The following is a 57671-nucleotide window of genomic DNA, read 5'->3' on the forward strand; positions in this document are numbered from 1 at the left end:
GGTCTCCCTCACGCGGGTAGCCGTGGAGAGTGCCGCCGGACAACGTGCGGAATCAGCCGCAATCGAAGAGGAGGAGATCGTCATGGCTAAAGTAGATGCACTGGCAGCAATGCTGGGAATCGAAGCTTCACCTGATCTAACGCTGGATACTCATGAAAAATGGTATGTGGCCGGATTTATCAATAGCCTGAGAACCGATGAAGAACGCTCTGGGCCAGGCGTACCTGTGCTTCCGGAGAGCGCCCCTCTGGAGGCTGCCAAGCGATACTGGCTGGATGGCATGCTCGCAGGCATTTACTCACGCACCTATCCCCCCGCCCCGCCTACTGGACGATTGGCGCCAGTTATGCATCCTGCTTCTGAGCCCGGCAAGCCCCCCGTGACGATTCTGTGGGCTTCCCAGACAGGTAATGCTGAAGGCGTAGCTACGGCCTGTGCTGCACGACTTCAGCAGGCAGGGCATGAAGTTCGTCTCGTAGAGATGGATAGCTACGCGATGGGAGACCTTCCCAAAACGAGACTGCTGCTCGTCGTCGCCAGCACCTTTGGCTCAGGCGAACCGCCAGATAATGGGACAGCGTTCTGGCAGCTGCTGCAAGCCAGCAACGCTCCCAAGCTGACCGGCGTACGCTACGCTGTGCTAGGCATGGGAGATTCAAGCTATGAACAATTCTGCGGGTTCGGCCGCCTGCTGGATGCCAGGTTGACTCAACTGGGTGCTGAACGGCTGTGCGAACGGCTGGATGCCGACAGTGATTACGAGGATCAGGCCGAGAGCTGGATTTCTTCTCTTGAGCCGCTGCTGGTAGAACACATGAGCAAGGACTCGTCCTCCACTGTTGTGACCTATACACGGAAGAAGCCGCTACTGGCATCGCTTAAATCTTCACAATTGCTGCATACGGGTGTCTCCGACAAGGAAACACGGCAATATGTATTCCACCTTGAAGCTTCAGGCCTTTCTTATGAGCCCGGTGATGCACTCGGTATCTGGCCCACCAATTGCCCCGAGCTTGTAGAAGAGCTCCTAGCCGCAACAGGTCTTACGGGACGGGAGCTTGTCTCCGTCAAAGACCGGGGTGAGCTGCCTCTCGCTGAAGCGATGCTGAGACATGCCGAACTCACCCGCATCACGCCGGCCATCCTCCAGTATGTCACCGAGCAAAGTGATCATCCTGAGCTCTCCAGGCTGCTGGAGCCAGCTCACGCTCCCGAGTTGAAAGCCTGGCTCTACGGCAAGCAAACGGTGGACCTGCTGCTGCATTATCCGATTCGGCCGGACGCTGCCTCCTTCTTCGCGGTATTCAAGCCGTTGCAGCCGCGGTTGTATTCCATCTCTTCCAGCAGCAAGGCACATCCGGGTGAGGTACATGTCACAGTGTCGACCGTAAGGTACACCTGCGGTGACAAAACCCGCAAGGGCGTCTGTTCCACCTTTCTTGCCGACCGAGTGGATACGGGCGGCGAAGTGCCTATCTTCGTTCAGCCCAATCCTCATTTCCGTGTGCCTGCCGATCCCGAAGTCTCTGTCGTCATGATTGGACCAGGCACAGGTGTAGGCCCGTTTCGCGGCTTCCTGGAAGAACGCAAGGCGACTGGTGCTCAGGGCAAAAACTGGTTATTCTTCGGTGAACAGCATGAAGCCAGCGACTTCTACTACCGTCTAGAGCTGGAGCAGCTGCAGGCCGATGGTTGGCTAACCCGCCTGGACACGGCTTTCTCGAGGGATCAGGATGAGAAAATCTATGTACAGCATCGGATGCTGGAGCATGGTGCCGAGCTATGGTCCTGGCTCAAAGAAGGGGCACACGTGTATATTTGCGGCGATGCCTCCTCCATGGCCAAGGAAGTTGACGATGCCTTGCGTACGATCATCCGGGAGCACAGTGGCATGAGCGCCTCCGAATCCGATACGTATCTCAAAGTAATGGCTCAGTCCCGGCGCTATGCGAGGGATGTCTATTAAGCCAACGCTTTTTTTGACAGCACAGTGTTAGTGTTAGACGCTGACATCACAGCGTGTTCAGCCATGACAATCCCGCCTGCGCCCGCAACCGCCAGCTATTGCGAATCGCGTAGCTGCGTCTCGGCGCGGCTGAACCCGGCTGCTCCAGTCTACGCTTGATTAGACGAATGATCCCAAGGTGGTCGCTGGCCACATCCACGATGCCATTCATTAATCGGCACTCGGGCAAGTCTGTGGACACAACGGGCTTGCCCGCTGCCAGGTATTCGTATACCTTCACCGGATTGGCAGCCAGCGTGACGGGTTGAGGCAGAAACGGGACCAGACAAATATTCAGGTGTGCCAAATAATCCGGAAGTTGGTGATGCGGCTTGAAGCCTAGATAGCGAAGGTTCTGGACATGACCTAATTCATAGCGGCGGCCCATTGTATCTCCAATCACCACAACCTCCGCTCCCAAACCACGAGTACCAGCAATTCGTGCCAACAGACCTGCATCCACCCATGGCGCCCAAGCTCCGATAAACCCGATTACTGGCTTGTCTGCTGGCGGAAGATCAGCCGGTCTCTCCCCTCTGTATGGCGAATCGGAAGACAGATGTAGTCCCATATCCTCGTCATACCCGTTACGCAACAGCAGCCGCGGCTTCTCGGGATAGAGACGGGCTAGCCGTTGATCCAATCGCCCGGATGAACAGACGATGGCATCCGCTATCTTGACCATCTCTTCTTCCTGCGGATACCACTGTGCGAAGTCATCCACACAATCGTAGATAATCCTGTCCGCCTCATATCGCGTAAGATTGCTTGCCAAGGCAGGCCATGTGCACCAGACAATCAATTCCGAAGCGTCGCGTCGAACGCTGGCATAACTCTCCTGCATCCATTTGTCATGATCGTATACCAAGAATAAGCCAGGCTCCCCCACAAGCTCCCGGTCTGGTTCTCCCACTTTAGTTGTACGGTTGCAATAATAGACGGTGCAGCCTTGTCTGGCAAATTGCTTCATGAGCTGCTGAGGGCGCTGAGTCATCCATTCCCAGTCAATAATCGGTGGAAAAATAATGGTGCGCATACACGTATATCCCCCTTTCCGCATATACCTATATCAACAATGTGTCCGTGAAGGAGCAGATCATGCGGATATTTCTGTTGAATGCCCAGCAGGCCCACACCTCTCCCGCAGCAGCCGTCTGCAGATCCTCGACAGAACCGATAGATGTGGTTGCACTTGGCCCGAATCCTGCCCAGCGGCTGAACGCCGAGTTAGCTGGTCTGAAGGACCCATTTTTCATAATATTACGTGAAACTGATTGGTTCACCGAAGATTTGCTAATCTTCTTGTCAGGTTGGATTGCTGAAGCGAGTCCAGAAACACCGGGATTGGCCTTGATTCCTGTCAATGGCACAGGCGAACCGCTGCCTGTCGTATGGCGCACTTCATCTGCTAGGATAGCAGGCTTCACTCCCCCGCCTACCCTTCCATGGCCTGAATTGGTTTTGACTGATGCATACGAACGGATGGGCGGCGCGCATAGATGGACTACAATGCCGTTTCCCAAGCTGAAGCTTCGTCGATCCATGGTAGCAGGAGCCCACAATAAGAGAATTGACAGGCTACGACCGTTATTGCGGCAGACGCCCCCTTGGACCGGTGAGTTCATCACACCCCAGATTAGCATTGTGCTGTGTACCTATAATGACTGCGAGGTTCTACCACTGGCACTGCGCAGCGTAATGGCGCAAGAGTCAAATCAATGGGAGCTTATCATCGTGGACGATGGATCAGAGGATGCGACAGCAGCTGTCGTGGCGCCTTACCTGGAGGATAGGCGCATACAACTGATTCGTCATGAGGACAACAGTGGCAAGAGCCGTGCCCTCAACAGCGCACTGCGTTATGTCCGTGCTCCCTGGCTGCTAGAGCTTGATGCTGATGACTGGCTTGCATCTAACGCCGTGTCCGGCTTGCTGCACCATGCGGAAGCCGCCTCCGAAGAGACGGCCCTGATCTACGGCACATATGAAGAATGGCGTGAACAGCCAGACGGATTGCTGCGCTATGCAGGGAGCAGATCACCTGCGCCTTCCCAGGCACAACTGCTAGGGAGCGGTTATCCCGTGGCGCCACGTCTTTATTCGACACGGCTGCTCCGTCAATTGGGCGGATGGCCTGCAGACGATCCGGAACAAGGAAGGCTGTTCGAGGACTTCCGCATGCTCCTGCGTCTGAGCACCCATTACCGCTTCATTAACAGCCGATTGAACTGCTATCATCGCCGGGTCCGCCGATCCAGTATAACCGCCCGCCATACCAGCCGTTTTGCAGATTGGGCAGCGTGGATCACTTCCAACGATCTCTAAGCGGACAACAAACGGAAGTAAGTTACATTATCCAAGAGCAGAGTTAGCCGCTCCGTCGGTTCAATATAGGATGGATTCTCGGCATCGACCGTGCAATATCCCGACTCTGCTGCGACCAGTACCCCTTCCACGAATTGATTGGGCAGGAAGACTTCAATGCGGCTGCCGATGCGCGTCTCCAAAAATTCATATAAGTTCATCTTTTCTGAGCCTCCTATTGTACCACTGAGATTGTTAGAATCGAACGGATTGGAATGAGAACTTCATCGCCCGACGGTTCTACTACGAGAATGAAGTCGGTGCCGACAAGGCTTAGTACGCCAGTGATTACACCGGCTTCAACTGTGACATTGACCGTCTGGTCCAGCAGCGATTCGAGGAAGGCGATAACCTCCGGGTCGATAGCTCCTCCCGGGTCGCCCTGCGGACCTTGTGGACCTTGTGGACCTTCTGGACCACGATCACCCTCTCGACCGCGCGGCCCGCGACGGCCTTCCTCACCACGCACACCTTGAATGCCTTGCAGACCTTGAAGACCTTGGGGTCCGATAGGTCCCTGCTCTCCGGGATGGCCTTGCGGACCTGCTGGCCCGATCGCCCCTGCAGGCCCCTGAGGTCCAACTGGACCTTGTGGTCCTGTTGGGCCCTGCAGACCAGGCACGCCCTGGCTGCCTCTAACCCGTTTTACATGGATATGCCGTTTACCGTGGGTGCGGGATTTGCATTTTTTTCGTACACTGATTTTTCGTTTTAAGCCAGATGCTGTCCGGCAGCGTTTCACTTTTGTTTTGCGATGCGGGTGCTTCTCGCATCCTGGTTTGACGATCTTAACGATAATTTTCTTCTTGCTGCGGACTTTGCGCTTCTTCGTGGGCTTGCATAGCAGTGTTCGAGAACATGCCATAGGGTAATGCACCTCTTCTCTGAGTAATAGTCCCATTGTATGTCGGTGACCGCGTTACGCAACGGGACAAACGCTCAATTTGCCGCCTCCAGACGCTTGCCTACACCTTGACATGCAGGTGTTGGCGAACGGCTTCTACAATCGCATGATAGCGTGTTGTCCAGTTCTGTTCACGGAGCCATTCCTCATTTGCTAATGCATCAAATGGCGTATCTTCAGAGAGGACAAGCGGGAGCAGACGACGCCATTCATTCAGACCTTTGCCTATCCACACATGCGGGACTTTGCGCACTTCTGGCAGATCGGTGGCGATTACTTTTTTGCCGCTTGCCAAATACTCATACATTTTCACTGGATTTGCGGCTACGGTAATCTCGTTAATCTTGAACGGAATTAGGCAGACATCGAAGAAGTGCATCCAGCGAGGCAACTCCTGGTACGACTTATAGCCTACATAATGAAGATTGGGAATCGAACGGTCCACCTTGGCTGCATACTCGACCCCAACAATGACAAAATTGACGGAAGGAAAACTGCGCGCGAGCTGATGAACAAGCTGCTGGTCCACCCAATGCGCCCACGCCCCTACAAATCCAGCAATCGGTCCTTGCAGCTGCAGCAGCTCCGTCGGCTTATCAGGAGCTGTTGTACGGTATTGTCCAAAATGCTCCAGATTGCAGCCATTCGGCACCAGGCAAGAGGGTTTGGTCGGATATTCGCGTGTGATTTGGCGCTGCAGGGCCTTGGCGCTCGTAATTACCAGATCTGCACGCTGCACCATTGGCCCCAGGTAGGGCGCCCACTCCGGAATATCGTCCACGTAATCGTAAATCAGCAGATCGGGCTGATATTGCTCTACGAAGCCGTGCAGCTTGGACCAAGATGTCCACACGATGATGCGCCTGCCCTGACGCTTGAGCTCGGGGATACACTCACGAATAAAGCCAATGTTGTCGTGTACCAGATTCAATTTGGGCTGCAAGGTCTCTATTTCCATTCCCGTTTGTTGCGTTTTGTTGCAATAGTACACTTCATGTCCATGAATGGCGAATTGCTCCATCAACTGCTGCGGCCGTTGTTTCATCCAGTTCCAATCAATGGTGGGCGGGTAAATGATAACTGTAGGCCCCACTCCTGATGCAGTAAGGGGATAGGATTGCATCGGCAAAAACATAGGCTGGATATCGGCGAATTCCGTGCTGACAGAGCTGCTCATACGCTCCCTCCCTTGCCATATTGGGTATAGATGCGCTCCAGTTGATCCGTACAGGCGCGCAAATCGTACGATCTGGCGATAATTCGTCTGCCTGTTGATGCCAACTTAGCCCGGGAGTCATGATCTCGTGCGACTTTCTCCACTTCACGAATCAGCTCCTCATCGCTCATGGGTTGGAATCCGCTAACCGACCCAAGAATCATATCGTGGGATTCTTCATCAACCGGTCCGGCGAATCCATCCCGCATCCCGTACACAGCGGTTCCGCAGGCCATCGCCTCCATGGCCGCCCTCCCGCAGGCCATCACCAGATCCGCAGCTTGCATATACGGGGTCACATCCTGGCGATGACCCGCCATCTGGATTCTCAGGTTGCTCCCCCGCTGTTTTATGGCTTCATTGGCTTTTTCCTGCACCTTATCTCCATGGGCACCCGAGCCGACAATCAACAGATTGAGACCTCCGAGGCGGTCTGCGATCCGGCTGGCACAACGGATCAACTGCATCACCGCATGCTGCTTGCCATCTGCGAGTCTGCATACGGTCACGAGCGTGAAGGCGTCGGGCAGCAAGCCCCTTCGCTGGCGAAAGCTCCTGGTCACTTCAGCTGGCGCCGGGGCAAAGGCGGCGAGATCGATGCCATTGGGAATGACGGATACTTTTTCGGGATGAGCAGCGGAACGCAGTAGGAGCCGACTCACACGTTGGTCCACGGCAATGATTCGGCAAATCTGGCTGCTCGCCTGGTAGCCGGTAGGCGAGCGATCAATTCCAAAATCGTACCGGCCATGAATCGTCACAACAAAAGGTTTGGGATTGCGACTGACTAGCGCGGCCCCCTTAACGATCGCGGTAAACGGATGGGCATGCACAATGTCTGGATTGTAAGCTTGCATAACCGCATCCATATCGAGCTTGGCATCCCACCTCATGGGATGGAAACGCTCCTTCTTGTCTTCAATTGCCGCCAGCAGTTCGGGGGCGATATTGGCCGCTGCGAGCCGGATCTCGTAGTCACGCCTCAGCAGTTCATTGATTTGCGATACAATGTGTGTTTCCAATCCCCCCGCTATCAACTGATCGGCAAGCAGCAGAACCTTCATGTCCAGCCTCGACCTCCGATCAAGATAACGCTCCAATAATCTCTGCTGCGCGACGCTCATACGTATGATGGGTATGAACATGCTGCATGCCTTGGGCTGCAATGGTCGCCCGCGCTTCGTCTCGAGGCAGATAGTAGTTCATGAGCTCTACCGTCTCCTCGTAACTAGCGGACCACACGAGATGCTTGTGATTCTCGAACATCGCTTCAATGGCTTTCGTTTTCTGCGTAAGGAGGAAGCCCCCGCAGCCCAATACCTCAAAGGTACGCATGGATTGCATGGTGACAGAGTCGACTATTGAATGCAGACCAAGGACCATTTTGGCTGAGCTGTACATACTTCCCGTCCGTTCATGGGCCAGATAGCCCTTGTGTACTTCTGCCGGAATTGAATAGGCATGTGCGGGGTTGCACCAATCCATGCCGTAGACCGCAATATTGGCGCTGTGATCAATGAATGGCTGGATAATATAGCGATAAGCTGCAATGCGTGGCGCAAATACGTTGTAATTGTTGCCGATATGAACGGCATCGAGGCTGGCCAATTGAGAATCAACCGGCTGTCTGAAGTAATAATCCGGATCGATCGCAAACGGAATGCAAATCACGCGATATCCCTGCCGGCGGTAATTGGGCATCATCTCCTGGCAAGGGGTCAGACTGAGCACGGAACGAGCCGCCCATTCCATCGCCATGCCATCATTGGCTACGGGGTCCTCGATGGCCCAATAGATATGGGGAATCGACATCTGCTCCAGAACGGGGAATATCATCTCCCGATGCGTCACTCCGGATTCTGTGAATATATAATCCGGTTTGAAGGTATCGATTTTGCGACGCAGCCCTTGTTCTGTCTGTTCTGGCACTTCCAAGCGGTCGGTCGTCCACCCGTGTTTCTCAAAGCCGGGCTGCATGCCGTATTTAATAATCGGTGCCGGATTGGTGAACAGAATCTTCACACCGCAGCCTCCTTTTGCTTGCCGCAGACCTGATGGTCCGGGTTCTGTGTTATATCCTATTCTCCATGTTTGTCATGGCAACGGCGTGAGCCTGAGGTCTGTAAAAACACAAACAGGCGATGCCAACCCAGAGGTTGACATCGCCTGTATTGCGTGTGGACTTGAACTAAAAGCGTCCGGATCGGAAAATCGCAAAAATCAGCCAGATAAATAAAACGAGCGCGACCACAAACCCGATCTCGATGACCGGAATACGCCATAGCATCGTGTTCGAGTCGCTTAGGGCCGAGCCGATGATCAGACCGACCATCACAATACTAAGCGAGAGCAGCACGATACTGAAGGACAAGCGATTGCTGATCCGGTCCATTTTCTTCATTAGATCCTCGACCTGTGGCGAGGCTACTTCGATGCGCAGCTTACCTTGCCGCAGCAAGGAAGACATCTGTTTGAGACTAAGCGGTACATCGCTGATCAGGTCCAGATAATCAGGGAGGTCCTCCAGCCAATTCTTCACCATCTGACGCGGACTGAGGCGCTCCAGAAGCAGACGTTTGCCGAAGGGCTCAGCCACATCGAACACACTGAAGGCGGGATCCAGCGACGATACGACACCTTCCATTGTCAAAAGGCACTTGCCGAGCAGTGTCATCTCTGCAGGCATTCGGATCCGGTGCCGGAATGCGATAGCAAATAAATCATTGACGGATTCGCCGAGGCTGATCTGATTCAGCGGCACTTTGTAATATTTCTCCCGCAACAGGTCTACATCGCCGAACAACAGATCCTGATCGGCATCCTCCGGAATCACACCCATATGGGAGATGGCACGGATGACGCCCTTTGTACTTTGGTTGCGCAACGCAATGACCAACGAGGCAAAATGCTTCTTCATACTTGGCGACAGCCGGCCTACCATGCCGAAGTCCAGTAGGGCCAAATCGCCATTCTTCAATGCGAGCACATTCCCGGGATGCGGATCTCCGTGGAACAGCCCTTCTACCAACACCTGATGAAAGATTGTCGATGCGAAGCGCTCGGCCAGTTTCTTGCGGTCCAGACCAGCGGCATCCAACTGCGTATGCTGAGTCAGCTTGATTCCTTCGATGTAGGACATCGTCAGGACTCGCTTGGTGGAGTAGTCCCAATGAACATCAGGCACGTGGATGTGCTTCAGCTTCTTGGCCTGATCGGCAAACCGTTCCATGTTGCGTGCTTCCGCTGTATAATCCATTTCGCCGCGCAGTGCCTTACCCAGCTCCTCGATGATATCCCCCAGTCGGTAATTACGCGCCCAATCGAGCCGATGCTCTGCCATTCTGGCCAGATCGGCGAGAATCTCCAGGTCGGTCTCGACAGCGTTATGTATGTTCGGACGCTGTACCTTAACGGCTACCGGAGTCCCATCGAGAAGCTCAGCATGATAAACCTGACCAATCGAAGCAGAAGCTATAGGGAGCTCCGGGAAAGAGCGGAATAGTTGCTCTACCGGCGCTCCCAGCTCGTGATGAATGATCGCCGAAGCCTCCTGGTAGGAGAAGGGCGGCACGTGATCCTGAAGCTTCTCCAGCTCCTGCAGGATATCTGCGGGCAGCAAATCCGGTCTGGTGCTTGCAATCTGTCCCAGCTTGACAAAGGTGGTGCCTAGCTCCTCAAGCAGGAGCCGTAGACGCTCGCCTACGCTCTTATTGTGAAGCTCCTTGCGGTCCTCACGCCTCAAGAACAGCAACTTGTCGGTAATCCCCATCTCCTGAGAGACATAGCCAAGGCCGTTGCGCGCAAAAGCGGTCGCGATCGTCCGGTAACGCTGCAAATGTCGAATCCGCTTCCCTGCACTCATCGCCTAGCTCCTCCCATCAATGCTCTGTATTCAACTTCCTCTCCAGTTCTTCAATCCGCTGCTCGAGTCTGGCCACTTCCTCTCTTGTAGCCATCCCGCCTTCCTTCATGACTGCTTGCACCCGCTCCCGGGTAGCGCTCTCGATCTGATCCTTCAATTCATCTCCGCGCTTCACCAGGTCATCGACGAGATCCTTCGATTCCGCCCGGCTCACCTCGCCCTTGCGGACCAGTTCCTCAATGGTCTTCTCTACCTGCTCCTTGCCTGCCATAGCCAATCCAAGTCCAAGCGACAGCGCTCTGCCCAACGTATCTCTCATGTCACATCACAGCTCCTTCATATTCGGAATGGGTTCAGCCCTCTTCTCATCATGCAGCAACGGATGTCCTTTCATTCCTAAATCGTAGCACCCGCTATGAAGCCAGTCAAGTTTGATAAGCTACAGCAGGCGGCTGGCGGGAATACGAGCAAATAAGAGAACAAAGGTGCGTTACAGAGGCTGGCTGGCGGGGATACGAGCAAATAAGGGAACAAAGGTGTGTTACAGCAGGTGGCAGGCGGGGATACGAGCAAATAAGGGAACAAAAGTGTGTTACAGCAGATGGCTGGGGATACAAAATCATAAAGGAAAAACCTCCACGCCGATTCAGGCTCTGGAGGTCCGTTCCCATTAAGGATAATTTAAAAGCCATTCCACACAATCTTGTCCTCTACCGGCAGCCGGCTCGAAGGTCTGGCAGGGTTCAGTGCCTTACCTACCGTAATCAGCATAATCGGAATATAGCGGTCCGGCACTTGGAACGCCTCGACGAACTTGGCAGCGTCGTATCCGCCAATGGGACAGGAGTCCAAGCCACTTGCACGCGCTGCAAGCATGAGCTGCATCGCCGCCAGCGAAGCATTACGAATCGCTTCATCTCTGGCCAGCGTTGGCACATGAGCGTAGGCACTATTGATTTGGCCGACCAAGGTTTGCTTGATCTCTTCAGACATCGCACCGGCAGCTATAGCTCCTCCGTACACGGTCTCTGCATTACGATTGGCTTCCAGATCACCAAGAACTGCGAACACGACGGAAGACTCCACGATTTGCTTTTGTCCGTATGCGATTGGAAGCAGTTTTTCCTTGGCCGCTTGATCATGAATGGCTACGAACTGCCAATGCTGGAGATTCCATGCCGAGGGTGCGAGGTTCGCGACAGCCACAAGATCGCGGACCTCCTGTTCACTCAGCTTGTGGGTCGGGTCATAGGACTTGACGGAATGGCGCTCTCGGGCCACTGTAAAAAAATCAGTTTGTGTAGTTGTTGTCATGGGGGTCAACTCCTGTTGAAATAGTCACTGGCCGACAGCCGCGTTGCGGACTCTTCGACGTCTCTGGATGTGAGTATATAACATTTGTTAAGTAACTTCAACTGGAAGTTATCCCTCCCTATCCACTTATACAACAGACTTCTATTGTTCGAGCGCGCTCTCATCCATATAGAAAATCTCCCACAAATGACCATCGGGATCCTCAAAGCTGCGCGTATACATAAAGCCGTGATCGATAGGTTCCTTGGGCTCCGTACCACCTGCGGCAAGCGCTTTGTCAGCCAGCTCGTCCACATGTTCTCTGCTATCCGTTGCCAGAGCGAGAATCGCCTCCGCGGATGTCCGGGTGTTTGCAATGTCTTTGCTGATAAACGATTTGAAGTACTCTTCTACCAGAAGCATCGCATAAATGGAATCACTGATAACGAGGCATGTTGCATTTTCATCTGTAAACTGTTCATTGAATGAATAGCCCAGCGCTTCAAAAAATGCCCTTGATCGTTTCAAATCTTTTACTGGCAAGTTAACGAAAATTTGTTTGGTTGGTACCGACATCAAGATCACCTCGTCTTTGTAATGGCCTTGCCTTTTACAATTTCAGTTTAGCATGTCCCAAAAGAGGAATGTTCTTATCGATTGCTCACTTGCTTTTGACAAGATCACGATGACGCAGTCGGATGGCGGACCAGGATTCGTCGATGGCTACATTGCTGACCGGACGGTAATCACTGATTTCGTTTACCAACGTCCATAGGCTATCGCGGTTTATATCCGGCTTGAATCCGAGGCGTTTCTTGGGATAACAAATCCAGAAAAGAGCATCCTCTACCAGGTGCGGAATAACCTTCGGTACCCACTCCGTAATATCGGTGGCTTGATTAACGTAGAGCTGCAAAAAGGTGTATTCACCCTCCAGGTCAGAGCTGTCTGCTAATGTCAGTTCATACCCTTCCGGTGCATTAACGACCGCTGCCCGTCCATCTTTATACCGGAGCTTCTTCAAGAGTTCGCTCTCATTAATCATATAGTCTTCCCTCCATCACCTATCATAAATAAGATGTCCAGCTTGCATGTCTATAGGCTGGAACCCGGCCAGTTCGGCTATATCAAAAGCTAAGGGAAAATCACTTGCTGCAAAAAGGATGTTGGTCACCTCGTCCACTGACGTGGCAGCCGGAGCGAATACTTCAACATAAGTGTAGCTCGCCGCAAGAGTCGCATACATCGCATCCATGAGCCGGTCATTGCACTTGCGTCCCCCTACATTATATAACAACAGACCTGACGCACGCAGTCGGGACTTGGCGAGTTGCACGAATGGTAGGGAGATGAGTTGCCGCGGTGTGCCCTTGGCCGAGAAAGCATCGACAATAATACAATCCAGACTGTCCTCGGCTTGCTTGCTCAACTCCTCCCGTCCCTCACCGACTCGAACCTCGGGTCCGGAGTAACCAAAGAAATCTCGGCTCAATTGTGCAAGCCTCTCGTCCAACTCGACAGATATGAAGCTTACGTGTGGTGAGCTGGCATAGTACCCTGCGATTGTGCCTGCCCCATGCCCGATCATAAACACCTCCGGAGAATTATTCTCGCAGCAGGCCAACAATTGAATCAACGCACGCGGATAGGCAAGTACAATGCGTCCCGGCTCGTCTAGGTCCACCACCCCCTGCTCTGCCCCATCTGCAAACTGCAACACGCGAAACCGGCCCTGGCGACCTTCGGCATAACTGGTTTCTATAATCCGGATCTCATGGTAGGGTGTCCGCTCTCTCCATATTTCTATCATCTTATTCTGCCTCCTGGGTCCGGGAATGGCAAAAAGCCGTGCGAACACGGCTTTTTTCTGCATTACGAATGGATCTAGGCGTGGAAATCCGTACCTGATACGACGGCATTGATGATTCCGGCACGAATGACGAAGTCGCCAAAATGCTCGCCTTCTTGACGTTCACGGGCATATCTTCCGATAATCGGCTTCAGCTCCGCAAGGATTTCGTCCTCTCCAATATTCTCACGGTACATCTTGTTGAGCCGATCTCCATTAAAGCTGGCGCCCAAATACAAGTTGTATTTGCCCGGCGCTTTACCGATAAAGCCGATTTCACCGAGACTCGCCCGGGCGCAGCCATTCGGACATCCGGTCATGCGGATGACAATCTCTTGCTCCTGCAAGCCCTCGCCAGCGAGGATTGTCTCCAGTTTGCTGATCAGCGACGGCAGATAGCGCTCGGACTCAGCCATGGCCAACCCGCAGGTTGGCAGTGCGACGCATGCCATCGAGTTGCGGCGCAAGGCGGAAACATTCAGCCCGCTTGTCAGTCCATACTGCTCCGCAAGACTTTCAATTTTTCGCTTGCTCTGTCCGGAGACATTGCCGATCACCAGATTCTGGTTGGCGGTTAGACGGTAGTCTCCCTTGTGAACCTTGGCAATCTCGCGCAGACCAGTCATGATCAGATGGCCCTGGTCATCATCGGCTACACGGCCATTTTGGATGAACAGCGTCAAATGCCATTTGCCATTGCTGCCTTTAACCCAGCCGTAGCGGTCTCCATTATGCTCGAAGCGGTACTCGCGAGCAGGCTGCAGTGCATAGCCGAGACGACGGTTCAACTCTTCCTTGTACCAATCGATCCCACGATCATCGATCGTATATTTGAATCGTGCATGCTTGCGCACCGAGCGGTCCCCGTAATCCCTCTGAATCGTGACCGTTTTCTCGGCGACGTCAACGGCTTGCTCCGGTGTACAGAAACCGACAACGCGACCCAATTGAGGATAAGTAGCTGTGTCGCCATGCGTCATGCCCATGCCACCACCGGCGGTGACGTTGAAGCCAGCCAGCTTGCCATTCTCCACAATCGCAATGAAGCCCAGGTCCTGAGAATAGACGTCGACATCATTGGACGGCGGCACCGCTATGCCAATCTTGAATTTGCGGGGCAGATATACGTTCTTGTAAATCGGTTCCTGCTCCGCTGTATCCTGGCTGTCCACGATTTTCTCGCCATCGAGCCAGAGTTCATGATAAGCACGTGATTGCGGCAGCAGATGCTCGCTGATCCGGTTCGCCCAATCATAGACCTCGCCGTGCACTTCCGATTGGTACGGATTCGGGTTGCACATCACGTTACGGTTTACGTCTCCGCAAGCGGCATAGGTCGTCAGCAGGGTTTCATTAATCGCTTTGACCGTTGTCTTCATATTCCACTTAATGATGCCATGCAGCTGGAACGACTGACGCGTCGTCAGACGAATCGTGCCATTGGCATATTTTTGGGCCAGCTCGTCGATAACCAGCCATTGACTCGGAGTAATAATTCCGCCAGCGGCGCGTATGCGCAACATGAACTGGTAGGCAGGCTCCAGCTTTTGCTTGGTACGCTCATTGCGCAGATCCCGATCATCCTGCATGTAACTGCCGTGATGCTTCATGAGCCGATTGTCATCCTCGGGGATGGAGCCAGTGATACGGTCCTCCAGCGTCTCGGCGAGCGAGCCGCGCAAATAATTACTTTTTATTTTAATATGCTCTACATCACTTGGCGGAGCATCTTTGGGCGCATAAGGGTCCTTGGCCATAACTATGATTCCTCGCTTTCCTGTACTATCCTGTAAGATGAGTGAGTTCGATTCAGCAGCTTAATAAATGTCTCTCTGGTAACGGCGATCCTGCACAAGCTGGGTCAGGTATGCCGATGCTTCGTCAGGGCTCATGCCGCCCTCTTGCTCTATAATTTCGGCCAAGGTCAGATGCACATCGTTGGCCATCCGCTTCTCGTCGCCGCACACATAGAGATATGCGCCGTCCTTGAGCCAGTTCACCAGTTCGGCTGCCTGCTCCTTCATCCGATGCTGGACGTAAATCTTCTCCTCCTGATCACGCGAGAACGCAACATCCATCCGGGTCAGCGTACCGTTCTTGAGCCACTGCTGCCACTCGGTCTGGTACATAAAATCGGTATGGAAGTGCTGGTCGCCGAAGAAGAGCCAGGACTTGCCTGCATCTCCGTTTTCTTCACGCTCTTGCAGGAAAGCGCGGAATGGCGCTACACCTGTGCCGGGCCCGATCATAATAATCGGTGTATCTCCGTCTGCAGGCAGCTTGAAGTTCGGATTCTGATGAATGTAGACAGGTAATGATTCGCCAGCAGCCGCTCGCTCGGCACACTGGACCGAGCAGACGCCGTAACGGCTGCGCCCGTTCGATTCATAACGGACGGTACGGATCGTCAAATGTACCTCATCCGGGTTCGCCTTGTACGAGCTGGAGATGGAATACAGCCGGGCTGGAATCTTGCGTAATGCACCAACGAACTGACGGGCAGGCAAGCCCAGTGGTCCGAAGTCCTGTGCGACGTCCAGCAGATCCCTGCCGCTGAGATAAGCTTTCAGATCCGCTTCATTGGCCACCAGCTTCTTCAGTCCAATGCTGGAAGAGAGCTCGGCAAGCTTGGTCAGGAGCGGCTTGGTCAGAACCGTAATCTCTACATAGGAGGTCAACGCTTCCGTCAGCGGACGCTCATCGCCATCCTTGTTAACCGGTACGAGCTCATCTGCCTGCCAGCCGTTCTCACGAATCAAGAGCTCGACCAGTTCAGGGTGATTTTGCGGATAGATACCAAGCGCATCGCCAGGTTCGTACTGCAAATTGGAGCCCTCGAGGGACAGCTCGATATGGCGGGTCTCCTGAGCAGAACCGCGTCCGTTCAAATTAAGGTTCTCCAGGATCTCCGCTTCAAAAGGATGCGTGCGGGAGTACCCCGGCGCTTCTGCAACAGCTACAGCAGCAGCAGCCTCCTGCGCCGCAGGACCTGTAGCAGCCTGTCCTTGGTTATCCTTGAGCGCTTCCACTACTTCGCGGAACCATTCCGAAGCTGCATCATCATAATCGACATCGCAATCCGCACGCGATGCCAGACGCTCGCCTCCAAGTTCTTCGAGCCGCTTGTCAAAATCCTTGCCCGTCTGGCAATAAAATTCATACGAAGTATCGCCCAGACCGAGTACGGAAAACCGCAGCTGCTCTAGCTTGGGCGCACGCTTGCTATGGAGGAATTCATAAAATGGCAGCGCAGCGTCCGGTGGATCTCCTTCACCGTGTGTGCTGACCAGAATCAACAAATGAGTCAATTTCTTCAGACCATTGGGTTTGAAATCCCGCATGGAGGCAAGGGAGATGACCAGACCTTGTTCTTCAAGTGTACGTGCCAGATTCTGAGCCAGTCGTTGGGCATTACCCGTCTGTGAGCCGTAAAGCACGGTTACTTCTTTGGGTGCTGCTGGAGCAGTGGCCACAACAGCTGCCGGCTCTACCGCAGGAGCGACGGCGAGAGGTGCCCCGGTAGTGGCTGCTGGCAAGGCAATAGCCTCCGCTTGCGGGGAAGCCGCCAGGTATCCGCCGAGCCAGAGCTTCTGGGACGGTGTCAGGGTCGGCAGCAAGCGATTGAGCAAATCTGCTTGTTCTTCATTGAATGGACTATTCGTTACATGAAACTGCAATGCAATTCACCTCGTTCATTGAGTACATACATATGACTACTATTGTATCGGATGAAGCGGATACTGTCATATTAGTAGTTCTGATATCATTCGACAGATTTTATTATATATCTGATTACTTGGAATTGCACAACAAAATATAGAGCGCTCGCAATGGTGCGATTGGGTTACTGCAACTAAAGAAAAAGTTCATTGCTGCCTACAATTGGCGAGGAGTCCTAATACATCGCCACAAACAAAATAAAGAACCGTCCATGGACGGTTCTTTGAGTCATCTAATTGAAACAAGCTTGCGCTTGAAAGTTACTCCAATGCTTCAATAATCTGTTGCAGACCATAGGTCTGACCGATTGGACCGTAGCCCAGAGCCAATTCGCCGTTAAAGGCGTAGGTCTGATTCTGTTCAACAGCCGCGAGCGCCTTCCACGTGGCCGTATCTTCCCAGGCATCGACCTCGGCCGGCATGGACGGATCGCTGTAATTGAAGTAGCCAAGGAACAAATGATCCGGATTGAGTTCACTTAGTCCTTCCAGACTCAATTGCCCTCCCTCAGCTGCCAGTTCCCCCTCTGGCGGTGTCAAGCCAAGACCGTCATAGTAATGCCTGACATAGACTGGACCTTGCAACCATACCGCATTTTCCCTGACCTGGACAAAAGCCACGCTGCCATTCACGTTCTCGAGCTTGCGCTTCCCTTCCGCTTGCAAAAGCTCGAATTCTGCAATCCGTTCTTCAGCCTGCGCCTCCTGTCCTAGCAAATCCCCGAACAATCGCATGACGGAAGGCCAGTCACCCCAGACATCAACCGCTCCTTCATCGACAAAATACGTCGTTCCGATCTTGCCCAGCTCGTCCCTGATCGCCTGATTGGTTTCGCTGCCTGCCAGAATCAGATCGGGCTCATACTCCAGCAGCGCCTCCAGATTAACTTCGGTGTTCTCTCCGACAATAGCCAGTTCTGCGATAGCGTCCACATATGGTTTGTATTGCTCCGTGTGCAACACCGATTGCGTGTGGGTGAATGGCAGCGATAACGCTACGGATTCGAGGTCAAAGGTGAGCAGCGTTTCAGTTAATCCCCAATGGACAAGCGCTATTTTCAAAGGCTGCTGCTCCAGCACAACCTCCCCATAGGCATCACTCACTGTACGTGGATACTCAGCTTCCATCACGGGTTCCTCTGTCTCTGAGGATGCCCCTTCTGTATTGTCCGGCGCTGGTGTTACTTCGGTTTGTTCATTTGTCCCCTCTGTGCTTTCATTGGCTGAACAAGCAACGATGAGTACCGGTACACAGACCAGTACAATCAAGACCAGCCAGGCTCTGACTGTTTTCATGATGGTTCTACTCCTTTAGCGATCTGGATAATTTGTGATAACGATTCTCATTATCAGATTCCACTTTACCATCAACCTTGGCTTTGGAAAATAGAGATTTCGCCACTTCAGGATGGACTTTTTCGCCGTCTGGCTGGCCGGAGTGAATTCGGTGCAACGCCCATATATTTTTTGAACAAGCGGCTAAAGTAATACGGATCGTCGTAACCAACCCGCGAGGCAATCTCCCGTATCGAGGCTTGACCGGATAACAGCAGCTCCTGCGCGCGATTCATCCGGTATTGGATCAGATATGGAATGGGACGGATACCAGTAAACTTGTGAAAAAGATACGAGAAATACTTGGGCTTCAACTCAAAGGTCGCAGCCAGCTCCTCCAATGTCATGCTGGACCCGTACTGATTATGAATGTGTGCAACAGCCTGCTCCACTACACTGGAGCCGCGGGCATTCAGGCGTGCGCGCTCCCCCTGCAACACCGCATGCAGCAGCCTGTAGAACAGCGTCTGCTTCTCAAGCTGCTCCACATGACCGGGAATCGGGGACAGTCGGCACAGCTGCTCAATAAGCTCCCGCACCTCTGTCGTCAGCCCAGGTTCAAGCATTACCGTATCCCTCAGATCCGAATCAGCCAACTGCTCTTCCCTGACCGGTGTGAAATGGATGATACAGTATTCAAAGCCACCGGGCATCACCTCAATCTCCAGAGTCCGGTTATACCCGCCAATCTGCGCCCTCCCTGGCGTCAGAGAAGACGGCTCGCTTCCGCCAAAATGAAAAACCGCTTCGCCTTGCAGGGCTATAAGCAAAGCAGGCTTTGTTGTGCGGCGGTTCTTATGGCCTTCATAACGACCTTCCGCTTGCAGGAAGGTTTTGTGTACGCTATGAAGAATAAGGGGTCTGGATATCAGCTGCTCTGCCACGTTTTCATACGTTTTCTCCATTTCTGTCTCTCCTGTACAGGTACATTGTGTTGTCTCACAGTATATCACGCTTGCCAGCTGCTCGCACAGCTCCATCCGAACGATGTCCGTCTCCGGCTCGCTCGCCTTGACCCGATGGCAGTGACCAGCCAAGCATTCCAAGACCGAACAGGCCAAGCGAGCAGGCTGCCACCATCGGCAGGAACAACGGGTTCGTACCGTCAGACAACCCCAAACCGAGACTGGAGCCAACGACGATTCCCATATTGCGAGCCAGAGCCAGCACCCCGCCGATTGAACCTTTATAAGCCTGAGGCACTTCATTCATAATGAGCCGGATTGTCGGTGATGCCATGATTCCCATGCCCAGACCAGCCATTATCAAACCTGTAATCAAGGCCCATGTGGCCCCTCCGCTCGCCAAGATCAGCAGACCCATGGCCAGGGTGAGTATTCCCATCCCCGCCTTGGTGAAAGGCATTGACCCGTACCGATCGGACAGCCGGCCCGCTATAGGGCCCGCGCACGCCATTGTGATGGGGTATAAGGCCATCGTTAGACCAGCTATGAAGGCTTGATCCCCCGCCATACTGGCGAGATGCGCAGGTATACTGACAAGTGCAGCATTAGCAGCTGCAAAAGAAAGGGCCGAGACGGTCAAACCTGACCGCACAGCCGGGTGCAGCATCACCTGTACTGGCAAAAACGGGAACGGCTGTCGCAGCGTACGATGTACGAATAACCAGCCCGCTAACAGTGCAATAGCAATCAGACTCAGCATAGCAGGAGATACCCATCCCCAGGCATGACCCTGTGCAAGGCTAGTTATACTAGCAGCCAGCGCGAGGGTAAACCATACCCCGCCTACAATATCCAACGGGTTGGACGCTTGTCCGGTATCCTTCGGAATGGCCTTACCTGCTAACACAAACGTTCCTGCCATGATTAATGCAGGTAACACAAATAGCCAATGCCAGCTTAACCATAGCATTGCCATTCCGCCGGCAAGAGGCCCGCTTACAGCTCCCGCAGCCACTGCCAGGCTGATCCAACCCATGGCTCGGCCACGTTCATGAACGGGAAAATGGATAGAGACAAGCCCAAGATTGGTTGACTGGTACATCGAAGCCGCAGCTCCTTGCAGTAGGCGTGCAATGACTAGCAGCTCTACGGACGAAGCAGTAGCCACCAAGATCGAGGTGATGGCAAAGGCCGCATAACCCAGATTATGTACTCTGCGTATGCCGAATCGATCAGCCAGCTTGCCCATGACAGGCAATAGGATGGTAAGCATGAGCAAATATCCAATGACCGTCCATTGCATGTTGCCCAAGGTAGTCCCAAAAGCGTCTGCCAGCCCGGGTAAAGCAACATTCATGGAGCCAATCGTGAAGTTAGAAAGAAAAGCGCCAATGCCTATGACGATCAGCATGCTCGACAAACGATTACGAGAATAATAAATGATTGCCACCTCCAACTAGTATATTATCTAAACTATTATTAGTTTAGCAAATATACTATATGAACACAATAAGGAGCATGCCCGAGGACATGCTCTTCATTAAATTTCATGGTTAATGGCAGGCGTTGTCCACACATGAACCAGTGACTTTAACTGCTTCATATTGAGTGGCTTACTCAAATAATCAGAAGCTCCGGCTGCAATGCATTCTTCCCGATCCGTTTTCATCGCTTTGGCGGTCATCGCGATAATCGGAAGCTTCTGATGACGGGCATCGGCCCGAATCTCGCGTATGGCCGTATAGCCATCCATCACAGGCATCATAAGATCCATAAGCACCAGATCGTACACCTGGCCCTCATGCAGCAGATCGACTGCTTCCTGTCCATTCCATGCCACCTGAACCGTCATCCCGCACTCTTCCAAATACTTCTGCAGGGAGAACACATTACGCTCATCATCATCAACCAACAGAATCGAGAGTCCTTCAAGAGCAGACTCTGCGATATCCTCTGCCACTTCTTGCTCTTCTTGAAATGTCTCTTCTGACGGCGATTCCTCAGACTGGACTTCAGGCAAATAAAGTGTGAACACACTTCCTTCTCCCGGAATGCTATCGACAAGGACTGTACCATCTAGCAGGCGGGCGAACTCCCTACAAATCGATAGCCCCAGGCCTGTTCCGCCGAATTCTCGTGAAGTCGTTTCATCTGCTTGCTCGAAGGCTTGAAATATGTGCTCCTGTTTATCCAGAGGAATCCCGATACCAGTATCTGTGACGCGGAATATCCATACTTTCCCGTCTGCACCAGCATCTACAGGATACACTTCCTGATTGGCGTCACCATATTTGATATCCAGACGCACCTGACCTTTGCTCGTAAATTTGACCGCATTGGATACCAGGTTTTTAAGAATCTGGCGCAGGCGCTTGCCGTCCGTGATAAGACTCAAAGGCACATGCTCTGCGATCTCGACAGAGAAGTCAAGTCCTTTGGTCAGCGCAATCTTGCCGAAGCTCTCCTCAAGAACGTCACTTAAATCAGCCACCACAACCGGTTCCATATTAATATCCACCATGCCGGCCTCTACCTTGGAGAGATCCAGAATATCATCAATAATGAGAAGCAAGTCCTGACCGGCTCTCTGAATGATCGACGCATATTCCGTGTCTTCAGCCTCGTATTGCTGCTGCCGATTCTCGGCAATCATCTGTGACAGAATCAGGATACTGTTCAACGGTGTCCGCAGCTCATGAGACATATTGGCCAGGAATTCCGTCTTGTAGCGTGAGGCCTGCTCCAATTGCTCGGCATAACGCTCTAATTCCCTACTCGCAGTCTCAAGCTCAGAGGACTTTTTCTCGCTGTCACGATACTGCTCCTCCAAGTGTTCATTGGTCACCTTCATGCGTTCCTGCTGAGTCATTAGCTCCTCGGCCTGTGTCTGAAGCTCCTCGGTCAAGAGCTGAGACCGCCCTAACAGCCGGTTAACCTCTGCACGGTTCTGAACACTGTTCACGGCAATGCCGAACGTATCGCACAAGAGATCCAACAGCTTCTCATGCAACGGCACAAATCTCTGCAACGAAGCAAATTCAATGACAGCTTCTACTCGTCGTTCGTAGACTACTGGTTGAATCAAGATACTCGCCGGTACAGACCGGCCTAGTCCCGATGTGATGAGATAGCCAGGAGGGAGATCATCTAAGATAAATCGCTTGTTCTCAAAGGCGGATTGTCCAATCAGCCCTTCTCCTATCCGAAAGTTACTGCCCGTGAGTTCCGAGGGAACGACCGCATAGGTAGCTATACATTTAAGCACCGTCTCCTCTCCCTCATCTACACGAAGATAAATGGCAGCTTGGGTAGCGGAAATTTTCGGAGCAATCAGCTGCAAGAAAGCCTCGCCTAGTGCCTCGGTATCCTCCAAGCCCTGATACATATGTGCAGCCTCAGCAAGCGTAGATTGGATGAAGTTCTTCTCTTCCTGCTCCTCTCGCAATTCACGCACCTGCCGATTGTGCGTCTCTAACGTATCAGCCATATCGTTGAAGGCATTTGCAATGTTGTTGATCTCATCGCCCGAATCGAGCTGAAGACGCGGCAGTTGCTCAGCATTTGTGAAATCAACCTGCGTAATCGTATCCGTAATTCGCTCCAAGCTCCTGGTCGTTCCACGAACAACCCAAGCCGCAATGAAAGAACTCATGATTAAGATGAAAATTACGAGACCAGCAATAATGATCCAGAGGTATTGAAACAGTTCCTTGGATTGCTCTTGCGCCGCGACTACCTGATTGTTCTGATAGGCGACGAAGCTGTCCAAATTTATGATTAAAGACGATCTGCTTAACTGCGCATCCGCTGCGAGCAAAGAGCCTGCAGCCGCGGCATCCTCTTCGGCAAGCGCTTCTATCACTTCGGCAACAACACCAAGATACGTATCATATTGTGACTGAATGGCTTGAATCAGCTGCTCGCTCTCTTCACCTGACCTCAAGTTGCCCAGCATACCCAATTGCTCCTGAGCGTTCAGAAAATGAAGCTGGAAGTTAGCAAGCCGTTCTTCGGTATCTCCGATTTGCGCCGGGTTCACAAGATAACCCAACTCACTGTCAATCATGTAAAATGAGTTCTTAAATTCTGATGCCAATTCGACATTGGTCAACCGATTTGATATTGTCCGATCCGTATCGCTTACTGTGCTGATAACCAGTACCAACATGATGCCAAAAGCAAGCAGAAGCAATAACAGTACCGATCCAAATCCGATGATCTGTCTTTTCCTGTAGCTCATCAATACAATATGCCGCCCTTCTATGGACACCTTGTCCACCCAACTGCTGACCACGAGTATACCATAGAAGCGACCCACAAACCTATCACGGGTTGAATCTCTACCAAGTGATGCCTTCGCTGCCAAGCTAACGGTTTGGCAACCCCAGCCTGCCCATGCTACACTAGTCTTAACTGACAGAAAGGCGGAAATCAAGAATGGAGCATACCTTTGTGATCTCCCCTGGCGAATTCACGGCATTAACGACTGAAGAGTCTCAAATTGAGAAATGCCAGGAGTGGGGACTACTGTCTGATAAGGCAGTTAAATTGAAGGCATTTGTCTATAAAGGGGGCGGCCGCCAGCTCACTTGCTCGGTTATTGGCTATATCGACGCGATGACGGCCGTGGTGGAATTTAAAAATGGGGAACGCCATTGCATTCATCCCTCCTATTTGAAGGAGATGCAGGCTGCTTCGTTCAGCCAGAGAATTGGTGCCGCCGACCCAATCGCCCGAACAGATACACCAAGCACAGCAGTGAGTAGCGAGGAACCTGTAGAGAAACCTGAGAACGAGTCAGCAGCTGAAGCTGTCACCGAGGACGCCGAAGCAACCAAGCCCCGCAAAGCAGCAGCCAAGAAGGAAAAGAAAGTCAAGTTGAAGCTGCCGGAGGAAAAAGTAAAGCTGTCGGCGACCGTGAAGGAATTTACTGCGATCCCGAACCATTTCACCGAAGAAGATGACGAGGTCATCGTCTATGAGAATGTCCGCATGCTGGAGCCGGAGCTGGAGATCGGCGACGCCTGGTCCTCTCATAGCAACACACTTAAGAAACTCGAATTAGCAGAGGGTGACGAGCTGACCTTCGAGGCAAAGATCATTACCAAGAAGCTGACCCGGCACCCAGTGCCCTACAAGATTAACAATCCTTCCAAAATTCAAAAGCAGTAACTGGCAGCGGCGGAAATCGCAAAGGTGGCCCGAAGGCTTACCCGTGGATATCCAGCCGCTGTTCTCTTCTTCCCCGCCATATAACGAATAGAACCGCGAAGCCGACGACCGCCGAGTACCCCACCGCTTGCGTCCAGGACGCGCCGTAGAGCGTGAACATCCGGTCAAGTAGATAATAGAACCCTACTGTAAGTGCAGCATATGCCAAAGGTACGAGCATCCCGATCAACGCGGGGTACAGCACGGTTAATCTGGACAGCAAGGCCGTTAACAGGCAGAGGCTATAGGCCAGCAAGAAGGTCGCTACATAAGAAAGAATGATATATTGTCCCAAGGTCAGATTAAACCAATACACCTGATACATTAAGGCAGAGTTAATCCTGGAATCAAAAAACATCGAGATATCGTGCTGGGTAAAATAAAGGGTGTAGAGGATCATCATTAGTGTAATCAAAACGGTTGTCCCAATGAGCGCTGCGGCAAGCTTGACCCAATACAGCCTGCGGCCCATTCGACTTGCGTACTGCACCTCCAGCAGCCGTTTCCGCCGGTCGCCGATGTAGAGCGGCATGACCAGCACCATGATGCTGAGCAGGATGGCAGCTGTAGCGTATTTGTGGGTATCCTTGAAATAGTAAAATACTTGACTCGGTAAGATCGATTTATATTGCTTTTCATCGGTTATGGATTGAAAACGTTCTTGATGTTTAACCGTCTGCGGGCCCAGCCAGAATGTATCCTGTACGGTTTCATAGCGTTCTATGATACTACGACGCGCATAGAGATCCCCCATCACTTCTTTGTATCGGTCATCTGAATCATAACTCGCATAATTGCGCAACCCGCTTGGGGCATCCAGATGCGAATCATGGGTGACATATTCCTCGAACGAAGCTACACCCCACTCGACAAATTTCTCATCCTCTTTAATCATGTCTGCGAACACGGCCATTTTGTCTTCATACAACTGTTAAAAATCCTCCAGGTCCGCCTCATCCATCTCCTGCCCATAATCGTCAACCATTTGCACCGCGACATTGAACTCATAGACATTTGATCCATTTGGGAAATGCTCCACGTAAAAAGACAACAGCAATTGATAGATAAACAAGCAAATCGCCATGATAATCAACAGCTTTTTCCAATGGAACATTTTGCGTAATTCATAACCCAGTACTCGCAAGCGCTCGCCTCCTCTCACACCAAATCACGTCGCTTGAACCGGCGGTATGCAACCCACAGCCCAGCTGCCAATACAGCACTCCATAGGGACACGGTCATCCACTCATAGGAAGGATACGTCGTAAATACATGCTTGATCATGAACCAATTAGGCGTTGAAAACAGAACCTGAAAAGGATTGATATAGGCCCAAAAAATGAGCAAGCTAGTGGTGGGCACGACAGTAAAGAGCGTCAAGCCGATACCCAGCAGCAGCAAAAACAGTAGACAGACAAAATAGCTATTGCGCACAAACAGGGCAATGCCCGCCGTTAATCCGGCAAAAATCCATTGCAGCACCAACCCCAATGCCAGCACCGCAAAGAGATATTGAACGAACGTCATCGACCACCAGGGAATCAGGGGAGCATCATCATATTCTTGCAGAAACCCTGTGCCGATTGGAACATCCCAGAGTCCGCTATAGTCATACATCTCAAAAAAGGCAACGATATTGACGGACAGCAGCATAATTGTCATTAACGTCGTGGTCAGAAAAGCGGCACCCAGCTTGTCCACCTTCAGCCTGCGGCCGCGACGTGTGGCATACATCAACAAATGTGTGCGGTGATCAAACTCATGATTCATAATCTGAGCCGTCATCAGAACCCCCATCACCATCGCCTGCAAGAGCATGATCCCAAGTAGCTTGTCGTACAAAAAGCTGTGCATTTTGTAGACTGTGCCCTGAAAGAACAGATGCAAATGCTCCCCTTTCTCCCGCAGCACCTCCAGACGGTCTTGCAGCTTGTTATAGTTGGCGTAGACCAGCTTGTCCACGCGGTCGCTTGTAGGATCGATCATGATCGACAGGGCCACTTCGGCTCTGGTTCGCATATCCAGTGAATCATACTGGCTTCTAATAGCTGGTAGTGATTCATAATACCGCTCGGTCACCAGCAGATCCTGAACAAATCGGACCTCTGGCTCGGTGAATGGTCGATCCGGGTCGAGCAGCTGCGGGTTACTCGACGTAAAGGCCGCCGCGCTCTCATAGGTCTGTCCAATCTTCTCCTGTGTAATGCTGTTCATCTTGGCAAGTTCATTCGTGTAGTACTCACCAAGTGCTTCGTATCCCTCTCCGTTCATATCATGGCCCGTCTGGGCAACAATCGTATTTAATACGCGCAGCTCATCCTTCATATGACGCTCACTTAGCATCAAGAAGAGATTGAACGCAGTGAACAACATGAACAACCCGATGATGATGGGCGAGCGCAGTCCTTTGCCCGCTTCCATCCACACGATCCTCATCCCGGGGTCACCGCCTCCTCATCCCTGTACACATGCAAGAACACATCTTCCAGCTGCGGACGTACAGATTGCCATGACTCATCGGTCTCACCATCAGCCATGAAGCGGATGCGGAGTCTGCCCTGCTCCTGTTTCTCGGAGAGCGAGAGTACCCGGCGTCGAAAATCATCGGCTGCCTCATAATCCATCAAGGTCTCATACACACGTCCCTCAAGTGTCTGACACAGCTGTTCAACCGTCTCCTGGTATAGAATCCGGCTGTCCTTGATCATAATGATCTCCCCCGCGATCGACTCCACGTCCGAGACGATATGGGTGGACAGAATGACAATTCGCTCCCGGGCCAGCTCACTTAGCAGGTTGCGGAACCGCACACGCTCCTTCGGGTCCAGCCCAGCAGTTGGCTCGTCCAGAATGAGGATCTTCGGGTCGTTCAGCATCGCCTGGGCGATCCCTACCCGTTGGATCATCCCACCGGAGAAGGCCTTCATCTTCTTGTGGGCTACCTCTTCTAGCGCAACAAGCCGCAGCAGCTCCCCGATCCGGGTCTTGGCTTCTGCTTTGCCTATGCCTTTGAGGGCTGCGATATACATCAGATATTGATTCGGGCTATAGTTTTTGTAGTAACCGAATTGCTGAGGAAGATATCCAAGCTGCTCCCGGTAATGCTCATCCAGCCCCAGAATATTTTTGCCGTTATAGAGGATTTCGCCCTTCGTCGGGAATAACAGCGTCACCAACAGCTTAATCAGTGTTGTCTTCCCGGCTCCATTGGGCGCGAGCAGGCCGTAGACACCATGCGACAGCTCCAGATCAATATCTTTCAAGGCACAGAACGTGCCATAATATTTGCTTACATTACGGATGGCTAACATTTCAGACGTATCCCTCCTTTTGATGAATGGTAACCAACATGCGAACACAGCGTACGAAATACCAACCGCATGCCACAATCCAGATCGCATAACCGAGCAGCGGGATTCGGTTCAGGATAACCGTATAGAAGAACTCGTTGAACTGATACAGGAGCAGATTCATTACGAGCCAGCCTGCAATAAACAACACTCGCATGACTTTGCCTGACGACTGCCGCATGAACACCAGAAATGCGGTTCCAAACAACAACAACGAAGCCATCGAGATCAGCCATCCTTTTATGGGATCAAGATGAGGCAGCAGCCAGGAGCCGATACCTACCCCGACCGTATTTACCGCGATAGCTGCCGTGCCGAATACCAACATGCGCAGGGCTGACAATTGATACACATTATATTTGCATACCATCTCGACCTGATACGTTTCCTGATCTCGCTTACCAGCAAAGAACAATAGCGCAATCGACAAATAAAGGACAGGCGACAGCGTAAATAACAAGACGTAAGTCATAGCAGGTACAGGCGAAGCAGCCGATCCATAAGCGGTCATCATGAGCGCTAGCAGGGAAATCGTGATTAGAGAAACATAGGTCAACTCTGTCCAATCCCGAAACAGATGCCTCAGCCCTACTTCCCGAAGCATGAGCGTAATATAGTCGGCAAATGACCGGCGAGGCGGCATGGAGCTTGCAAGTATGCGCTCAACCTCGTTCTGAATACCTTCTTCGTCAGGGTAAGGAATGACCAGCTTCTCCTTGTTCATGGGCCTTGTCCTCCTTCTCGAAATGACTTCTCACCGCTCGCACTGTCGCATAATAATTCGTCTTCACGGTCGATAACGGCAGCTCCAACACCGACGCAATCTCATGAAACGGATAATCCGCAAATAGGCGAAGCCGGAAGATTTGCTGGGATCTCGCTTCGCGACAATTTACGACGTCCATCACCCGCTGGGCGTCTTCCTTGTATTCCAGTGTGATGGTGAAGTCCTCCAGATCCGGCCGCTCCAGCTCTTCCAGTGGTGCCTGCAGCTGCTGCGAACGGTAATGCCTCGACCTGTAATAGTCCACCAGCCGATTCGTCGATACCCGATACAGCCAGGTCCGGAAGGAGGCTTTGCGCGAATCATAGGAACGAATGGTTTGCAGCACGCCGCTGAAGATATCCTGGGTCAGATCTTTGGCAAGCTCGGTGTTTAGGGTTTGTTTGTAGATAAAGCTGAAGATTTCTTTATAGTATTTTGTTATTAGCGCATTTGCTGCCGACCGGTCGGCCCGTTTCTGGATACGCTTGATCCACTGCTGCTCTTCGTTCATGACTCACCTGCCTTTCCGCTCCGTCTATGGCTTCCATGTATATATTCGAAGTATACGTCTAAAAAGTTTGCCTCTGGGCCAAATAAAAAAAACTGCCTCCGAAGAGACAGTTTAATCTTACTATTCCATTTAGTCGCGAGCAAAGTAACCCAGCAGCGCCTTCGTCTCGGGATGGAGGACAACCTTGAGTGGTCCAAGCAGCTCATTCATCTCCGTGTAATACGTGACGATGATCATTTGACCTTCTTCATTCACAAGCGCCTCCAGCGCTTTCTTACCTTCATCGCTGCCGCCAATAATTCCATCCGTCCGTGCAGGCACGATCTCGACCGCCGCTTCTTCCGGCTTGGTCTCTACGGTCGGTTTTTCTTCATCAGAGATATAGCCCCATGCTGCCTCGCGGTAAGCTTCCACCTGCTCGCCAGTCAGCTCTTTCTCTTCGACGATGATGACGTGGGCTGCACTTTGCGGCGGCATGCTCTTCGCCAGAGCTGGGCCATAGTAAGCTTTTACCTTAACGCCAGGATACAGGTGGTTCCACTCTACCGGTTCACCGTTAGCAGTGATAAGGAGTGTTTCTTTACCCGCGTTCAGCAGGAGAGACGGCAAGATTTGTCCTTCTCGCTCAGCGCTGAACTGGATTTGCCAGCCATCGCCGGTTGAGGTGATCCCGGTAATTTCATCTTCAAGGACCAGCGCTTGATTCTTGACCTCAATCGTAGATGCGTAGGACCGTCCTGGATAGCTCAACGCTACGGCTGGACCATATTGGGCCTCAATACGCATGCCCGGCTTCAGTTCTGCTGGCTTCACTGGACCATTCTCGCTATTGATTTCCGTTTTCTCGTCAACCCCAAGAATAATCCATTGATTGCTGCCCTGTCCCATGACCTCCAAACTATAGAGGCCATTCCCTTGGTCAATATTCACAATTACACCATTGATTCCGACCAACTCTGCTTCTTCCTCCACTTCGGCATCCCGGTCCTTCAGGACGAGTTCTTTGCTGCTCCAGTTCAGGTTATACCCGAGCAGATCCGCGGTTTCGCGGGCAGGCAGATACGCCTTGCCGTCAATATAGATCGGCTTGAGCGCAGTCTCCGAGCCATCCACCGTAACTTTGACATCATTGTGCAGCAAGCCGCTTACTTTCTCCACCAGTGCGTTGGCTCCAACACCTGCTGAGGTGGCGAGCAAGCTAGCTGCGGTTACTGCAATCAGCCATTTCTTTTGTTTCATCTCTCATCTGCTCCTTCTGCATCAAGCCTAGGTTAGTCTTGCCCATTCATAGTCACTGACGCAGCAAGCACCAAAAAGGTTACACGATTAGGAAGAAGTTTCGGCTGCCGGGTACAAAAAATGACTTGCCACAATGTCTCACTTGTGACAAGTCATTTGTTAAGCCCTTCCAATCGCCAAGCTTACGAACCTACATGCGATCTCATAGCCTCTGCCAGATCCGATAGTTTCTTCTCTCTCAAATGCTGCTCCATCTTGTCTTCAGCCTGAACCATGACCTGCTGGATCAAGCAGGTTGAAGGATGATCCAGCGTACAATCGAATAGCGATGCCGTACCTTCAATCGCGTGAATGACATCAAGGAATGTGATATCGACACTGCGACGCAACAAGCGATAGCCACCGTTGGCGCCTGATGCTGACTCGATGAGACCGGCTTTGACCAGCTTGGTCAGAATCTTGGACAGATAGGTGGGCGACACCCCCTGCGCTTCTGCAAGCTTTTGAACGCCAATCGGTTTATCCGGTGATGAAGCGACGAGATGCAGCATCGTGTGCAGCGCGTAATTGGTCGCTTTGGAGTATTTCATAATTAGGGTCCGCCCTTTCTTCCTGCCCGACTTAGTCTATCTATCATAGCCTCGATTTATGGCGTCCGTCAAGGAGCCATATTGGCTTACTCCGGTTCAGGTTCGTTGGATTGTTGATAGGTTTGCAGCGTATAATATTCTCGGTACAGCTTGAGCAGCTCCGCCTCTTTCTCACGGATAATGTGTGTGAGCTCCTCAATTCTCGGCTGGGCTTCGCTGGTACTCTCCGCCATCGCTTGCGGCTCTGAATAACAGCCAAATGTTTCTTGCGCCCATTGAATCGCTTCATATCGGCCGCCCTTGCGGTAAATAGCCGAGAATTGGTCCAATATACTATTGATGATTTGACGCCGTTCGTAGTTCAGTACGCCCAGGCCGTTTTTGGCATAAGAAATAGCTTGCATCAGTTGAAAATCATTGAGCTTGCCACGGGCATTCTCGATTCGCTCGATCTCCCCTGCAAGATCCGGATAGATCGCCTGGAATAACTCCGCTTCGGCCAGCATGTCTTCCATCGTGATGATCGTTTCATCTGTCATAAGGCACGTCCTTCAAATCGTTGTGTACGCTCAGTCGAGCGGCTACAGGGAAGCAGCCGTATCCAGACTCTCATTCATGCATAGACGGTAATTCAGCATATCGATCTTGCCTTCACACATCATATAATAGATCGTTGCTTCCGTATGATAAGAGTTCTGGCGGGTAATCCGGTTATTGCGCTGCACCATCTGAGCATAGGTCTCTGGATAATCATAATGTACCAAATGGTTGGCCGCAGACAGATTCAGCGAAGTACTCGCCGCATCGGTTAAGATAAGAACCGAGGCATCCATTCGCTGGGAAAACCGGTCGAGCTGGGCGTTGACCTCATGTACGTTCAGTTCCGAGGACAACAGCATAATTCCCCATCTCATCGCCTCTGCGTCCTGCTGCAACCAATCTTGAATGGCCGCAGCAGTGGCTCCCGTTCGCGTGATGATAACGGCTTTTTCCCGGCCATCATAAGCGGAGCGCAGCACGTCTTTGAGCGCTTCCAACTTGGCTGGGGCCGAATGGCAGAGCTGAAGCATCTGCTCCTTGGCCTGCATCATCTGCTTTTTGGCGTCAATCGACGATACGCGATTATTATGTTCCGAAGCGGCAAAATAATCGTGCAACAGCTTCAGATAGCCGGGCTCCCGCTCCGCTTCCATGGTGACTGTGACTCGCTTTTCAGCTACTTTCATTGTTGCATAACCACCTTCCCGTTTCATTCTGTTATCCATTAATCAGATTAGCGGAAAAGTGTGGCAGGGGCCAATTAATTTTCTCTAAGCTGTGCGTTCACTCGATGTCGTTGCCATTTGCGGTACCGGATGATTATAATCGAAGACGACGGAGTTGGCAAAGAACGTACATCGACCATACGATAAAAGCCCCGAACCTGAAGGGGGTCCGGGGCTAAGCTTGGATACGCCCCGCACCCCATTCTCGCCGATTGTGTTCAATTTTTCATATACATTTGCGCCTACCAGTCCGTTTCCCGCCCATTCTATTCGATATTTCGCATATATTCGTGCCCCATCCCCACTAATCGATGATTCTATTCGATTTTTCGCATACATTCGTCTCCCACCCCTGGCACCCAAGCACCTGTTCACACGCCAACAAGCGCCAGGGTTACCCCTGACGCTGATGGCTGATGCTACGATAGTATACGTGTGCTGCTATGAGTGCTATTCGACGCTACACCTGCTGCTGCGGCGCATTAAGTGCACCGACGCGCAAACCCGTCAGCTTGGCCGGCTTGCCATCGCGATCGGCAATGCGGACTGTCCGCTGCTCGTCAGGGAGCAGGTCGAAATAGTTGTCGCTGAAGCGCAGATTGCCTTGCGGCACATCGAGCTTGACCAGTCGCACGACGCCTGGACCCGCTTGTACCGTAATCTCACCGTTGGCTTCATCGGTCGTCACCGTCAGCTTGCCCTCGGGCAGCTGCGTATCCTTGGGATCACGCAGGTAGTAGCGGTTCTCCGGCGCATCGAAGCCTTCAGCGGTCAGCTGAACGATCACCTCGCCCGCAGCTGCATCAGCCAACACTTCAGCTTCGGCGATCTCACCGGCGTGCAGCGCTTCATTGGCCGGCACCTCTACATCCCAAGTTGAGGTATACAGTTCTTCGCCGCCAAAGGTGCTAACCCGCAGCCGCACCGAGCCTTTCAAACTACTTAACGTATCATTGACCACCCACACCTTCAGCGACTCACCGGGCTCATGGTCGAGCGAGAGCAGCGTCGGATGGAAGAAGGTTTTACCATAATAATAGGAAGCCTTCGGCAGCAGCTCATAATCAATCATCGCCCAGCTGGTGCCTGGCCACGAATCATTAAGCTGCCAGACGAGCGCGCCCCCGTTGCGTGATTTGATACGACGATAGTGTTCAATACCGTACTTCAGCCCTTCCGCCTGCGTCAGCATGGAGAAATTCATATATTCCTCAATGTCCTGCGGGATACCCGTATAGCCTTCCATCAACAGAATACCCTTCAGATGGTTCGTATCCTTGTTGCGGTAGGCCATCTCCGAGCTGTTCCAATAGAACTCGCCTTCGGGAATGTATTTCTCCAACGTGTAGCGATTGGCAGAGGCATGCATGCCGAACTCACTGCTGAAGAGGGCAAAATCGTTCTTATAGTTTTTGAAGGTCACACCTTCGATACTATAGTCCAGGATCGGCTTCTCGCCCATCTTGCGCGGATACACCGAACCATGCCAGACCTGCCAGTTATGGCGATCGCCAACATCGGGATCATTGGCATCCTGCCCATTTGCACTACCGAACGGGGAGGATGGCCAATAGGCACGGCTATCGTCCAACACTTCCAGTGCATTAGGAATCAGCTCATGATAGATTCGCTCGCCGTAGAACGGGCAATCCATATCGCCGCCGGCTGTCTTCATATCGATTAGCCAATCAATCTCATTATTGCCGCACCAGAGCGCCAGCGACGCGTGATTGCGCAACCGCTTGATCGCATAGACGACTTCGTCTTGTACACTGGACATATAGTCACGGTTGAAATCCGGGAATAAGGCGTTGGCGAAGGCGAAATCCTGCCATACCAGCAGTCCCTGCCGGTCACACTCACGGTAGAAGACATCCTTTTCATAAATGCCGCCGCCCCAAACACGCAGCATATTCATATGGCCGGTTGCCGATAAAGCGATCAGGTCCGCGTACTTGTCATCTGGAATAGCGCCAATGAAATGGTCGGCCGGAATCCAGTTTGCCCCTTTGGCATAGATGCGAACGCCATTCAAAATAAAAGAGAACGTCTCCCCGCCCTGCTCGTCCTTGGTCTGCAGCTTGATCGTACGAATCCCGTATTCACAGCGATAGCTGTCGAGCTCCCGTCCTTCATGCAGCAATACGACTTCCAACTCGTACAAATATGGCTTGCCAAGGTCATGTGTCCACCATAAGTAAGGCTTGTCCACCTCTAATACAGCAGATGCCTTGAAGCCCGTAGCAGCAGCCCCGGACACGTCAGCTTGACCTTCGCCAACCACCTCGCCACTTTCATCACGCAAGCGTACGATGCAGGAGAGGCCGTCTGAGCTCCTCCCCCCGTTCCAGCCGCCCCGCCGGAATACCTCAACTGATGCATCAACTGCCACTTTGGCTTGCGCTGCTTGTTCCCCATTCGCATCCAGCAGTTCAACCGTGCGTCCAAACACACTGTCCAGCTTCGCCCGGCTATATTTGCGAACATGCACATCTCCCGAGATCCCTGTGGTCACCATGCGAGGACCCCAGTCCCAGCCGAAGTTCATGGCCGCCTTGCGGAGCCACGGACGTTCCTTGGTATAGGAGGACCACTGGAATAGCTCCTTGCCTTCGTTGTGCAGACGAATCGGGTCGAATTTGACAACAATCGCATTCCAGCCTGCACGGAGCACGCGAGTAACATCGAAGGTGTGTCCCGTCATCATATTCGAGGTTTTGCCAATCTCCAGACTATTCACATAGATGGTCGCAAACGTATCCAGACCGTCAAAGACGAGCTCATAGCGCGCATCCTCGTCGTCTTCTGGCTGGAAGTCGAATTGCGTCCGGTACCACCACTCCTTGTCCTCGATCCAGCGGCTGCTCTGGTCGTTGTGGCCAAAATACGGATGCGTGATTTGACGATGCTTCAGCAGCGTCGTATGAACATCGCCAGGAACCTCCGCTGTCATCCAGAACCGGTCATCCAGGGTCGCCCGCGGCGCCTCTGCCGGTGCCCGTCCCACATCATAGCCTTGCAGTCTCCATGTTCCTTGCAGCTTCATCATGATTGACTCCTCTCGTAGCGGCCGCTCCTCTTGGGAGTTCAAGCCTTCTCTCTGTACTCGGATGGTGTCATGCCTGTGTGCTTCTTGAAGATCTGACTGAAATACTTAACATCTTCATAGCCGACCTGCGCTGCCACCTCGCTTACCTTGACCGGTGAGGTAGTCAGCACGTCCCTTGCCCGGCTGATCTTGCGTCGTACGACATAATCGGCAAAGGTCTGCCCCGTCTCTTTCTTAAATACCTCGCTAAAATGCGTTGGATTCAGATGGACAACCCGAGCCACCTGCTGCAGACTGACATTCCCGCCCAGATTGCTCTCAATATAAGCCATCGCGCGGCCCACGTAGCCCTTCTGACTGTCGGATAGCTCGTAGTGATACGCCTTCATCACCCGGTGCAGCTGCTCAAACAACCGTTCGCGCGCTGACTGCATTCCTACCGTCCCTGCAGCCGGCAGAGACTCGGTCACAGCATTCTCTCGGCCTGTGGCTGCCAGGACCTGACCCAGCCACAACCGGCTGCTCGCTACTGCTGCATCCAGTGCCGCCTCCATCGTCTCCAGTGAGGCGGAAGACTCTGACAACAAGCTCGCTATGTAGTCATCCGCCCACCCTTTGAGACCGGGCAGGTCATCGTCTAGCAGCAGCATCCATAACCGCTGCTCCTCCTCGGACAAGAGGCGGGTCCGGCCACCGGTACGCCCGTTGATATGCTCGAAGGCGAGCGAGGGCTCGGAGAGCCACCCTCGGTACCCTGCCGTTAGTGATGCTTCCCGATAAGCTGCCGACAAGCCTTGTGGACAAGCAGCTGGGCTGCTGATCGCAGCGAACAGCTCACACTTGAGCAGCGAACTTGCCTTGCCTACAAAAGCCTGAACCCCTGCAACTGCCTGATCGGTCGCTACAGGCAGGCTCAGCCAGGCAACCAGCCGCTGTTCATGAACGAAGGTCACCGAGGTGAACGTTTCGTTTAACATATTGTCTAATGCAAAGAGGAGCAGCGCCTGATTGGTTCGTGCGCCCTCCCAGCCCCCGGCCTCAAAACGCACCACGCGCAGCTGGTTTCCACTTCCCTGCCCAAGGCTGTTCAAAACCTTACAAGCTTCCTCATACAGGGGATCGCTCGACATCGGCACGGTTCCTGTCACGGTCCATTGTTGAATCAACCGCACACATTCCTCGCGCTCCTGCGATTGCGCCTGGGCCTGTTCACTCTTGCGTGCGCTCAGCCGTTGTTTGGCTTTCATAACCGCCTTGATGATCTCCTCCGGACGGCTCGTCTTCAGCAGATAATCGCCGACATGCTGCCGGATCGCCTGCTGGGCGTAGGAGAAATCATCATAGCCGGAGAGGATCAGCACCTCGATGCCTGGCCAGCGATGATTAATCTCTTCAGCCAGCTGCAGCCCCGTTTTCCCACTCATCTGGATATCTGTCATCACAATGTCAGGCTGCATCTCGGCAATCGTCTCCAGCGCTTGTTCAGCTGATTCCGCAGGGGGCAGCAATTGCAGGCCCAACTCCTGCCAGTCAATCACTTGGCTCAGTCCGTTGCGGATGATGACCTCATCGTCCACGATTAATATCTTCATGCTCATCCTCCCCCCTGATTGGAATGGAGAAGCGGATATGTGTGCCGGCTCCCGGCTTGCTGTCAATCTGGAGTCCACTTTGCACTCCATAATGGAGGAGCAGTCGTTCATGCACATTAAACACGCCATAGCCTACTCGCTCTGCACCGCTCTCCAGGCTGCTGCGCAGCTCGGCCAGCCGCTCCGGCTCCATACCAACCCCATCATCCAGGACATGGAACATCATGCGGTCACCTTGCCCTTCTACAATGACGGTGATGGAACCCATTCCCTGTTTTTTCTGAATGCCGTGAACCATTGCATTCTCGACCAGCGGCTGGAGCAGCAGCTTCAGCATTGACTTCTCCAACAGAGTCTCCTCCACGGTCACATCCAGCTTGAATTTATCCGGGTAGCGGATGGACTGTACGCGCTCATAATTGCGAATATGCGCCAGCTCCTGCCGCAATGGACAGTAATCCTTGCCCTGATTGAGACTGAACCGGAGAAAATCGCTGAGCGATCCCACCATCTCGGCAATGGAGCCATTGCCGTTCATGAGCGCCATCCAATGGATGGAGGATAACGTATTGTAGAGAAAATGCGGGTTAATCTGTGCCTGAAGTGCCTGCATATCGGCTTGTTTCTTGCGATTCTCATTCAGAATAACCTGGCGCTTGAGTTCCTCAATATGCTCGCCCAGCAAGTTGTAGCTCTCGCCCAGTCTGGCGATCTCATCCTGTGTATCCGTGTGAAATGCCGGCAACGGATGATGAGGATCAATCTTGGTCAATAGCCGCGTCAACAGCTGCAGCGGTTTCGTCACACGGCGCAGCACGAACAGGGTCAAACCACCACTGAGCAGCAGCGCTAGTACGATGGCAGCTACAGTCAGATGCAGAATATAATTGCTCTGTGCACCATACCAGGAGGTAGGCAAACTGCTGACAAGCGTCCAGCGGTTCAGCGGCTCTTGATAATAGATGAGCGACGTATCGTCTTGATCTCCCGCTGCCGGACGGTAGCTGACCTCTCCATAGGCCGATCGGGCAAACGCTTCCCGTGTTCCGGGATAGACCTCGTTCCACGCATCAAACAACAGCGACTTATCTGTCGATGACAAGATCTGTCCCTGCTGATCAATCAAGCTGACCTGCCCCTCCACGCCACCGAGCCTAACATTGTCCCAGTCTCGCGAGACTTGCCGCTCATCCAGCGAGATCGTCAGCCAGCCCAGCACCTGGTAATCATAAATACTGCGTAGCGGCCGCACAAACGTAATCACATCGCGTTCTCCGGCGAAATCCCGAATCGTCATCAGTCCGCTCCACGATTTGTCTGTAAATTGAGTGACGTCGATCGGCGAATGGAAATCGTTGTCGTAAATCGAGCTCGATGACAGAATGGTCCCCGGTTGGCTTGCATAGATCGAAATATGCGAAATGTAATATTTTGATCTCGCCAGATTGGCTATATCACCGACGATGTCCGCCCGCAGCTGCTCATGATCTTCCTGCATGTGAAGATAGCGCTGAATGTCGCGTTGCCCGATAAGATAGATTGACATCCCCTCGACATCCTCAATCATCGATGACAGGTTCCCCCGAATCTGACGAAGCGTATCCGTGCCGAGCTGCAGAGCGTTTTTCTTGGTGAGATGCGCGGAAATGCCATATGCAAAAAGGCCGAGGAACAGCATTGGGATCAGCGCAAAGACCAGCATCAGCAGCGACAGCTTGCGCCGCAACGAATATCCAAGCCATGCTCTCATCTGATAATCCCAACCTTCCTCAGCCTGTGTCCCAAAATATAGCTTACCCTTTTACAGCCCCTGCTGTCATCCCTTTCATGACCTGCTCCTGGAAAATCATATACATCACAATTGTCGGGATGACTGCGATCGTCATTGCCGCCAAGGTTAACCCGTAATCCGTCTGATAGCCATCGGCAAAGTTGGCGATCGCCAGCGGCAGGGTCTTCAGTCCAGTTGACGTAATCAGGACCAGTGCAAACGAGAAATCATTCCAGGAATGCAGGAAGCTCAGAATGACAACCGTCGACAACGCGGGCAGCGAGATCGGAATCATAATGCGGAAGAAGATTCCCCACAGACCCGAGCCATCCATAAATGCAGCTTCCTCCAGATCCTTCGGGATGGTGGCCAGATAAGCCGTCAAGACGAAAATAGCTGTCGGCAGAGCGAATGCCGTATAAGGAAAGATAAGCGCCCAATAGGTATTGAGCATGGAAATCTCCTTCATCATAATAAACAACGGTACCAGCGTGCTATGAATAGGAACCAGCATGCCGACAACGAAAAATGCCAGAATCGCCCCCTTGAAACGGAACCGGAACCGGGCCAGGATGAAGGCAGCCAGCAGGGAAATAAACAAGGTGATTGCCAAAGCACCCAACGTCGTAATCAATGAATTGCCGAAGGCCTGACCGATGTTCGATGATTCCCACGCATTGGAGAAGTTCTCGAACTTCCAGGCCTCGGGCAAGCCGAAGGGCCGGTTGAAGAAGTCTTGTGTTGATTTGAAAGATGATAGAAATAACCAGAATAACGGATACAACGTCAATAATCCATAAACCGTAAGCAGCGTCCAGAGCACGGCCTGCTTGGTCTTTGTGGCTCTGCGAGCACTGCTGTTTGCTGCGGAATTCATCAGGCACACCCTCCTGCTAAGGTAAGATAATTACGTCTTTGACTTGGACTTCAAGCTCATGATCCACTGGCTGATACCGATCAGTACAAGCGAGATCAGAACGATGGTCGTCGAGATCGCGCTGCCGAAGCCGTAGCGATAAGAGCTGAAGGTTGAATTATACATATACGTGGCTAGCAACTCAGTGGCATGTGCCGGACCGCCGCGCGTCATAATGTAGACCAGGTCAAAGGACTTCAGGGAGCCCGAAATACACAGCACAACAGCGACAATGATCGTTCCCTTAATCATGGGCAGCGTAACAGACCAGAGCTTGCGGGCGCCGGTAGCGCCATCCAGATTGGCAGCATCATGGATTTCACCAGGAATGTTCTGGAGTGCAGCGATGAAGATGATGAGATACAAGCCGACAAAGCTCCAGATAAGCGGCGGAATAAGAGAAAAGATACCGTAATCCTCCGAGAGCCAGACCCGCTGCCAGCTCTCCAGCCCCAGGGCTTGCAAGAGGAAGTTCAGGATTCCGATCTGCGGATGGTAAATGTACTGCCAGATCATCCCGATGACCACCGTGGAGAGCACCATCGGCATGAATACAGCTGTTCTAAGAAAACGCGTAAGCCTGCCGTCCTTTTGAACCAGAATGGCGACAATGAGTGCAATTGGGATCTGGCCGAAGACTGAAGCAAGAACAAAGATGATGTTATTATTCAGCGCTGTCCAAAATATAGGGTCGCGGAAGATCTCCACGTAATTGTCAAATCCGATGTAATGGGCCTCGCCGATGCCTGACCAATCAAAGAAGCCATAATAGGACGACCAAATGACGGGCACGAAAACAAATAAGGCATAGATAAGGGTGGCGGGCAACAGGCCCATGAGAATAAACTTGCGGCTACTCAGTGCTTTCATCACTTCACATCCTTCTCTTTCCAATATCGGCCATTGACTCCGCCTGCCTTCTCATACAGAAGGTCGGGTATGCACCCGACCTTGGTTGGTATTGATGGTCTGAACCCCGCTTTATTGGCGTTTGACCGCAGCAGCCTGAGCGTCTTGGATGCGCTGAGCAATGGTCTGTGGGTCGCCGCCGTTCAGCAATTCTTGCAGACTGTTATTGGTTACCTCGACAGCTGCAGAGCTGAGCTTGGAATCATAGACTGGTGAAATCTTGGTGTCCTGCATCAGGTTGTACAGTTCCACGAACAACGGGCTTGCTTTGCTCTCATCCAGCGGAATGTTGTAGCTTACCAGCGTTGCACTGTCCAATGTCGCCTGCTGGCCTTCCGGACCAGCCAACGCATAGAGCAGTTCCATGGCAGCGTCTTTGCGCGCGCCTTCCAGCTTGGAGCTGATCCCCATGCCTGTTCCGACCACGCCTGCTGTCGAGGCCGGGTCGCCAGCTCCGCCTTCAATGGCAGGCAATAGCGCTACATGCGTCTGGCTTAGAATATCTTCCGGTGCATTGCTGACGACATTAGCCATCGCCCAGCCGCCCGAGATGAACATAGCCGCTTTCCCTTGGAAGTACAGCTGAACCATCTGATTCTCGTCAATGGAGTTGAAGCCTTGTTGGAACGCGCCTGCCTCGCCCAGCTCCTGGAGTTTCTCGAGTGCCTCTACGAACTGAGGATCGGTGAAGGATGCGCCATCCTGGCTGGCAGCCTTCAGGAACCAGTCACTGCCTGTGATGCGATCGCCAATAGTAGAGAAAATCGTGGATTGAACAAACCAATTGGCCTTGTTGCCAAGCGCGATTGGAATGACGCCACCCTCCTTGAAGGTCTCTACTGCTGCAAGCAGCTCGTCCCAGGTCTGAGGAACAGACACATTATGCTCATCAAAAATGGCCTGATTATAATAAATGAATGAGGTCGGTGCCAGGTTCATTGGCACGGAGTAGATATTATCGTCTACCGTGTAGCCGTCCAGAGCATTCTCGATAAAATTGTCCCGCCATTCCGGCTTACTGTCCAGGTAGTCGTTGATCGGCTGAATCAGATCGCCACCTACGAATTCCTTGGTCATCACATCGGGCCACATGACGAACAGGTCCGGCATCTCATTGGCTGCCGCCACCGTACGCAATCTAGTCTTCAGCCCATCGGTCGGCAGACCTTCCGTCTCGAGCTCGATATTCGGATGATCCGCTTCAAACTGCTCCAGCAGCCCGCGCATGGCGATGGCCTTGCCATCCTGTCCCGTCCAGTTATGCCACACCGTCAGCTTGACCTTGTCTCCTGCAGTGCCTCCCTCATTATTGCCGCCGTTGCCTCCACACGCGCTTACGACAACCATCGAGCTGAGCAGGAGTCCTGCTGCCGTCTTCGTCCATCTTCTCATCTGTATACGTCCCCTTTCGCCAATGCGATTGCTATAGCCCTATTCTAGCCACTGGCCAGCGTTCTGATAAGGGGACAAACTTCGGCAGGCAGGTAGAACATCTTCGGGTCGGACTATAAATGCTAAAGCATCGCTGCGAGAAAAAGGGGACTTCCGATCGCTGTTGTTCCCAGATTTCTTGAATGTTTGATTTCAATGGTTGAAATCTGGGAACAAAGGCGAACGTTCAACGCTTTTTGTAAGAAAGCGACCTCGGAAGCATACGCTTTTCTCCAGTCTCCCTTTTTCTCTCCGCTCAAGCTACTACTTCCGTAAGGCAAGCAGAGATTTGTAACAGAACAAAATCATCCTCCGGATGATCCTAAGAGACTGATCCCCTTGCTCTGACGACCGCTCTGGTACGTTACAGCAGCCGACTAGTGGGTTGCCAGGCAAATAGAGGAACAAAGGTGCATTACAGCGGCCGACCAGCGAGTTGCCAGGCAAATAGAGGAACAAAGGTGCGTTACAGCAGCCGATCAGCAGGTTGCCTGGCAAATAGAGGAACAAAGGTGCGTTACAGCAGCCGATCAGTGGGTTGCCAGGCAAATAGAGGAACAAAGGTGCGTTACAGCGGCCGATCAGCAGGTTGCCAGGCAAATAGAGGAACAAAGGTGCGTTACAGCAGCCGACCAGCATGTTACCAGGCAAATAGAGGTCCATCTTATCCACAGCACAAAAAACTATAGTTTCCTATACAACAAAAAGCCGTCCCGAAGGGCGGCTTTCGTTACATTTTTAAAATTATAACCATAGACATTTGAAAAATTCCGCAGAGACACGGAATCGATCTGGAGAAGCGGAGCGCTCGCATTTGTCCCCGGATTTCAACCGCTAGAGCGGTTAAAAATCAAGAAATCCGGGGACAACAGCGATCGGAAGATCGGTCCGTGACCGGAGGCTACTTTTTCAACAGTCCATTTGTATTATTTTACTCCTTATTCATCGTACTGATATCAATAACAAACCGATACCTTACATCCGACGCCAGTACACGCTCCCAGGCTTCGTCAATTTGCTTGGCCTCAATGACTTCGATCTCCGGCGTAATGCCATGCTCCGCGCAGAAGTCCAGCATTTCCTGAGTTTCACGGATTCCGCCGATCATCGATCCCGCAAACGAGCGCCGTTGTGGAATGAGCGAGAACACCTGAATTGGCAGTGGCTCAGCTGGAGCACCGACATTAACCAATGTGCCATCCAGCGCCAACAGAGACAGGTAGGCGTTCATATCAATCGAGGCGCTGACCGTATTGAGAATCAGGTCGAAAGAGCCCGCAAGCTTCTGAAACGTCTCTGGATCACTCGTAGCGTAGTAATGGTCTGCGCCAAGCCGCAATCCGTCTTCCTTCTTCTTGAGGGATTGAGACAGCACCGTAACCTCGGCCCCCATTGCATGAGCAATCTTCACGCCCATGTGACCCAGCCCGCCAAGGCCGACGACGGCTACTTTTTGGCCAGGTGTCACATTCCAATGGCGCAGTGGCGAATACGTCGTAATTCCGGCGCAGAGAAGTGGAGCAGCGGCGTCAAGCGGCAATTCGTCGGGAATGCGGACCACAAAATCCTCTGTAACGACAATATGCGTGGAATACCCACCCTGCGTGTACTGGCCATATCGATCAGTCGCAGCATACGTGCCGGTGTTCCCATGCAGGCAGTATTGTTCTTCCCCTTTACGACAGCTGTCGCATTCGCGGCAAGAGTCTACCATGCAGCCTACCCCCACACGATCACCGACAGCATATTTGGTGACTGCTGTTCCAACGCGGCTGACAACACCAGCAATCTCATGCCCAGGAACGAGCGGATATTTCACGGGTCCCCACTCGCCGCGAGCGGTATGGATATCAGAGTGGCAAATGCCAGCATATTGAATCGCAATGAGAACATCATGAGGTTGGAGTTCTCTGCGCTCAATGTTCGTAAGCTGAAACGGGCCTTCCGGACTGAATGTAGCGCGTGCATGGGAATGAATCATGAATGTACCTCCTGATGTTGTTTAATCAACTCATGTCTATTATTATAATAGGAGGGCATGGGTTGCAATAGGTAAAACTTCGAAAAATGTTGAGTTCTGAACACATCCCGTGAATCTGTTTAGTAACGATTAAAGTCAGGTGGGAGCCTATGGAAAAAGTGGATCGGAGAGTCTTAAAAACACAAGAATCCTTAAAAAATGCCGTTCTCGAGCTGCTTGCCGAGAAAAGCTTTGATGACATAACGATACGAGACCTGGCCGACCGGGCCAATATCAATCGCGGCACTATCTATCTCCATTACCAGGATAAATATGACTTGCTGGACAAGCTGATCGAATCGCACATGCGGGAGTTAGACGCTATGGACGAATGGGCCTGCCAGCTCGACTGGGTTGACGCGCTCGTTCCCTATTTTGAATACTTTCAAACCAACTATTTATTCTTCTCCGCTATGCTCGCCAGCAAAGAAGCGCCAGCCTCCTTCCGGGCGCGACTCATGACTTCGTTCATGGAAGGCTTCAAAGGCGAGATTGACCGAGAAAGCGGACGTAACGCGGATTTGACCGATGATGTGATGCTCCAGTATGCCGGGACGGCATATGTAGGCATCATTGAATGGTGGATTAAAAATGGCATGCCTTACCCGCCACGAGATATGGCCAAGCAAGTAGGCACGCTGCTGGGTAGAAGCTTATAACCCCTTGGAGGAACTCGAGCATGAACCAAAGACGACTGACGATGATGCAGATCATTGATGCGCGCAAAACCTTCACGGCCGGTGAGCTGGCCAAGCGATTCAACGTATCGGTCCGTACGATTCAACGCGACCTTGCCTATCTCCAGCAGATCGGATTTCCCCTCTATACCCAGACTGGCCCGGGTGGTGGCTATCGGGCTCTTCCCAACCGGCTGCTCCCCCCGCTTCAGCTGACGCTTCATGAAGCCCTCGGCTTATTCTTGCTGCTGCAGGTGTTAGAGAAGATTCCGGATTTCCCTTTTGGCAGCATTCGTACCCATCTGGCTGAGCAGTATTACGCCTCGCTACCACCTGATATCAGGGACACCGTCGATAGACTCAGCCGTCATACGGCTATTCGTACGCCGGAGCCTCAGCTGCCTTCGCCATTGACCACAAGATTGCTAGAGGCGGCTATGGAGCGCAGCCGGATTACGTTCCGCTATCTAGGGCCAGGCGGTGAGCGGGAGACTCACGGGTGGCCGCTGGGCATCTATTTTGAACATGGCTTATGGTATATGCCTGTCGCCAAGCCGGAGCGAATCGTACTCTACCGGGTAGATCGGATATCCGAGCTGCTGGAGGTCAAGTCGGAGCAGCCCGCTGATTACGTCTTGCTGACATTGCAGGAATGGCTCACCCGAATACCGGACCGGACAGGTGTACATGTACGATTGGCGTTCACGCCAGCGGGCATACGCTGGGCCGAATCCGACCCCTGGCTGCAATCCATGACGGAGGGGATCTGGGAAGGTCCTGTTCCAGAGAGCGAGCTGGAGTTCACGGCACGGCAACTTCTGCGCTTCGGGCCTGAGGTTGAGGTGCTGGAGCCTGCATCGCTTCGCCACCTCATGACAGAGCTTTATCGTCGTGCCCTGGCTCCATACACACAATAAAAAGCTCCTCTGATTTCAACCTCTCTTACATGTAGAGAGGTTATTTGTACGTGTCCGACCAATTCTATCCTTGTACGATGTCGGTAACCTGCGCATAATTCCCCAGTCGCTGTACAGAATAAGAACTGGTGAACGCTAGGAGGTGCTGGCATGAAACGAAAAATTTCACTGCTGGAGAAAACCCGGTTAGAGCTGGAGAAAAGTGCGGACGTTGTCTTTCAACCGTTCAAAATTGGTCCATTCAGCTGCCAACTGGTTTATATCCAGAGCATTGTCAATACCAAAGCCCTTGTTGAGGGTATCATCTCTCCGCTCATTCGAGCTTCGGCAGCCGATCCCTATGACAATAGCTGGCTGGAACAAATCGAACGCCGGAGCTTTTTTGCCTTAGATTATAAGCGGTCGTCTGACCAAGTCGAGGTCGTAGATGCCGTTCTGTCCGGGTATGCCGTATTGTTCTGCGACGCACTGCCGACATCTATGCTCTTCCCCCTGACTCAATATGAGAAACGCTCTGTTCCTGAGTCTAGCAATGAGGTTGTCGTTGTTGGACCGCAACGCGCATTTACCGAAGATATTGAAGTTAATATGTCGCTGCTTCGCAATATTATCAAGCATCCTGACTTGACCGTCAAAACCTGCGAGATTGGCCGCTATACGAAGAGTAAGATTAACATTGTCTACATTGAAGGTCTGTGTCGCCAGGAATTGGTCGATGAAATTGACAAACGACTCGGTGCGATTGAGCTTGATGGTGTTCTCGGCATGAACTATTTGGCCGAATTCATTGAGGAAATGCCGTATTCTCCCTTTCCGCAATATCAATATACCGAGCGTCCTGATAGTGTTGCCTCTACGCTAATCGAAGGCCGTTTAACCATTATTCAAGATGGTACGCCGTATGCGCTCATTTTGCCGGTGACCTTTTTCTCGCTCGTACAATCGGCAGAGGACTACTACCAACGCTTTCACGCCGCTTCATTTATTCGTCTGGTAAGGCTTCTGTTTATTCTGATTTCTTTTTTGCTTCCCTCACTGTATGTGGCGATTACCACCTTTCATCCGGAAATTGTGCCGACCTCTCTACTCATAACGGTGGCTGCCGCCCGAGAAAACATCCCCTTCCCGGCTCTAATTGAAGCCTTGATTATGGAGCTGACATTTGAAGGGTTGCGTGAGGCCGGAATTCGGATTCCCAAGCCGCTTGGCCAGACTGTGTCCATCATTGGCGGTATCGTTATCGGTCAAGCCGCGGTTGCAGCAGGTATTGTGTCAGCGCCCCTGGTCATAGTCGTGTCCATTACAGGGATTGCATCGTTTATCGTCCCCCATTACGAGTTATCGCTTGCCTTCCGGCTGCTGCGGTTTCCGATCTTGGTGTTGGGCGGTACGTTAGGGATTCTGGGGGTCATTGTATCCTTATATCTCGTCTATTTGTATCTCGTTAATTTACGATCCTTCGGCGTTCCATACATGCAGCCGTTTGCGCCTTTCATCTGGAAGGATATTAAAGATACGTTCATTCGTGTGCCCGTCTTTCTAATGAAGGAAAGGCCCTCCTCCTACGGCAGCCCAAATCGGAGGAGACAAGGTGACTCATGATGATCGCTATCAAACGCTGTGCAGTGACACTATTGCTCATTCTGACGAGTGTATCCCTATCAGGTTGCTGGTCGAAAGTCGAGGTTAACGAACGGACCTTTATAACAGGGCTCTATATTGACCGTGCCGAGGACGGGCAAGTGGAAGTGACAATCAGTGCGCCGCTCCCCAATCGGCTTGTGTCCCAGGTAGGGGAAGGCGGAAGTCAAGGCGGCAGACCCTATGCCATTCTCTCCAAGACGGCCCGAACGATTCCGGAAGCACTTGAAGCGATGCAGATCGATTTGTCACGCAAGCTATCTTGGGGTCACACACGTGTATTGACGGTTGGCGAGAGCTATGCCCGGGCAGGCGTTGAAGAATTGCTGGACTGGATCAATCACGAGCCACTGTTTCATCTCAGCAGTTTCTTAAATGTAGCGGAAGGCAAAGCCAAGGACATTACCAAGCTGACACCGGTTTATGAGGAATCCCCGTCGGAAGTACTTCGGGAGTTCTCCAATCAACATAACCTGATTAGCACCCAAGTGCAGGATATGATGACCTCGAATGCCCTTGATCTTGGCGCCACTACACCACTTCTCAAGACGGAAGTAACGGAGATGGTCAGTGAGAATAACAAGCCGAGTATATGGGCTGGTCAGCGCGGCGGCGCCATGTTCCTGGATGGCCGTATGGTCGATACGCTCGACATTCATCAAACCTATGCCGTGGCCTGGGCAAGAAACGAACTGGATCAGCTTTATCTTTCCGTTGAAAAGGAAAATCATGTCGCCAGTTTGAAGGTCTATGAGCTGGAAGGCAAGCTCAAGGTTCATAAAGAAAATGGAAAGCCGGTATTCAAAGTGCTGCTCAAAGGCAAAGGCGCAATGCGTAATAATATGCCCGACCACCTCAGCGATCTGGAATACGCGAATGCACTTGAGGTCATGGTCGAACAACAGATTACCGGATACATGGAGAGTGCGTTGAAAAAAGCACGTAAACATGGGGCGGATATCCTGCTGCTCGCTTATCGCTTAGAGTGGAAGTATCCGAAGCTGTGGAAGGAGTACCAGAAAAGTTGGATTGACTATGTAAAGGATTCCATTGATATTCGTGTGACGACAGATATCAATTTGCAATACTTTGGCTCCAAATCACCAGACTAAACGAAGCTATACATCTGAATGGAGGAGCGCTCATGTTGTTAATTATGATATTCGTGACTCTGGCTCTCCTCCTGGATCTTCGCAACGTGCGGGATAACCAATCCAAAAAATTGCCACTCTTCTGGGTGTTGGCGGTAGGTTCCCTAGTCTGGAATAGCTTGGCGGTCTCGATGTCCTGGTGGCCTAATCCCAATGAAGTGTTCACGTTCCTTTTTGGATGGGTGGATAAGCTGATAGGAGGGAAGTGACGGATGGTCAAATTATCTGCGGCACAGATGTATCGGTTTGCCTTCGTCTACCTCTACTCCGAACCGATCTCTTTTCTCATTCAACGTCTATTCAAGATGAGTGCCTATCAGGGTTGGCTGTCCGTGTTGGGGGGCTTTGCACTCAGCATGATCGTGCTCTTCTTCACGGTCCGGCTGGGCCGTACCTTCCCAGACCGGGGATGGGCAGACTTCGGGGAAGATATTATCGGCAAGTTTCCTCACAAAGTCATGCTGATCCTCGTCGGACTGTATGCCCTCTTCCTGGCAGCGCTCGATGTGCAAAACTTTGTGACCTTCCTTCGCACCATTTACTTGCCGGACACGCCTGTCTGGATGATTGTTCTGTTGACAGTGCTTTGTATCGCCTTAACAAGCAGACAAGGCTTGCTAACGATCGTCTACATGTCAGAAGGCATTTTTGTGCTGCAAATTGTCGCGAGCATGCTTGTGTTCCCGGCCATAGTCGAGGGCGGTCAACGGGGCATCCTGATGACGATGATCACCCATCATGATGTGAAGGATATTGTACTGGGGTCGTTGAGCACCATGCCCTGGTTTTCTGAATGGGGGTTATTTCTGTTCCTGGCTCCGTTGACCAGCTTCCTACTGCCGCTGGGTCGGGCTTTAATGCTGGGCGGATTCACGGTTGTTGTCATTCTGATTACATACTGGATGCTCATTATGATGAATTTCGGCCCCTACGTCAGTGAAGAACTGCAGTACCCTTTGCTGGAGCTCATTCGGTTTGCACGTTACAGTGACTTTATGTCAAATCTCGATCCCGCGCTCATCGCATTCTGGTCTACGACGATGTTTATGCGGACCTCGTTTCAGGTTTATATTATATCCATCTGTTTCTCACGTGTCTTTGGGGTCAAGGATCACAAATCGCTTGTTTTTCTGGCAGCAGGCACACTGGCCGCTATCGTAATACAATACTCAGCAGACACAATCCAATATGAGATGGCTATCCGCACATATGCCATCGCCACCTACGCCATGGTGATGGATTGTTTCCCCATCCTCTATCTACTTATTTACTGGTTCCGATTCGGAGCAGTGCCCAAGAACAGACCGGTGCCTGTCGCCAAACCGCCACCATAAACATCTGCGCATGCAAAAAAACCACCTGCGATTGTGTCGCCATGGTGGTTTTCTGCATATGACGCTAAATTATTCATTCACGTCGCTAAAATCAAAGTCTTCATCACGCAGATGTTCGACATGCATAGCGCGTACATACCCATTGCCCTTCTTGGAGAAGAAGTCATGCTGCTTGGTCCGAGTATTGATACCATTGAAGACGATCGGATTCACCTCGTCATCCTCAAACACCGCATCAAAGCCCAGGTTCATCATTGCCTTGTTGGCGTTGTAACGAAGGAATGCTTTCACCTCTTCGGTCAGACCAATCGGTGTGTAGATTTCTTCCGTATACTTCTCTTCGTTCGCATGCAGGAATTGCAGCAATCCCGACAGTGTCTCGTGCAGATCCTGTTGATCCTCGGGACCAAGCTTGGCGTAGATTTCCTGCGCCAGCATGCCGACATAGACACCATGAATGCTCTCGTCCCGCAAGATCAAGTCGATGATCTCGCCGCTGCATGTCATCTTCCCCTGACCTGCAAGATAGAGTGGATAGAAGAAACCGCTATAGAACAGGTAGCTTTCGAGCAATACGGAGGCAGCCATTGCCATGTACAGCTCTTTATCTGACCCGATATGTTCATAGTATTGGCTGATCGTCTGCGCCTTCAGCTGCAGCTGTGGATGCTGCTCGACCCAACGGAACACCTCGTCGATTTCAGAAGTCGATGCCAGTGTCGTAAAGATACTACTGTAGGACTTGGCATGAATCTGTTCCATCATCGCCATGAAGCCCAGTACCGCCTTGCGCTGCAGACCATCGACATGCTCGAGGATCTTGGGCATGCCAACTCCGCCCTGCACGGTATCCAGTAGTGTCAGACCACCTAATACTTTCATGTAACAGGCGCGTTCAGCATCACTCAAGGTGATCCAGGACATTTTGTCATCCGATAATGGAATCTCGTCGTCCGTCCAGAACTGCATAATGTTCTGATTCCAGAACATGGCTGTGAAATCATCGTCCGGCCGGTTCCAGTTGACCGCTTGGATCGGTTTGCCTTGCTTCATTGTCGTTTCGTTCCCCTTCCGCTACCGCAGCCCGGACTTAAACCGAGCAGCTGATGCATTCCTCGACGGACAGACGGTTCGTCCGCGTATAATAAAGCGATTTGAGTCCCTTGCGAGCCGCGTACACATAGTAACGGGCCAGCTGCCGCGTCGTCACATCACTGTTCACGTGCAGAACAGTTGAGATGCCTTGGTCGATATGCTGCTGGATTTCGGCAATCAGGTCCATCACCTTGAATTGGTTCATCTGATAAGCCGACTTATAATAGAAGAAGTTCTCCGCGCTCATGTACGGCATCGGATAATACGTTGTCGAGTTGGCATACGTGCGAGTCTCGATCTGCTGCGTAATTGGCATGACGCTCGACGTTGCGTTCTGAACATACGAGATACTTTGCGTTGGCGCAATCGCGAGCCGATAAGCATGGTAGAGACCGTGTTCGGCCACATCAGCAGCAAGCTTGCTCCACTCGCTTGGCCCCGGCAGCTCCATGCCCTGGAACAATTCCTGTACCCGGGCGGTAACAGGACGGAAATCTTCGCTCTCATACCGTGTGAAGTAACTGCCGTCCGCATAATCGGACAGCTCGAAGCCTGCAAAACGGATGCCGGTGTCGCGAGCGATATGCATACTCTTCTCCAGCGAATAGTAGTTCATCGCCATGAAGAAAGCTCGGGCGAACTCCTTGGCCTCTCCGCTCTCATAAGCAATCCGGTTCTTGGTCAGATAACCATGAAGATTCATTGCGCCCAGACCGACGGAGTGCAGCTCACGATTCGCCTTGGCTACACCGGGTGCATTGGCGACCGTTGTCATATCACTGACAGCCGTCAGCGCCAGCATGCCTTCATGAACAGATTCACGGATTTGCTTGCCCTCCATGACATTGACAATATTGAGAGATGCCAGATTGCAGCTGATGTCGCGGCGGATCACGTCATCAATACCGTAATCGTTAATTTCCGACGTCTCTTGCAACTGGAAGATTTCTGTACATAGATTGGACATTTTGACCGGTCCGATCTTGCCCAGCGCATGGCCCTTGTTGGCATTGCTGCGATTCATGATGTAGGGGTATCCGGACTCCAGCTGAACCATAGCGATCCGGGTCAGCATGTCGCGGGCGCTCATCACAGGCTTCTTGCGTACGCGGTCATCAGCCATCAGCGTGTCATACATCTCGTCCATGTCCATATCATCCATATGGATACCATAGGCTTTGTAGACGCTGTATGGGGCGAACACATAGTGCATCTCATTGTTCTCTGCCAGCTTGTAGAAACGATCCGGAACGATCAAGCCGATCGACAGCGTCTTCAGCCGCGTCTTCTCATCAGCATTGATCTTCTTGCTGTCGAGGAACTCCAGGAGGTCCCAACCAAAGATATTGTAGTAGCCTGCTCCCGACCCTTTGCGTTGACCCATCTGGTCCGCGTAGGAGAATGCATCCTCCAGCAATTTAAGTACCGGCATGATGCCCTTGGCGGCATCCTCGACACCCTTGATGCTCTCGCCCCGTCCTCTCAGCTTGGACAAATTGACGGCAACGCCCCCACCAATCTTGGACAATTGAAGGCAAGTGCCCAGTACATAGTTAATCGAGTTCAGCGCGTCATCCATTTCCAGCAGGAAGCAAGAAACCATCTCGCCCCGCCGGCTCTTGCCGGCATTCAAGAAGGTCGGTGTGGCTGGCTGCAGGCGCTGCTCCATCATCGAGATGGCAAGCGTACGGGCCGTTGCAGCGTTGCCTCTGCCCAGATGCAAGGCCACGGCTGCTACCCGATCGGCAAAATGCTCCAGATACTGGGAGCGATTATTGGATTTCACCGCGTAGTCTGTATAGAACTTGGAAGCGGCCATGTAGGATTGGAACCGGAAGGGATGGGCTGCCGTCAAGTCGAACACGCCGATGACATCCTCCGCTGCGTAGGTTGCATAGAAATTCTCGTAATAATCATTCTCAATCATATAGTCCAGCTTAGTAGCTGTATCTGAGAAGTTGACGCTCTTGCGCGCGACCTCTTCCATAAATGCGTCGACTGCTTCGCGATCTTTGTCCAGTTGGAAAAATCCGCTGGCATCTCGCTTCATCAGCAGATTATTCAATTCAATGTGCAGCAAAGCGTGTCACCTCCGATTCAAAGCTCAGGATGTCCTGGCGGGTACCTGACAGTTCAAACTTGCCGATGACCGGAACATGGTATTTCTCGGCGATCAGGTCGGCGCTGCGAGCAAAATTCGTGCCCCAATTCCGGTTGCCGCTGGCAGCAACTCCACGCATCATATGAAAGTTGCGCTTCAGGAACGCACTCACGCGATCCGGAATTTGCCCGAAACCTGTCGTATATGTAACCAGCATGAACGGCTCATCGACCGTCATCTGTTCCTCGATCTGGACTGCCGGCAAGTTCAAACGGTTAATAAACCGCTTGACATTTCCCGTCTTTGAATCATAGGCAATCAGCATGCTCTCCATCCCTCTCTCTTCATCCATATATGTACAATTCGTCAATATGTAGTATTGGTTTAATTAATTTATAACAATATATAGACAAAGTCAATGAGGCCGAAACACAAATTGTTGGGGATATGTAAAAATGGGCGTAGCATATCTGGGGGTGCATGTGCTCAAAATCACCATATATGGCGTCACACAAGGGATGCCGGGTTCTATGAAAAAATAGGTTTATAGATTTTCAGGCCCAAATATTTTTCGACGCTATTTACGACAGGTTTTGTCATAAATATCAACTACACTAATACGTGAGCCACAAGAAAATCTCACCAACGGAGGATGATGGAATTGAAACCATTGAATAACAAGGTCGCATTGGTTGCTGGAGGGACGCGGGGCGCTGGCCGGGGCATCGCTGTTGAGCTGGGGGCGGCTGGGGCAACCGTCTATGTTACGGGCCGAACGACACGGAGTATGGTATCCGAATATAACCGGCCCGAGACGATTGAAGAAACGGCAGAGCTGGTAACGGCAGCAGGCGGCACCGGTATCGCTGTCCAGGTCGACCATCTGGTGCCGGAGCAGGTACAAGATCTAGTCGGTCGGATCGATCAGGAGCAAGGCAGGCTGGATATCCTCGTCAACGATATCTGGGGCGGTGAGAATCTGGTGGAATGGAACATCCCGGTATGGGAGCATTCCTTGGCGTCCGGTTTGCGGATGCTACGATTGGCCGTCGACACCCATCTAATTACGAGCCACTACGCCCTGCCCCTGCTCATCCGCCGTCCTGGCGGACTGCTGGTGGAGATGACGGATGGGACGGCAGAATACAATCAGGCTAACTACCGGTTGTCGCTTTTCTACGACCTGGCCAAAACCTCCGTCACCCGTATGGCTTGGGGACTCTCCAAAGAGCTCGAACCGCATGGTTGCACGGCCGTTTCGTTAACCCCTGGCTGGATGCGTTCGGAGATTATGCTGGATCACTTCGGCGTGACTGAGCAAACCTGGCGGGAGGCCTGCCAGCAGGAACCTCACTTCGTGATTTCTGAGACCCCACGCTTTGTAGGACGGGCTGTCAGCGCGCTGGCAGCCGACCCTGAGGTGCATAGATGGCAGGGGCAGTCGCTCTCCAGCAGTGGTCTTGCGGGGGTGTATGGCTTTGACGACATTGACGGGTCCCGGCCGGACTGCTGGCGATATATCCGCGAGGTTCAAGAAGCCGGCAAGCCGGCAGATGCGACAGGATACCGGTAAAGGAAGTTAGTGAGTGGAACATTGGCATAGCAAAGAGGCGTACACCACTCGTACGCCTCTATTTGTCTGTTGAAGAAAGCGGGTCAGGCTTCTGCCCAGTTGCCATTTCGGAAGATTGGCTCAGACGAGCCATCCGGCAGAATGCCGTCAATGCTCAGAGAAGCCGAACCGATCATGAAGTCGACGTGAATAAGCGAACGATTGGCTCCGGCTGCGTCCAACTCCTCCGGTCCCATCGTTGTCCCCCCCTCCAGATTGACAGGATAAGCCTGTCCAAGCGCCAGATGGCACGAGGCATTCTCGTCGAATAGCGTATTGAAGAACACGACGCCTGAATTACTGATCGGCGAATCATCGGGTACCAGTGCAACTTCACCGATCCGACTGGCTCCCTCATCTGCAGCAATCAATTGAGCCAATATTTCATAGCCCTGCTCCGCCTGGAAGTCTACCACTTTGCCGTCCTTGAACGTTAAGGCAAAATTGTTGATGAGCTGGCCGTTGTAGTTGAGCGGCTTGGTGCTGCGGACGGTTCCGTTCACTTTGTCCCTGTGCGGCATGGTGAATACTTCTTCGGTCGGCATGTTCGGATTGAAGTCGTCGCCCTTCGCATTCGCCTTGGCACCGCCCAGCCAGATGTGACCCTCTGGCAAATCGATGGTCAGATCTGTCCCTTCACCTTGATATCGCAGCTGCTTGTAGCGCTTGGCATTGAGCAGATCGACCCGGTCCTTCAGACGACGATTATGCTTCTTCCAGGCTGCTACAGGGTTGCCTGCATCCAGACGGGTAGCCTCGATAATACGCTGCCACAGCTGCTGCTCTGCCTCCTGAACGGGTAAATCCGGATAAACCTTGGCTGCCCATTCCGGTGTCGCATAAGAGATCAGCGTCCAGGAATTGGCGTGATTCATCAGCTTGCTGCGGTACTTCTGCAGGGCTTGCGAAGCCGCCTTGATCGTCTCGCCAACTCTGCGGGGGTCAATGTCTCCCGTGAGCAGATCAGGGTTCGGCGCATAGATCGTCACGAACGCTGCTCCATTCTCCGCATATTCCTCCCACGCATTGGCACGCCACATCGGGTATTCCGAGAGCGATTCCTCCGGCGCATGCTTATACTTGACCAGCGAGAGCTCCTCGTCATTATATTCCACATGGACATTGTGAGCACCAGCCTCATACGCAGCAACTGCAATCTGCCGGGCCAGCCGCGCTGCCCCGATCGGCGCCATGACCACAACGGTCTGCCCCGGCTGCACATTGACGCCAATCATCGCGATCAGCTCAGCATAGTCCATAATTTGTTTGTCTGTTGGTAACAATTCCATCATCCTCCTTCGAAAGTCCGACAAGTCATCTTCCATTATAGGCTTTTCTTGGCGTCAAACTCAAATCGGAACTCCCGTGGAACTGAACCACAAATGCGCCTGACAATTGGTAATGGACAGCAAAAACCGCCACGCTTCGACCTGAGTCGTAACGTGGCGGCCCCTGTGCCGTCCTCCGGGGACGGCGCCGGTACCCGTGGCGCTAGTCTTACTGTGATCCGCATCCCGCGCCTCTGCCGAGCCCTGAACTCTAGAGCACTGCAGATCGGGTAAGGGACGCGTTCAACATGTGATTAGAAATGTTGACGCACCTCCTTTCCTGATACCAAAACTATAGCATATGTCCGGCAGATGCGCCACCCCAAATTCGGAATGTTCAGAAAACATGTACAATTAAGCTTGTCCATTCATTAATTACAAATCACGGCACGGACAGCCATGCCCGGTCGCGTTGACGTTCAATATGAACAGGCGTCTCAAAGAATGCGGATAGCGTCGCTGTCTGCAGCAGCTCGGAAGAGCGGCCCTGGGCAAAGACGTCGCCGCGCCGGACCATAAGCGTATGTGAAAAGATGGGCAGAATCTCCTCAATGTGATGAGTCACCAGCAGCAGCGTTGGCGCATCCGGTCGGCTGGCAATATCCGTGATGCCAGCCAGCAGGCTCTCACGGGCAAGGAAATCCAACCCATTGCAGGCTTCATCCAGAATAAGAAGTTTGGGCGAAGCCATAAGCGCACGGGCAATCAGCAGCTTCTGCTTCTCGCCCTGTGAGCACGTCTGGTAGGTCCGCCCGACAAGATGTGCACACCCCAGCTGATCCATCAGCTCATGTGCCCGCTGAAGATCGGCCTCCTCCACCTCATCATAGAGGCCAATCGTTGCATATTTGCCGCTCAAGACAATATGCTCGGCCCGGCTCGTTGGATACAGACGCTCCTGCAAGGAGGAGCTAACCCAGCCAATTGACTTGCGCAGTTCCCGCAAATCAATCGTACCGAATGGGCTTCCAAGTACGCTAACCGTTCCCGAGGTGGGCCAGATATATCCATTAATGAGGTTAAGGATCGTCGTTTTGCCAGATCCGTTCAGCCCCATGACTGCCCAATGCTCGCCTTTCTGCACCTGCCAATCCACATGACGCACGATCGGCTTGCCGTCTCTCTCCCAACTTACATCCTGCAAATCAATAACCGATTCCCTCACTTCATTCCCTCACTTTCCCTACCCTCGCAGCCGGCGTAAGATCATCAGTACTCCGATTAACACCAGCAGTAAACCTCCGATCGCCGATCCCCAGACAATAATGGGCTGCCAATCACTGAAGCGGCTCTGCAGGTCGACCTCGATTGTGGGCACCTGCCCCTCACCGAGCATCGCCAGATCTTCGGCAGCACTTGCTGTGTTCACCGCCACCGAACGCCCGCAATTGCTGACCTCCAGATTCTCGCCCGACTTATAAGCATAGAGCAGATAGCTCTCGCCGTCCACGAAGTTAAACATGCAGCTTGACCAGCTGGTATAAACAATTACCTGGGTCGCGTCGACACCCTTCCAGGCTTTGTCGACCTCCAAGATCACTGCATCGTAGCCCATGTCTCTTCGCGGCTGCTTGGCGATATCCAGCACTGTCCCAGTGAAGACGGCATCCGCATCCTCCAGCGCTGCTCCCGCATTCTCCGGGACCATACAATCACAAGCCATTGCGCGTGCAGGCTGGAGTACCCATAATGCCGGAAGCAGGAGCAAAAGCACTGCCAGCGTCGTCCAAATACGCATCATTC

General features: G+C 52.4%; 52 protein-coding genes (1 of these 52 cut by a window edge). 10 read left to right on the forward strand and 42 right to left on the reverse strand.

Annotated features, from left to right (window positions below):
* Positions 1-1966, forward strand: the final stretch of a protein-coding gene (locus tag F556_RS0100925; RefSeq protein ID WP_026297027.1) for a bifunctional nitrate reductase/sulfite reductase flavoprotein subunit alpha. 2132 nt of this gene lie to the left of the window's left edge; only the last 1966 of its 4098 coding nucleotides appear in the window; its start codon lies beyond the left edge, outside the window; the stop codon is at positions 1964-1966.
* Between the two features lie 46 nt (positions 1967-2012).
* Here the strand turns inward: F556_RS0100925 and F556_RS0100930 are convergent, their stop codons facing one another.
* Positions 2013-3041, reverse strand: coding sequence for a glycosyltransferase (locus tag F556_RS0100930; protein ID WP_020614998.1), 1029 nt, complete (start codon positions 3039-3041; stop codon positions 2013-2015).
* Positions 3042-3103: 62 nt separating this feature from the next.
* Here F556_RS0100930 and F556_RS35990 point away from each other — a divergent pair, with 62 nt between their 5' ends.
* Positions 3104-4330: a glycosyltransferase family 2 protein gene (locus F556_RS35990; RefSeq protein WP_020614999.1), complete on the forward strand. Its 1227-nt coding sequence runs from the start codon at positions 3104-3106 to the stop codon at positions 4328-4330.
* On the opposite strand, the gene F556_RS0100940 is transcribed toward F556_RS35990, so the two are convergent.
* From F556_RS0100940 to F556_RS33015, 17 genes are all read right to left on the reverse strand, one after another.
* Positions 4327-4530: a hypothetical protein gene (locus F556_RS0100940; RefSeq protein WP_020615000.1), complete on the reverse strand. Its 204-nt coding sequence runs from the start codon at positions 4528-4530 to the stop codon at positions 4327-4329. The two genes, F556_RS35990 and F556_RS0100940, sit on opposite strands and share 4 nt — an antisense overlap.
* Before the next feature lie 14 nt (positions 4531-4544).
* Positions 4545-5234, reverse strand: a complete 690-nt coding sequence (locus F556_RS39015) for a hypothetical protein (protein ID WP_281167876.1) — start codon at positions 5232-5234, stop codon at positions 4545-4547.
* A 100-nt stretch (positions 5235-5334) separates the two neighbouring features.
* Positions 5335-6450 carry a glycosyltransferase gene (locus tag F556_RS33005; RefSeq protein ID WP_020615002.1) on the reverse strand — a complete coding sequence of 372 codons (1116 nt, stop codon included), beginning with the start codon at positions 6448-6450 and terminating at the stop codon, positions 5335-5337.
* A complete protein-coding gene (locus tag F556_RS0100955) occupies positions 6447-7553 on the reverse strand; it encodes a glycosyltransferase family 4 protein (protein WP_020615003.1) in 1107 nt (368 codons plus the stop codon). Before F556_RS0100955 ends, F556_RS33005 begins: the two co-directional genes overlap by 4 nt.
* Before the next feature lie 19 nt (positions 7554-7572).
* A complete protein-coding gene (locus F556_RS0100960) occupies positions 7573-8511 on the reverse strand; it encodes a CgeB family protein (protein WP_020615004.1) in 939 nt (312 codons plus the stop codon).
* Positions 8512-8677: 166 nt separating this feature from the next.
* Positions 8678-10351: an AarF/UbiB family protein gene (locus F556_RS0100965; protein WP_020615005.1), complete on the reverse strand. Its 1674-nt coding sequence runs from the start codon at positions 10349-10351 to the stop codon at positions 8678-8680.
* 16 nt (positions 10352-10367) lie between these two features.
* Positions 10368-10670, reverse strand: coding sequence for a phasin family protein (locus F556_RS0100970; RefSeq protein ID WP_020615006.1), 303 nt, complete (start codon positions 10668-10670; stop codon positions 10368-10370).
* Positions 10671-11032: 362 nt separating this feature from the next.
* Positions 11033-11665: a nitroreductase family protein gene (locus tag F556_RS0100975; RefSeq protein ID WP_020615007.1), complete on the reverse strand. Its 633-nt coding sequence runs from the start codon at positions 11663-11665 to the stop codon at positions 11033-11035.
* A gap of 141 nt (positions 11666-11806) precedes the next feature.
* A complete protein-coding gene (locus F556_RS0100980) occupies positions 11807-12220 on the reverse strand; it encodes a VOC family protein (RefSeq protein WP_020615008.1) in 414 nt (137 codons plus the stop codon).
* Positions 12221-12305: 85 nt separating this feature from the next.
* Positions 12306-12689 carry a hypothetical protein gene (locus F556_RS0100985; protein ID WP_020615009.1) on the reverse strand — a complete coding sequence of 128 codons (384 nt, stop codon included), beginning with the start codon at positions 12687-12689 and terminating at the stop codon, positions 12306-12308.
* A 15-nt stretch (positions 12690-12704) separates the two neighbouring features.
* On the reverse strand, positions 12705-13454 hold the full coding sequence (locus F556_RS0100990) for a spermidine synthase (RefSeq protein ID WP_020615010.1): 750 nt from the start codon (positions 13452-13454) through the stop codon (positions 12705-12707).
* A 74-nt stretch (positions 13455-13528) separates the two neighbouring features.
* Positions 13529-15250, reverse strand: coding sequence for an assimilatory sulfite reductase (NADPH) hemoprotein subunit (gene cysI, locus F556_RS0100995; RefSeq protein WP_020615011.1), 1722 nt, complete (start codon positions 15248-15250; stop codon positions 13529-13531).
* A 60-nt stretch (positions 15251-15310) separates the two neighbouring features.
* Positions 15311-17170 carry an assimilatory sulfite reductase (NADPH) flavoprotein subunit gene (locus tag F556_RS0101000; RefSeq protein ID WP_020615012.1) on the reverse strand — a complete coding sequence of 620 codons (1860 nt, stop codon included), beginning with the start codon at positions 17168-17170 and terminating at the stop codon, positions 15311-15313.
* A 303-nt stretch (positions 17171-17473) separates the two neighbouring features.
* Positions 17474-18508, reverse strand: a complete 1035-nt coding sequence (locus F556_RS0101005; protein ID WP_020615013.1) for an ABC transporter substrate-binding protein — start codon at positions 18506-18508, stop codon at positions 17474-17476.
* A 107-nt stretch (positions 18509-18615) separates the two neighbouring features.
* Entirely contained in the window at positions 18616-19452 is an 837-nt protein-coding gene (locus F556_RS0101010; RefSeq protein ID WP_020615014.1) for a helix-turn-helix transcriptional regulator, read from the reverse strand.
* 34 nt (positions 19453-19486) lie between these two features.
* Positions 19487-20863: an MFS transporter gene (locus F556_RS33010; RefSeq protein ID WP_157272573.1), complete on the reverse strand. Its 1377-nt coding sequence runs from the start codon at positions 20861-20863 to the stop codon at positions 19487-19489.
* Positions 20864-20992: 129 nt separating this feature from the next.
* The gene (locus tag F556_RS33015; protein ID WP_020615016.1) at positions 20993-23692 is read right to left on the reverse strand and encodes a response regulator; all 2700 of its coding nucleotides are present in this window, start codon (positions 23690-23692) and stop codon (positions 20993-20995) included.
* Between the two features lie 197 nt (positions 23693-23889).
* On the opposite strand from F556_RS33015, the gene F556_RS0101025 reads away from it, so the two are divergent.
* Positions 23890-24624 (forward strand): hypothetical protein, encoded by a 735-nt coding sequence (locus F556_RS0101025; RefSeq protein WP_020615017.1) that lies wholly within the window; start codon positions 23890-23892, stop codon positions 24622-24624.
* 37 nt (positions 24625-24661) lie between these two features.
* On the opposite strand, the gene F556_RS0101030 is transcribed toward F556_RS0101025, so the two are convergent.
* The 18 genes from F556_RS0101030 to F556_RS0101110 all read right to left on the reverse strand — a co-directional run bounded on the left by F556_RS0101030 (position 24662) and on the right by F556_RS0101110 (position 44033).
* Positions 24662-25591, reverse strand: a complete 930-nt coding sequence (locus F556_RS0101030; RefSeq protein WP_020615018.1) for an ABC transporter permease — start codon at positions 25589-25591, stop codon at positions 24662-24664.
* A gap of 3 nt (positions 25592-25594) precedes the next feature.
* Positions 25595-25807 carry a hypothetical protein gene (locus F556_RS0101035; protein WP_020615019.1) on the reverse strand — a complete coding sequence of 71 codons (213 nt, stop codon included), beginning with the start codon at positions 25805-25807 and terminating at the stop codon, positions 25595-25597.
* 14 nt (positions 25808-25821) lie between these two features.
* On the reverse strand, positions 25822-27099 hold the full coding sequence (locus F556_RS0101040) for an ABC transporter permease subunit (RefSeq protein WP_020615020.1): 1278 nt from the start codon (positions 27097-27099) through the stop codon (positions 25822-25824).
* Positions 27096-27974, reverse strand: coding sequence for an ABC transporter ATP-binding protein (locus F556_RS0101045; protein WP_020615021.1), 879 nt, complete (start codon positions 27972-27974; stop codon positions 27096-27098). The genes F556_RS0101040 and F556_RS0101045 overlap by 4 nt, the downstream gene beginning before the upstream one ends.
* A gap of 1 nt (position 27975) precedes the next feature.
* A complete protein-coding gene (locus F556_RS0101050; RefSeq protein WP_020615022.1) occupies positions 27976-28737 on the reverse strand; it encodes a hypothetical protein in 762 nt (253 codons plus the stop codon).
* The gene (locus tag F556_RS0101055; protein ID WP_020615023.1) at positions 28703-29290 is read right to left on the reverse strand and encodes an RNA polymerase sigma factor; all 588 of its coding nucleotides are present in this window, start codon (positions 29288-29290) and stop codon (positions 28703-28705) included. The genes F556_RS0101050 and F556_RS0101055 overlap by 35 nt, the downstream gene beginning before the upstream one ends.
* Before the next feature lie 129 nt (positions 29291-29419).
* On the reverse strand, positions 29420-30529 hold the full coding sequence (locus F556_RS0101060) for a hypothetical protein (RefSeq protein ID WP_020615024.1): 1110 nt from the start codon (positions 30527-30529) through the stop codon (positions 29420-29422).
* Positions 30530-30711: 182 nt separating this feature from the next.
* A complete protein-coding gene (locus F556_RS0101065; RefSeq protein WP_020615025.1) occupies positions 30712-31119 on the reverse strand; it encodes an RrF2 family transcriptional regulator in 408 nt (135 codons plus the stop codon).
* A gap of 86 nt (positions 31120-31205) precedes the next feature.
* Positions 31206-31658 (reverse strand): hypothetical protein, encoded by a 453-nt coding sequence (locus F556_RS0101070; protein ID WP_020615026.1) that lies wholly within the window; start codon positions 31656-31658, stop codon positions 31206-31208.
* 42 nt (positions 31659-31700) lie between these two features.
* On the reverse strand, positions 31701-32345 hold the full coding sequence (locus F556_RS0101075) for a helicase-related protein (protein WP_020615027.1): 645 nt from the start codon (positions 32343-32345) through the stop codon (positions 31701-31703).
* Between the two features lie 499 nt (positions 32346-32844).
* The gene (locus F556_RS0101080; RefSeq protein WP_020615028.1) at positions 32845-35430 is read right to left on the reverse strand and encodes a beta-mannosidase; all 2586 of its coding nucleotides are present in this window, start codon (positions 35428-35430) and stop codon (positions 32845-32847) included.
* Between the two features lie 41 nt (positions 35431-35471).
* Positions 35472-37025 carry a response regulator transcription factor gene (locus F556_RS0101085; protein ID WP_020615029.1) on the reverse strand — a complete coding sequence of 518 codons (1554 nt, stop codon included), beginning with the start codon at positions 37023-37025 and terminating at the stop codon, positions 35472-35474.
* Positions 37000-38775 (reverse strand): cache domain-containing sensor histidine kinase, encoded by a 1776-nt coding sequence (locus tag F556_RS0101090; protein ID WP_020615030.1) that lies wholly within the window; start codon positions 38773-38775, stop codon positions 37000-37002. The genes F556_RS0101085 and F556_RS0101090 overlap by 26 nt, the downstream gene beginning before the upstream one ends.
* 43 nt (positions 38776-38818) lie before the next feature.
* Positions 38819-39673, reverse strand: coding sequence for a carbohydrate ABC transporter permease (locus F556_RS0101095; RefSeq protein ID WP_020615031.1), 855 nt, complete (start codon positions 39671-39673; stop codon positions 38819-38821).
* Positions 39674-39703: 30 nt separating this feature from the next.
* Positions 39704-40582, reverse strand: coding sequence for a carbohydrate ABC transporter permease (locus tag F556_RS0101100; RefSeq protein WP_020615032.1), 879 nt, complete (start codon positions 40580-40582; stop codon positions 39704-39706).
* A gap of 111 nt (positions 40583-40693) precedes the next feature.
* Entirely contained in the window at positions 40694-42013 is a 1320-nt protein-coding gene (locus F556_RS0101105) for an extracellular solute-binding protein (RefSeq protein WP_020615033.1), read from the reverse strand.
* A gap of 303 nt (positions 42014-42316) precedes the next feature.
* Positions 42317-42715 (reverse strand): hypothetical protein, encoded by a 399-nt coding sequence (locus tag F556_RS36965; RefSeq protein ID WP_157272576.1) that lies wholly within the window; start codon positions 42713-42715, stop codon positions 42317-42319.
* A 268-nt stretch (positions 42716-42983) separates the two neighbouring features.
* On the reverse strand, positions 42984-44033 hold the full coding sequence (locus F556_RS0101110; protein ID WP_020615034.1) for an NAD(P)-dependent alcohol dehydrogenase: 1050 nt from the start codon (positions 44031-44033) through the stop codon (positions 42984-42986).
* A gap of 149 nt (positions 44034-44182) precedes the next feature.
* On the opposite strand from F556_RS0101110, the gene F556_RS0101115 reads away from it, so the two are divergent.
* From F556_RS0101115 to F556_RS0101140, 6 genes are all read left to right on the forward strand, one after another.
* On the forward strand, positions 44183-44731 hold the full coding sequence (locus F556_RS0101115; RefSeq protein WP_020615035.1) for a TetR/AcrR family transcriptional regulator: 549 nt from the start codon (positions 44183-44185) through the stop codon (positions 44729-44731).
* Positions 44732-44751: 20 nt separating this feature from the next.
* Positions 44752-45666: a helix-turn-helix transcriptional regulator gene (locus F556_RS0101120; RefSeq protein ID WP_020615036.1), complete on the forward strand. Its 915-nt coding sequence runs from the start codon at positions 44752-44754 to the stop codon at positions 45664-45666.
* Between the two features lie 150 nt (positions 45667-45816).
* Positions 45817-47268 carry a spore germination protein gene (locus F556_RS0101125; RefSeq protein ID WP_020615037.1) on the forward strand — a complete coding sequence of 484 codons (1452 nt, stop codon included), beginning with the start codon at positions 45817-45819 and terminating at the stop codon, positions 47266-47268.
* Positions 47265-48419: a Ger(x)C family spore germination protein gene (locus F556_RS0101130; RefSeq protein ID WP_020615038.1), complete on the forward strand. Its 1155-nt coding sequence runs from the start codon at positions 47265-47267 to the stop codon at positions 48417-48419. Before F556_RS0101125 ends, F556_RS0101130 begins: the two co-directional genes overlap by 4 nt.
* A 32-nt stretch (positions 48420-48451) precedes the next feature.
* Entirely contained in the window at positions 48452-48667 is a 216-nt protein-coding gene (locus F556_RS38515; RefSeq protein WP_020615039.1) for a hypothetical protein, read from the forward strand.
* 3 nt (positions 48668-48670) lie between these two features.
* Positions 48671-49792, forward strand: a complete 1122-nt coding sequence (locus F556_RS0101140) for a GerAB/ArcD/ProY family transporter (protein ID WP_020615040.1) — start codon at positions 48671-48673, stop codon at positions 49790-49792.
* Positions 49793-49861: 69 nt separating this feature from the next.
* On the opposite strand, the gene nrdF is transcribed toward F556_RS0101140, so the two are convergent.
* The 3 genes from nrdF to nrdI are packed head-to-tail and all read right to left on the reverse strand — an operon-like array spanning position 49862 to position 53313.
* Positions 49862-50845, reverse strand: coding sequence for a class 1b ribonucleoside-diphosphate reductase subunit beta (gene nrdF / locus F556_RS0101145; RefSeq protein ID WP_020615041.1), 984 nt, complete (start codon positions 50843-50845; stop codon positions 49862-49864).
* 37 nt (positions 50846-50882) lie between these two features.
* Positions 50883-52967: a class 1b ribonucleoside-diphosphate reductase subunit alpha gene (nrdE, locus tag F556_RS0101150; RefSeq protein ID WP_020615042.1), complete on the reverse strand. Its 2085-nt coding sequence runs from the start codon at positions 52965-52967 to the stop codon at positions 50883-50885.
* Positions 52954-53313, reverse strand: coding sequence for a class Ib ribonucleoside-diphosphate reductase assembly flavoprotein NrdI (gene nrdI / locus F556_RS0101155; protein ID WP_026297029.1), 360 nt, complete (start codon positions 53311-53313; stop codon positions 52954-52956). The genes nrdE and nrdI overlap by 14 nt, the downstream gene beginning before the upstream one ends.
* A gap of 336 nt (positions 53314-53649) precedes the next feature.
* On the opposite strand from nrdI, the gene F556_RS0101160 reads away from it, so the two are divergent.
* The gene (locus F556_RS0101160; protein ID WP_026297030.1) at positions 53650-54561 is read left to right on the forward strand and encodes an SDR family oxidoreductase; all 912 of its coding nucleotides are present in this window, start codon (positions 53650-53652) and stop codon (positions 54559-54561) included.
* 83 nt (positions 54562-54644) lie between these two features.
* On the opposite strand, the gene F556_RS0101165 is transcribed toward F556_RS0101160, so the two are convergent.
* The 3 genes from F556_RS0101165 to F556_RS0101175 all read right to left on the reverse strand — a co-directional run bounded on the left by F556_RS0101165 (position 54645) and on the right by F556_RS0101175 (position 57669).
* Positions 54645-55889, reverse strand: a complete 1245-nt coding sequence (locus F556_RS0101165; RefSeq protein WP_020615045.1) for an aminopeptidase — start codon at positions 55887-55889, stop codon at positions 54645-54647.
* Between the two features lie 421 nt (positions 55890-56310).
* Positions 56311-57093: an ABC transporter ATP-binding protein gene (locus tag F556_RS0101170; protein WP_020615046.1), complete on the reverse strand. Its 783-nt coding sequence runs from the start codon at positions 57091-57093 to the stop codon at positions 56311-56313.
* A gap of 18 nt (positions 57094-57111) precedes the next feature.
* Positions 57112-57669: a hypothetical protein gene (locus F556_RS0101175; RefSeq protein WP_157272577.1), complete on the reverse strand. Its 558-nt coding sequence runs from the start codon at positions 57667-57669 to the stop codon at positions 57112-57114.
* Between the last annotated feature and the right edge of the window lie 2 nt (positions 57670-57671).

The organism is Paenibacillus daejeonensis DSM 15491, assembly GCF_000378385.1.
Taxonomy (GTDB): domain Bacteria; phylum Bacillota; class Bacilli; order Paenibacillales; family Paenibacillaceae; genus Paenibacillus_D; species Paenibacillus_D daejeonensis.

What these genes read in the sequence shown, in the direction of transcription:
- F556_RS0100930 (WP_020614998.1), bottom strand. Translation starts at nt 3,041, where the DNA reads ATGCGCACCATTATTTTTCCACCGATTATTGACTGGGAATGGATGACT.
- F556_RS35990 (WP_020614999.1), top strand. Translation starts at nt 3,104, where the DNA reads ATGCGGATATTTCTGTTGAATGCCCAGCAGGCCCACACCTCTCCCGCA.
- F556_RS0100940 (WP_020615000.1), bottom strand. Translation starts at nt 4,530, where the DNA reads ATGAACTTATATGAATTTTTGGAGACGCGCATCGGCAGCCGCATTGAA.
- F556_RS39015 (WP_281167876.1), bottom strand. Translation starts at nt 5,234, where the DNA reads ATGGCATGTTCTCGAACACTGCTATGCAAGCCCACGAAGAAGCGCAAA.
- F556_RS33005 (WP_020615002.1), bottom strand. Translation starts at nt 6,450, where the DNA reads ATGAGCAGCTCTGTCAGCACGGAATTCGCCGATATCCAGCCTATGTTT.
- F556_RS0100955 (WP_020615003.1), bottom strand. Translation starts at nt 7,553, where the DNA reads ATGAAGGTTCTGCTGCTTGCCGATCAGTTGATAGCGGGGGGATTGGAA.
- F556_RS0100965 (WP_020615005.1), bottom strand. Translation starts at nt 10,351, where the DNA reads ATGAGTGCAGGGAAGCGGATTCGACATTTGCAGCGTTACCGGACGATC.
- F556_RS0100970 (WP_020615006.1), bottom strand. Translation starts at nt 10,670, where the DNA reads ATGAGAGATACGTTGGGCAGAGCGCTGTCGCTTGGACTTGGATTGGCT.
- F556_RS0100975 (WP_020615007.1), bottom strand. Translation starts at nt 11,665, where the DNA reads ATGACAACAACTACACAAACTGATTTTTTTACAGTGGCCCGAGAGCGC.
- F556_RS0100980 (WP_020615008.1), bottom strand. Translation starts at nt 12,220, where the DNA reads ATGTCGGTACCAACCAAACAAATTTTCGTTAACTTGCCAGTAAAAGAT.
- F556_RS0100985 (WP_020615009.1), bottom strand. Translation starts at nt 12,689, where the DNA reads ATGATTAATGAGAGCGAACTCTTGAAGAAGCTCCGGTATAAAGATGGA.
- F556_RS0100990 (WP_020615010.1), bottom strand. Translation starts at nt 13,454, where the DNA reads ATGATAGAAATATGGAGAGAGCGGACACCCTACCATGAGATCCGGATT.
- cysI (WP_020615011.1), bottom strand. Translation starts at nt 15,250, where the DNA reads ATGGCCAAGGACCCTTATGCGCCCAAAGATGCTCCGCCAAGTGATGTA.
- F556_RS0101005 (WP_020615013.1), bottom strand. Translation starts at nt 18,508, where the DNA reads ATGAAAACAGTCAGAGCCTGGCTGGTCTTGATTGTACTGGTCTGTGTA.
- F556_RS0101010 (WP_020615014.1), bottom strand. Translation starts at nt 19,452, where the DNA reads ATGGAGAAAACGTATGAAAACGTGGCAGAGCAGCTGATATCCAGACCC.
- F556_RS33010 (WP_157272573.1), bottom strand. Translation starts at nt 20,863, where the DNA reads ATGCTGATCGTCATAGGCATTGGCGCTTTTCTTTCTAACTTCACGATT.
- F556_RS33015 (WP_020615016.1), bottom strand. Translation starts at nt 23,692, where the DNA reads ATGAGCTACAGGAAAAGACAGATCATCGGATTTGGATCGGTACTGTTA.
- F556_RS0101025 (WP_020615017.1), top strand. Translation starts at nt 23,890, where the DNA reads ATGGAGCATACCTTTGTGATCTCCCCTGGCGAATTCACGGCATTAACG.
- F556_RS0101040 (WP_020615020.1), bottom strand. Translation starts at nt 27,099, where the DNA reads ATGAGGATCGTGTGGATGGAAGCGGGCAAAGGACTGCGCTCGCCCATC.
- F556_RS0101045 (WP_020615021.1), bottom strand. Translation starts at nt 27,974, where the DNA reads ATGTTAGCCATCCGTAATGTAAGCAAATATTATGGCACGTTCTGTGCC.
- F556_RS0101050 (WP_020615022.1), bottom strand. Translation starts at nt 28,737, where the DNA reads ATGAACAAGGAGAAGCTGGTCATTCCTTACCCTGACGAAGAAGGTATT.
- F556_RS0101055 (WP_020615023.1), bottom strand. Translation starts at nt 29,290, where the DNA reads ATGAACGAAGAGCAGCAGTGGATCAAGCGTATCCAGAAACGGGCCGAC.
- F556_RS0101060 (WP_020615024.1), bottom strand. Translation starts at nt 30,529, where the DNA reads ATGAAACAAAAGAAATGGCTGATTGCAGTAACCGCAGCTAGCTTGCTC.
- F556_RS0101065 (WP_020615025.1), bottom strand. Translation starts at nt 31,119, where the DNA reads ATGAAATACTCCAAAGCGACCAATTACGCGCTGCACACGATGCTGCAT.
- F556_RS0101070 (WP_020615026.1), bottom strand. Translation starts at nt 31,658, where the DNA reads ATGACAGATGAAACGATCATCACGATGGAAGACATGCTGGCCGAAGCG.
- F556_RS0101075 (WP_020615027.1), bottom strand. Translation starts at nt 32,345, where the DNA reads ATGAAAGTAGCTGAAAAGCGAGTCACAGTCACCATGGAAGCGGAGCGG.
- F556_RS0101080 (WP_020615028.1), bottom strand. Translation starts at nt 35,430, where the DNA reads ATGAAGCTGCAAGGAACATGGAGACTGCAAGGCTATGATGTGGGACGG.
- F556_RS0101085 (WP_020615029.1), bottom strand. Translation starts at nt 37,025, where the DNA reads ATGAAGATATTAATCGTGGACGATGAGGTCATCATCCGCAACGGACTG.
- F556_RS0101090 (WP_020615030.1), bottom strand. Translation starts at nt 38,775, where the DNA reads ATGAGAGCATGGCTTGGATATTCGTTGCGGCGCAAGCTGTCGCTGCTG.
- F556_RS0101095 (WP_020615031.1), bottom strand. Translation starts at nt 39,673, where the DNA reads ATGAATTCCGCAGCAAACAGCAGTGCTCGCAGAGCCACAAAGACCAAG.
- F556_RS0101100 (WP_020615032.1), bottom strand. Translation starts at nt 40,582, where the DNA reads ATGAAAGCACTGAGTAGCCGCAAGTTTATTCTCATGGGCCTGTTGCCC.
- F556_RS0101105 (WP_020615033.1), bottom strand. Translation starts at nt 42,013, where the DNA reads ATGAGAAGATGGACGAAGACGGCAGCAGGACTCCTGCTCAGCTCGATG.
- F556_RS36965 (WP_157272576.1), bottom strand. Translation starts at nt 42,715, where the DNA reads ATGGACCTCTATTTGCCTGGTAACATGCTGGTCGGCTGCTGTAACGCA.
- F556_RS0101110 (WP_020615034.1), bottom strand. Translation starts at nt 44,033, where the DNA reads ATGATTCATTCCCATGCACGCGCTACATTCAGTCCGGAAGGCCCGTTT.
- F556_RS0101115 (WP_020615035.1), top strand. Translation starts at nt 44,183, where the DNA reads ATGGAAAAAGTGGATCGGAGAGTCTTAAAAACACAAGAATCCTTAAAA.
- F556_RS0101120 (WP_020615036.1), top strand. Translation starts at nt 44,752, where the DNA reads ATGAACCAAAGACGACTGACGATGATGCAGATCATTGATGCGCGCAAA.
- F556_RS0101125 (WP_020615037.1), top strand. Translation starts at nt 45,817, where the DNA reads ATGAAACGAAAAATTTCACTGCTGGAGAAAACCCGGTTAGAGCTGGAG.
- F556_RS0101130 (WP_020615038.1), top strand. Translation starts at nt 47,265, where the DNA reads ATGATGATCGCTATCAAACGCTGTGCAGTGACACTATTGCTCATTCTG.
- F556_RS38515 (WP_020615039.1), top strand. Translation starts at nt 48,452, where the DNA reads ATGTTGTTAATTATGATATTCGTGACTCTGGCTCTCCTCCTGGATCTT.
- F556_RS0101140 (WP_020615040.1), top strand. Translation starts at nt 48,671, where the DNA reads ATGGTCAAATTATCTGCGGCACAGATGTATCGGTTTGCCTTCGTCTAC.
- nrdF (WP_020615041.1), bottom strand. Translation starts at nt 50,845, where the DNA reads ATGAAGCAAGGCAAACCGATCCAAGCGGTCAACTGGAACCGGCCGGAC.
- nrdI (WP_026297029.1), bottom strand. Translation starts at nt 53,313, where the DNA reads ATGCTGATTGCCTATGATTCAAAGACGGGAAATGTCAAGCGGTTTATT.
- F556_RS0101165 (WP_020615045.1), bottom strand. Translation starts at nt 55,889, where the DNA reads ATGGAATTGTTACCAACAGACAAACAAATTATGGACTATGCTGAGCTG.
- F556_RS0101175 (WP_157272577.1), bottom strand. Translation starts at nt 57,669, where the DNA reads ATGATGCGTATTTGGACGACGCTGGCAGTGCTTTTGCTCCTGCTTCCG.